Here is a 55,405-nt window from a genome sequence, read left to right as displayed (position 1 = left end):
GTCGGCGAAGGCATCCGTGAACCGGTCGGCTGGGCGGCGAAGGGTGTGACAGGGGACATAGCGATTCGGCCGCCGGGCGAAGCGAGGATTTTGTCGCCGAAGTGAGCGTGCGGAAACAGATGGGTGGAAACGAAGGGCAGAAGCGGGCGTGCGGAAGCAGATGGGTGGAAACGAAGGGCAGAAATGGGCCTGCAGAATCCGACCCGCAGAAGCAGACCGGCGAAAACAGGCGGCGCAAGCCGCCCATTTCTCCCTGCAGGCTTACAGGGTTTTCCCCGCCTCCAGCCAGCCGTTGATCACGGCGATCGCCGTGGACCGGTTGTGCACGCCGAGCGCCCGGAAAATCACCGACAGATGCACCTTGACCGTGCCTTCCGCGACACCCAGTTCACGCGCGATCATCTTGTTGGTCCAGCCACGGTGCACCAGCCGCATGATGTCCTGTTGTCTTGGCGACAGGTTTTCCAGCAAATGTTGCTGATGCGGCTGCAGCGCCTGGATTTGCGTGATCGGTTCGGTGAGCGCGGTGCCGCCCTGCGTCGCGGCATTCGAAGCATGAGCGGCGCCCTGTGTAACAAGTTCGGCGGCCGCCTCAGCGCGGGCAGGCGCGGCTTGTGTCTCACGCGAACCCAGCAGGCTGAGCGCTTCCATCGGCACATAGGCGCCGCCTGACAGGACCAGTTCGATCGCCTTGAGCATGACGCTGGCGGGTTGCCGCTTGGGCACGAAGCCGAGCGCGCCGGCGGCTAGCACCGCGCGCATTTCGTCGGGCGATTCTTCGGCGGAGAGCACGACGACCGGCAACGCGGGGTTCGCCTTCAACAGCACTTCGAGCGACGACGCGCCGCTCATGCCCGGCATATGCAGATCGACGATGGCGAGGTCGTGATCCGCATCGGGCCGCGCGGCGGCGGCGAGCGTTTCCCAGGTATCGGCTTCGTCGAATTGGGCGTCGGGGTCGAGGCCCCTTAACATCCCTTTGACGCCTTGCCGGATCAGTTCATGGTCGTCGGCCACAAGAAACTTCATGATGTCTCCGCGAGTCGGGCCTGCGCGTTGTGGACTACAGCCGCTGTGCTGCTGGCTTTACTCCCCGTTTTACTTCTTTTCTCGAATCGCGCCATTGCCGGCTCCCCGCGATCATATGCCGATCGGTGGCGCGGCGCGCCTTCCGGTTTGCCGCGCCGCATAAGTGACTGTCTATTTGTATGATCGCCGGCTGGTTCGCCGCACCAGCATGATGTGTAAGGCAGGTCTCCCGCGCATAGGTTCCGGCTTGCTAGGTAGACGAACCGCATGCCCCAATTTTGAATCCGTCCATGCAGGAACCTGAAGGTTATGCACGCCGGGTGAGATCACGCTGAAATCGCCCTGAAGCAGCATTTATTTGACTGCAAACAACGTTGCATTCATCAGGAGCTTGAACGCGAACCCGAGCGACACCGCCGAGCCCACGCCGAAACACCAGAGTGCGATGAACCACAGCCAGCCGGGCAGTTTGCGCGCCGGTGTTTGAGACGCGCCGCGGGCGGTGTTGGCGCCCGCGTCCTTAATGATAGTGATGTTGGTCGCCATGACGTACCTTGCCACGAAATACCCAATAACCCATCGTCGTATAGGCGATGATGACCGGCAGAATCACCGCTGCGCCGACCAGCGTGAACATCTGGCTCGAGCGCGGCGCGGCGGCTTCCCAGAGCGTCATGCTCGACGGAATCGCATACGGCCACAGGCTCACCAGCAACCCGGCGTAACCGAGCAGCACCAGCAGAAGCGCCAGTACGAACGGCGTATTGTGATGCCGCGCGCGCACCGCGCGGTGCATGAAGAACGCACAGACCGCCACGAGGAACGGCACCGGCAGCAGACGGTAGAACAGATTGTCGTGGAACCAGCGTTGCGCGATATTCGGATCTTGCAGCGGCGTCCACAGGCTGACCATTGCGATGAACCCGAGTAGCACGAGCGTCAACGGCCACACCACGCGATGCAGGCGGCGTTGCAGATCGCCTTCGGTCTTCGCGACCAGCCAGCAGCAGCCGAGCAGCGCGTAAGTGATCACCAGACCGAGGCCGGTCAGCAAGCTGAACGGCGTGAGCCAGCCGAAGGCGTCGCCGGCATAGCCGCCGTCGATGACCGGAATGCCTTGCAGGAACGCGCCCAGCACAATGCCCTGAAAGAACGTCGCGCCCGCCGAGCCGCCGATGAACGCCAGATCCCACAGATGCTTCGTGCGTTTCGCCTTGGCGCGAATCTCGAACGACACGCCGCGGAAAATCAGGCACACGAGCATGAAGATCAGCGGCAGATACAGTGCGGACAGCACAGTCGAGTAGACCACCGGAAACACCGCGAACAGCGCGGCGCCGCCGAGCACCAGCCAGGTTTCGTTACCGTCCCACACGGGCGCGACGGTGTTCATCATCAGGTCGCGTTCTTTCTCATCGGGGAAGAACGGGAACACGATGCCGATGCCCAGATCGAAGCCGTCCAGCACCACGTACATGAATAGGCCCAGCGCGATGATCGCGGCCCACGCTACGGTTACGTCCATTTTCTTTCCCTTCTGCGGATGAGGTTAGGCGGCGTCGATCATGTGATCGGCGGCGGACAGCGGGCGGCGCGCGGTCTGATTCGGCATAGGCTCAGGCACGCCGTGCGGTGTCTGTCCCGGTAATGCCGGACCCGAGCGCATCAGCTTGAGCATGTAGTAGATGCCGGTGCCGAACACGAGGAAGTAGACGACCACGAACGCCATCAGCGAGATGCCGACCTGTTGCGTGGTGAGTGGCGACACCGCCTGCGAGGTGCGCATCACGCCGTACACCACCCACGGCTGACGACCTGCTTCCGTCGTGACCCAACCCGCCAGCAACGTGATGAAACCGGTCGGGCCCATCGCCACCGCTACGCGCTGGAACCACTTCGATTCGAACAGCCGATCGCGGCGGCGCAGCGCCCATGCGGTCAGCGACATCAGGATCATGAGCACGCCGAGGCCGGCCATGATGCGAAAGCTCCAGAACACCACCGTCGAGTTCGGCCGGTCTTGCGGCGGGAATTCCTTCAGACCGCGAATCTCGCCGTCCCAGCTATGCGTGAGGATCAGGCTGCCGAGGTGTGGAATCGACACGGCATAACGCGTGGTTTCCGCTTGCATATCCGGAATGCCGAACAGGTTCAGCGCGGTGCCGCCTTTCTCGGTTTCCCACAGACCTTCGATCGCAGCGATCTTGGCCGGCTGATACTTGCGCGTGTTCAGACCGTGCTGATCGCCGACGAATGCCTGGATCGGCGTGAGGATCAGCAGCAGCCAGAGCGCCATCGAAAACATCTTCTTGACGGCCGGATCGCGCCGGACGCGCAGCAGATGCCATGCGCCCACCGCCGACACCACCAGCCCCGCGACGATGAACGCCGCCAGCGCCATATGCGCGAGCCGGTACGGGAATGACGGATTGAAAATGATCTTGAACCAGTCGAGCGGCACGACATGGCCGTCGACGACTTCAAAGCCTTGCGGCGTCTGCATCCAGCTATTGGACGCGAGAATCCAGAAGGTCGAGATCAGCGTGCCGATCGCCACCATCAGCGTCGCGCCGAAATGGGCGCGCGGACTCACGCGCTGCCAGCCGAACAGCATGATGCCGAGGAAGCCTGCTTCGAGGAAGAACGCCGTCATGACCTCGTACATCAGCAATGGTCCGGTGATCGGTCCGGCGAAACTGGAGAAGCCCGACCAGTTGGTGCCGAACTGATAGCTCATCACGACGCCGGACACGACGCCCATACCGAAGGCGACTGCGAAGATCTTCGACCAGAACAGGCAAAGATCTTTGTAGTACGCCTTGCCGGTTTTCAGCCAGCGCCATTCGAGGACGGCGATGAAGCTGGCGAGGCCGATGCTGAGCGCCGGAAAGACAATGTGAAACGAAACGGTGAACGCAAACTGAATGCGAGCGAGATCGAAGGCCGAAATTGCGGAGTTCATGAGCGTGAGGTGCTTTAGGTGCGTCGTGCCCGGAGGCGGACTACGCGCGTCGACCGGTGTCGGTGCGCACTGCGCTGGGCAGATGGCGCAAGAGTAGGGGATGAGGGATTTTTTTGCTGCGATGCGACGTGCGTCAAAAAACCGCGTTGTTTTGCGCGGTTTTTCGTTTTCGAGATGGCAAAGCCTTGATAGGTATCAAGTTTTACTTAGTACGTGTCTGCGTGTGTTTCTCGTGGCCGGCGTGAAACTGCGGCAATTGACCGCGCTGCAACAACGCGACCTGGCGCCGTCGAAGTTGATGCGTCGGCATGTGTTTCCGCGCAGTCTCGGCGTTCGTTGCGCCGATGGCGATTGCCAGGGCCAAAGGCTGGTGCGCCGATCCTGGCGAGAGCATGCCGGCTACGCAATCGAAATAAACAGTTGCTTGCCACATGCGGCCGCGTACCGGCGCAATGTGTCGATAGAAGGCGAGTGCTGCCCTGAAGCAAGCGCCCGTTCAAGCCGGGTGATGGCCGGCGCTTTCGTGCCCATGCGCTCGGCGACTTGCGCCTGAGTCAAACCCGCTTCGCGACGCGCGGCGAGCATCTGATCGAGCAGCGCGAATTCTTCGCGATTCAAGCGCTCGTATTCGGCGCGTACTTCCGGGTCGGCGAGCGCCCGTTCGCGCATTGCCTTATAAGTTGCCATTTCTGATCTCCAGCAATCTTTTGCGTGCCACGTCAAGTTCGTTGCGCGGCGTTTGTTGCGATTGCTTCACGAAAGAGTGAAGCATGACGATTTTGCGTTCCACGATCGCGCAGTAGAACACTCTGGCGATACCCTCGGCGCCTTTCAGGCGCATCTCGAACAAGCCACCACCCATTGAAGCAGTGTGAGGTTCGCCGAGATTCGGACCGTATTCCTCCATGCGATCGGCCAGCGCGATGAAGCGCGCAAGCAGCGTTTTCGGCAAGGAGGCAACGTTCACTTTGACCTTTTCGTTGTAGAAACCGATCGTAAATGCCATTGGGATTTATCGTAACAAATATGTTATTTGTGCGCAAGCAGACGACCTCGCCCGTTGTTGCTGTAAATCAGCAAAAACAGGAAGCGTTGCCCGGCAGGGAATCGAACGATCGGAAGAGGGCGAAGGCAGGACCGCGATGAGCGGTTACGACGGCGTTGGCGCAACTAGCTGTTCGGCTGGGTTGAGTCGTGCGGACGCGATATCGGGCGCGGCACGATGGCGGTCTCCTGTGACATTGGCTGGCTGAATGGAACTGGCGCATCGAGGTGCACTCGTCATCAACCGACAATAACTCCGTTCGCGCCGACTTTCTATCAGCCGGTCGGCTAGTTATTGGTCCGGTTTGCTTCTAACATGCAAGCTGCTAACCAGGGGCTCAACCAGAGTCGCCGCATTCCCAAAGCGGATGAGCGTCGCGTTGCCATCTGCTGCTTCATTCCCGATAGTCATTTCGAATACCACGTGAACCTCCGCGGTTCTCCGTGAGTCCGTCACAAAAGCGTGTTGCAGGCCGTGTCATGCTTTGAACAAGTGTCGCGCCGTGTGCATCGGCCGATTGTTTTTTCCCGGTTGCAATTGCCTATGCTTTGAATTCGCTGTTAGCGGGTTTCGTCGGGGGCGCGCCGTGTGCCGCTCCAATGATTTGAGAGAGCACGCTTCATCCACCTGTCGGCGACGACAGACTTCATCCAGGGAGTCAGCAGATGAGCACGATCATCACGAAAGACGGTACGGAAATCTTCTACAAGGATTGGGGCAAAGGCCGCCCGGTTGTCTTCTCGCATGGCTGGCCGTTGTCAGCGGACGCCTGGGACGCGCAGATGCTGTTTCTCGGCAGCAAGGGCTTTCGTGTGATCGCGCACGACCGGCGCAGCCATGGCCGTTCGGCGCAGACGTGGGACGGCAACGACATGGATACCTACGCCGACGATCTGGCCGCGCTGATCGAGCACCTCGACCTGCAGGACGCCGCGCTGGTCGGCCATTCGACTGGCGGCGGCGAAGTCGCGCATTACATTGGCCGTCACGGTACGAAACGCGTGGCGAAGGCTGTGCTGATCGGTGCTGTGCCACCGCTGATGCTCAAGACGGAGGGCAACCCCGAAGGCACACCGATCGATGTCTTCAATGGCATCCGCAAAGGCGTGGTCGACGATCGCTCGCAGTTTTTCAAGGATCTGGCGTTGCCGTTCTACGGCTACAACCGTCCGAACGCGAAGGTGTCGCAAGGCGTGATCGATTCATTCTGGGCACAGGGCATGGTCGGCTCGATCAAGGGGCTGTATGACTGCATCAAACAGTTTTCCGAAGTCGACTACACGGAAGATCTGAAGAAGATCGACGTGCCGACGCTGGTACTGCATGGCGACGACGACCAGATCGTGCCGATCGACGCGGCAGGCCGCAAGACGGCGAAGATCGTGAAGAACGCCACGCTCAAGGTCTATCCTGGCGGCCAGCACGGTATGTGCACCGTCGAGGCGGACAAGGTGAACGCCGACCTGCTGGAATTTATCGGCTCGTAGTGTGCTGACGTAGCAAGTGCGGCGGCGCGCGTGGCGATTGCTACGCGCCCGCCGCGCCTTGAAGCCATGTATGGCTGCGCTGCTCAGACAGTTGGCCAGCCGATACGCGCTGCTCGACGCAACGACGAGCGAACCACCAACCGGTGGAACGGCGCGATGGCGAAGATATAGAACCGCCCGAGTCCATTGTGGCAATGCACGACGGTCGAAAGGATCAGATAGCGCGCGCTGCCTTCGCGCGTATCGCGTGTTTGCTGCAATATCGAAACCCTGAAGTCGAGATGACTGTCGTTCTCGCCGAGAATGATCTCGCGCGCGCTGCGCGTGTAGATTCGGAAGAAGTCGACCCGCTCCCTTGAACCGGGTGGATTCTCCATGCGCAGTTGCTTCGACGTCTTGAGGCCGAAGCGGGCGACCAGCGCATCGCGCAGCTCCAACAGTTTCGCGATCCATCCCGGCTGGTGGGCGAAGACGAAACGCGCGAGCAATTCCGGGTCGTCGATTGCATCGTCCGGCAGGCGGATCGCGTAGGCGTCCGCGAGGTCGGGGGCATCGTACAGACGGGTCACGCTGGATTCAGCCGGCAAAGCGACAGAGCGTACGGAAAGGTTGACGTTTGGCATGGGGGCGTACGTCGCTAAAAAGGGATCGGGCAGTGAAGGGGCTTCGCTGTTGTCGCGCGGCAGTTCCAGGTGCTCGCACGCGCGTCAAGTCTACGCGTGACTGAGGGCGGTGCACATTGGGCGACCAGGTGTGTTCGTCGGCCACGCGGCTTACTTCGCGTTGATTACCTTTTTGTTGTATGACGTCGCATAAATAAATTTCTCGCACACGTTTGATTCTTAAAGCTAATTCCATGTTGCCAGCTGATTGATCCGGGTAAATGCCTAGTTGAAATCTGCCTTCCCATCGTTAATAGTACGTTATCGTACAACTAGCGGATCGTTCTCGACCCGCTTCCGCCACGGCTGACGAGCTTGCCGTCCTGCGGCGCTAATCGCGCGCGGCGCTGTAAAGGAACCCCCTTATGAAGAAGATTGCCCTGAGTGGAGCCGGTGGCCAGCTCGGCTCGGTAGTGCGGACTGCGCTGATCGGGCGTGGCATTCCGTTGCGTTCGGCCGCGGGTTCGAAGCCCCTTGTGCCGCTGGTGGAAGGCGAGGATGTGATGCACGGCGACCTGCGCGATCCGGCTGTCGTGGATCGCCTGCTCGAGGGTGTCGACGTGCTGATTCACTTCGCCGGCACGAGCGTGGAGCGTCCGCTGCCCGAAATCATCGATAACAACCTGCGCGCGCTGGTCGAGGTGTACGAAGGCGCGCGTCGGCAAGGCGTTCGGCGCGTGGTGTTCGCCAGCTCGAATCACGCGATCGGCATGTATCCGGTCGGCGAACATCTCAGCCTCGACTGCGCGCTGCGCCCGGACGGTTTTTACGGCCTGAGCAAGGTATGGGGCGAAGCACTGGCGAGAATGTACTGGGACAAACACGGCATCGAGAGCATTTGCGTGCGCATCGGCAGTTGTCTCGAACGGCCTACCGAACGCAGGCACCTGAGCACCTGGTTCGGTCATCTCGACCTGCTGCATTTCCTCGACCGCTGCGTCGAGGCGGAGGACGTAGGGTTCATCACCGTGTGGGGCGTCTCGGCCAACAAACGCAGCTGGTGGGACAACAGCGGCGCCGAACGCCTCGGTTACCGGCCGACCCAGGACGCCGAGGTCTACGCCAGCGAGGTGCTGGCGCGGCCGAACCCGCTCGATGCATTGGGCCAGCGCTATCAGGGCGGCAGTTTCGTCGGTATCGATTACTCGCGCGACGACGCCGCGAGCCGGCCGCTCTGACGGGTTAAGGAATACGAGGAGACGTAGTCATGAAAATCAAGGGCATCCGCTGGTGGATGGTCAGTCTGGTCGCGGCCGGGCTCATCATCAATTACCTCGCGCGCAATACATTGTCGGTGGCGGCGCCGACGCTGATGAAAGACCTCAACATCACGACGGAGCAGTACTCGCACGTCGTGGTGGCGTGGCAACTTTGCTATGCGTTCATGCAGCCGGTCGCGGGCTATGTGCTCGATACCGTTGGCACCAAGATCGGCTTTGCGGTGTTCGCGCTTGCGTGGTCGCTGGCCTGTGCCGCGGCAGCATGGTCGACGGGCTGGCGCAGCCTGGCGTTCTTCCGCGGCGTGCTCGGTATCGCCGAAGCGGCGGGCATCCCGGCCGGCGTCAAGGCGACGAGCGAGTGGTTCCCGGCCAAGGAGCGTTCCGTTGCGATCGGCTGGTTCAATATCGGCTCGTCGGTCGGCGCACTGCTGGCGCCGCCGCTGGTCGTTTGGGCGCTGTTGCACGGTCAATGGCAATGGGCGTTTCTGATCGTCGGGGTGGCGGGGATTGTCTGGAGCGCGTTGTGGATTCTGCTTTACAAGCACCCGCAGAAACAGAAGCTCCTGAGCGACACTGAGCGCGATTACATCCTCAACGGACAGGAGGCGAAGCACAGCGAAGCCGGTGCGGTCAAACGCAGTTGGGCGGCGATGCTCGGCAGCCGCGACTTCTGGGCAATCGGCATTCCCCGGATTCTTTCCGAGCCGGCCTGGCAGACGTTCAACGCGTGGATCCCGTTGTACATGATGACCGAGCGGCACATGAACCTGAAGGAAGTCGCGCTGTACGCGTGGATGCCTTTTCTGGCTGCGGATATCGGCTGCGTGCTCGGCGGCTACCTCAGTCCGCTGTTTCACAAGTACGCGAAGGTCTCGCTGTTCACGTCGCGCAAGCTGGTCTTCGTCGTCGGCGCGCTGTGCATGATCGGGCCGGCCTGCGTCGGGCTGGTGGCTAGCCCCTACGCGGCCGTTGCGCTGCTGTGCGTCGGCGGCTTTGCTCACCAGACGCTGTCCGGTGCGCTGTACGCGATCACGTCCGACATGTTCGGTAAAAACGAAGTCGCCACCGCTACGGGCATGGGCGGCATGGCGGGCTACCTGGGCGCGGCGGCATTTACGGCGCTGTTCGGCGTGCTGGTCACGCAGATCGGTTACAGCCCGTTGTTTGTGGTGCTGGCGGTGTTCGACATCATCGCGGCTGCTGTGGTGTGCCTGTTGGCCCGAAGCAGCGACAAGACACCCGAGCCGCGTTGGGCGGCGGAGGGTGCTGTGGCCAGGTAAGTCACAGCGGCTTGACCCGGACCGCGAATCGCGCCGGGAAATGAAAATGGCGGCGTCTTCGGACGCCGCCATTTTTTTCGCCCGTTTAATGCTGGTGTGGTGTTGACACTGATACGGCATCACGCGAAGTCTCCGGCATGGTGTATGCCGGAGACCGCTTGTCCGTCAGCCCACCAGCGAGCTGTTATACGTGACGCCGCCGATCATCACGTTGCTGAGTGTGATGGATTTCACGTTGTTCACGAAGAATGAGACATTGGAGGCGAGCGTAAGGCCTCTGTTTTTTAGACTGACTCGCTCAGGCCGTGAACGCGCAAATACGCCGCTCCAACTTCTCTATCGGTAATAGAGCAGGTGGAGCAGCGCCTGGAGTGGGGCCTGTGGGTTTAGCCGGCCTGCTGGCCGATTTCGTGGTTGGCGAGTATTTCGAGCGCGCGCACCATGGCGGAGTGATCCCACGCCTTGCCGCCATGCGCCACGCAGGCGTTGAAGAGTTGCTGGCAGGTGGCCGTATTGGGCAAGGACACGCCAAGTGCCTGAGCCGTCGAGAGCGCGAGATTCAGATCCTTCTGGTGAAGCTCGATGCGAAAGCCCGGATCGAAGGTGCGCTTCGTCATCCGTTCACCGTGCACTTCGAGAATGCGTGAGGACGCAAAGCCGCCCATCAATGCTTCGCGTACGCGTGCCGGATCGACGCCGGCCTTGGAAGCGAGCAGCAAGGCTTCGCCGACGGCCTCGATCGTCGCGGCGACGATCACCTGATTGGCAACCTTGCACACCTGACCGGCGCCGACAGCGCCGATCAGCGTGACGTTCTTGCCCATCATGTCGAAGAGCGGCTTGACGCTTTCGAAGGTCGCCGTTTCGCCGCCCACCATGATGGTCAGCGAACCGGCCTTGGCGCCGACCTCGCCGCCTGAAACCGGCGCATCGAGATAGTCCGCGCCGCTCTTACGCACGCGGGCGGCGAATTCGCGCGTGGCCATCGGCGAAATCGAGCTCATGTCGACGACGGTTTGTCCCGGACGCAAGGCTTCGGCGAGACCGTGTTCGCCAAACAGCACGCGTTCGACGTCCGGCGTATCCGGCACCATGACGAAGATCACGTCGGCATGCGCGGCCACAGCGGCCGGGCTGTCACACGCAACAGCGCCGGCCTGGGTGAGATCGTCGGGCACGCCGCTGCGCGTAAACGCAGCAAGGGGCACACCGTTTTTAAGAAGGTTGGCGGCCATGGGCTTGCCCATGATGCCGAGTCCAATAAAGCCAGCTTTTTGCATGGAGTTCTCCGGAGATGTCATAGCGGCCGTCTCTACTTCGAGTCCGCTCATTTCTGCATGAAGTGTTTTTGAACCGTCTGCGCAGCGGTTTTCAGCAGTCCCATATCGGCACAGACCGCGACGACGCGGCAGCCCATCGAGATATAGCGCTCCGCGTCGGCCTGCACGGGGGCTAGGATGCCGCTGGGCTTGCCGGCGGCCTGTGCGCGCTCGAAGACGTGCGCAATGGCCTGCTGCACGTCGGGATGATTCGGGTTGCCGATGTGGCCGTAGGCGGCCGCGAGATCGGACGGTCCGACGAACACGGCGTCGACACCGTCAACGGCAAGAATCTCGTCAATGTTGTCGACCGCTTTGCGGCTTTCGATCTGGACGATGACGCAGACGTTGTCGTTAGCGATGTCGAAGTAGTTGGTTACCGTAGCATAGCGATTGCCCCGGTGGCTCACCGACACGCCGCGGATGCCCTGCGGCGGATAACGCGTCGAGGCGACGGCGTGAGCCGCATCTTCGGCGCTCTCGATGAACGGCACCAGGAAATTCGAGAAGCCGCTGTCGAGGAGGCGTTTGATGAATACGCTGTCGTTGGCCGGCGGGCGCACCACCGGCGCGCTCGAACTGTCCTTGAGCGCCATCAACTGGGGGATCAGCGTCAGAACGTCGTTCGGTGCGTGTTCGGCATCCAGCAGCATCCAGTCGAAGCCGACAATACCGAGCAGTTCTGTGACAATCGGGCTGGCAAGCGAAGCCCAGCAGCCGATCAGGGTTTCGCCGCCGCAGACGGCACGGCGAAAGCTATTGGGTAAGGGCTGGTAGGGCGTGGCGACTGTCATGAGTTTGTCTCCTCGAACTGCAATTTACCGGGTAAGCTCCGACGTTTGCTGAACCAAATGTTATAAGTTGTCGTATGTCTTAACGCAGATTAGCATTGGGCCGTTCGCCTGTAACGGCCACGTAAACCCGAATTCCTTGTGGGGCAGGGGTTTCGGGTTGCGCATAGGCTCATCTATGTTGTAGGATGACCTATATCTAAGATGTCCATCCAAGGAAAGCGAAATGTCTATTACCGGCGAAATGCTGATTGGTCGCAAAGCAGTGCGCGGCGAGGAAAAACCTTTGCTGGCGTTCAATCCCGCCACGGGCGCCGAGATCGCCGAGCCGGTGTTCGGCAGCGGTTCGGTTGCGAATGTCGAGCTTGCCTGCGAACTCGCGCAGAAGGCGTTCGACCCGTACCGGCATCTGCCGCTCACCGTGCGCGCCGAGTTTCTCGAGCGTATCGCAGACGGCATCACGGCGCTCGGTGACGCGCTGATCCAGCGCGCGCACGAAGAGTCGGGTCTGCCGAAAGCGCGCCTCGAAGGCGAGCGCGGCCGCACGACGGGCCAGCTCAAATTGTTCGCCCAGGTCGTACGCGCCGGCCAATGGCTCGCCGCGACGCTCGATTCGCCGTTGCCCGAGCGCAAGCCTTTGCCGCGCTCCGATCTGCGCATGCAAAAGATTCCGCTGGGTCCGGTTGCCGTGTTCGGCGCCAGCAACTTCCCGCTCGCGTTTTCGGTGGCAGGCGGCGATACCGCTGCGGCGCTCGCGGCGGGCTGCCCGGTGGTGGTGAAGGCGCATCGCGCTCACCTGGGCACCTCGGAGATGGTCGGCCGCGTGATTCAACAGGTCGCGCGGGACATGGACTTGCCCGAAGGCGTGTTCTCGATGATCGTCGGCGCCGGCAATTCCGTCGGCGAAGCGCTGGTTGCGCATCCGGCGATCAAGGCGGTGGGTTTCACGGGTTCGCGCGCAGGCGGCACGTCGCTGATGCGCGTCGCGGCCGCGCGTGCCGAGCCGATTCCGGTGTACGCGGAAATGAGCAGCATCAACCCGGTGTTCCTTCTGCCGAATGCGCTGTCGCAACGCGGTGAGACCATCGCGCGCGGCTTCGTCGATTCGCTGGTGCTGGGCGCGGGGCAGTTCTGTACCAACCCGGGGCTCGCGATTGCCGTCGACAGCGACGCACTCAAAGGTTTCGTTGCAACGGCGTCCGAGGCACTGAGCGGCAAGCCGGCCCAGACCATGCTGACGGCCGGCATTCACGCAGCCTATGAAGACGGCGAAGGCAAACTGGCTGCGACGAAGGGCGTCGAAACGGTTGCGCAAGGCGTTGACACAACGGGTCCGACGCAGGCGCGCGCGGCCTTGTTCGTGACCGATGCGCTGACCTTTCTGTCCACGCCGGCGCTGGAGGACGAGGTTTTCGGGCCTGCGTCGACGATCGTGCGTTGCAAGGACGAGCAGGAATTGCTCGCGGTGGCGGAGCACTTTGCCGGTCAGTTGACTGCCACGGTGCAGATGGATAGCGCCGATCTGGCAGCGGCGAAGAAGCTGGTGCCGATTCTCGAGCGCAAGGCCGGCCGGATTCTGGTCAACGGTTTCCCGACGGGCGTCGAGGTTTCACACGCGATGGTGCACGGCGGCCCGTTCCCGGCCACCTCCGATAGCCGGGCCACGTCAGTCGGCACGACCTCGATCGAGCGTTTCCTGCGCCCGGTTTGCTATCAGGATTTCCCGGCGGATCTGCTGCCCGAAGCGCTGGCCGATGCTAATCCACTGGACTTGTGGCGTCGTCGTGATGGCGAGATTACGCGCAGCTAAGTCATGCATGAGTGCATGAGCGGCGCGCAAGTGGGCGCCGTGTGAGATAAAAAAATGGCCGGGATGCATTTCAATGCCCCCGGCCATTTTTGCATTCAGCGTGATGAATCAGTGCTTGCGCAGCGCAAAGAATCAGCTATTGGTTTCCGCGGCTTCGTTCGCGCGCCTGAGCCGCTCGCGGCTATTCGACAGATGCATACGCATTGCCGCACGCGCCCCTTCAGCATCGTGCCGCGTGATCGCCTCGAGAATGCTTTCGTGCTCGAGATTGACGAGCGACAGATACGCGTCGGGCTCGGCACGCGCGATCCCGGCCGAATCGAGCCGGTTGCGCGGAATCAGCGCGCTGCCCATTTGCGTCAGGATGTCGACGAAATACCGGTTGCCGGTTGCGCGCGCCACGGAGATATGGAACTGCAGGTCGGCGTCGACGCTATCCAGCCCGTTGTGGCGGGTGGCCTCGATCGCATCGAGTGCGCTGCGCATGCGCGCAAGATCGTCCGGCTTGGCTCGTTGAGCCGCCAGACCCGCGCACTCCGTTTCGAGGCTGATGCGCAGTTCGAGGATGGACAGCACGTCGCGCAAGGTGGTGGCGGGCACCATGTCGATGCCGAGCTTTTCGCGCTGCGGTTCCAGCACGAAGCTGCCGATGCCATGGCGCGTCTCGATGATCTTGCCCGCCTGCAAGCGTGAAATCGCTTCGCGGATGACGGTGCGGCTCACGCTCAGCGTGACCATCAATTGCGATTCGGTCGGCAGTTTGTCGCCGGGCTTCAAGGCGTTAGACGCGATTTGCTCGGTGACGTAGCTGACGACAAACTCGGCAAGATTGCGCGCGCGCCGTGGCGGTGCTGCGGATGCCAGTGGTGTAGCCATCGAAAACGCCCCTTGAATCAGATAGTTGCAGGTACTTCCTGCGATTCATTATACCGTCGTCTGACGACTGATTATAGAAACGCCGGATCATTTTCGGCATCGGTGTCGGACCTGGCGTCGATGCCCGGTTTCAGGCGCCTGGCGGATAGACCGCGTTATTGTGCAGGCGCCCCGGGGAAGTACGATAACCGCCTGGCGGTTAGCCTTGGCGCAGTTCGACCCGTTTGATGTCTTTCACGATCACGAGATAGCTGAACACCGTCAGCAAGGCATTCAGGCCGACGAAAACCAGCGCGCCGTTGAACGACCCGGTTTTCGCGACGACGTAGCCGATCACGATGGGCGTCACAATGCCGGCGATATTGCCGAACATATTGAAGATCGCGCCCGACAGACCGAGGGCCTCCTTCGGCGACGTATCCGCCACGACGGCCCAGCCGAGCGCCCCGATACCTTTGCCGAAGAACGCGAGCGACATGAGCGCGACGACGATCCAGTCGGTCGACACGTAATTGCAGCCGACGATGCACGCCGACAGCAGCATGCCGCCGACAATCGGCACCTTGCGCGCGATGGTGAGCGAATGTCCGCGCCGGATCAGCCCGTCGGACAGGATGCCGCCCAGCACGCCACCGGAGAATCCGCAGATCGCGGGCAGCGATGCCACCAGACCCGCCTGCAGAATCGTCATGCCGCGCGCCTGCACGAGGTAGATCGGAAACCAGGTCAGGAAGAAGTAGGTCAGCACGTTGATGCAGTACTGGGCGAGATAGACGCCGAGCAGCATGCGGTTGGTCAGCAGTTGACGCACCAGCGACCAGCCGCCGGTGCTGGCGATGTCCCCAGCCCCGGCTCCGGCTACTTTCTTGTGCCCGTTCACCACGCCGCCGCCCTGTTCGATGTAATCGAGCTCGGTGCGCGAGACCCGCGGATGGTCGGCGGGATTCTTCATCACCTTCAGCCAGGTGAAGGCAAGTAAAAGTCCGGCCACGCCCATCACGAGGTAGACCGCGTGCCAGCCGAACGCGTGGGTCAGCCATGCCATCAGCGGCGTGAAAATGACCGCCGCAAAGTATTGAGCGGAATTGAAAATGGCGGACGCCGTGCCGCGTTCATTGGTGGGAAACCAGCTTGCCACAACCTTGGCATTGGCCGGAAACGCCGGCGATTCGGCCGCGCCCATCGCGAAGCGCAGCACGAACAGCGCGGTGACGGCCGCGGCTGCGCTGCCCAGCATGCCGACCGAACTTTGCAGCAGCGTGAACAGCGACCACAGGAAAATGCTTGCCGCGTAGACGCGCCGCGCGCCGAAACGGTCGAGCAGCCAGCCGGCCGGCAATTGCGACAGAACATAGGCCCAGCTGAACGCGGAGAAGATGTAGCCCATTCTGATCGCGTCGAAGCCGAACTCGGCGCGCATCGCGGATCCGGTTACCGAGAGCGTGGCGCGGTCCGCGTAATTGAATGTCGTGATCACAAAGATCAGCAACAGAATCGCGTAGCGGACTTTGGTGCGCTTTGCGACGTGGGCGGGGCTCGCGGTGCGGCTCATTTCCATCGTCATCTCCTGAATTTTTATCAGTAAAAAGCGCCCGGCGACGTTGCCGTCCCGGGCGCTCCTTGCAGTGCCGTGCGTGACCCGGGTTCGCCGGGATTCGCGCCGTACCGTCTTACTGCGCGCCGAGCTTCTTGATCAACACGTCGAGTTGCGCCACTTCTTCTTCGGTCAGATCGGTCAGCGGTGCGCGCACCGGACCCGCGCTGTGGCCGACCAGCTTCGCGCCGGCCTTCACGATGCTGACCGCGTAGCCCTGGCGGCGGTTGCGGATCGCCAGATACGGCAGGAAGAACTCGTCGAGCAGCTTGCCGACGGTTGCCTGGTCGTCCGCGGCAATCGCGCGATAGAAGTCCATCGCGGTCTTCGGGATGAAGTTGAACACCGCCGACGAGTACACCGGCACGCCCAGCGCTTTGTAGGCCGCGGCGTAAACTTCAGCAGTCGGCAGGCCGCCGAGGTACGAGAAGCGGTCGCCCATACGCCGGCGGATCGACACCATGTTCTCGATCTCGCCCACGCCGTCCTTGAAGCCGATCAGGTTGGGGCAGCGCTCGGCCAGCCCTTCGAGCATGTCGGCGTTAAGCTTGGAGTTGGCGCGGTTGTAGATGATCACGCCCATGTTCGGCACGGACTTGCAGACTTCTTCCGCGTGCGCCGCGATACCTTCCTGACAGGCTTCGGTCAGGTAGTGGGGCATCAGCAGAATGCCGTTCGCGCCGTGACGTTCGGCTTCCTGGGCATAGGCGATCGCCACGCGGGTCGGGCCGCCCGCGCCGGCGAGAATCGGCACCTTGCCTTTGCAGACTTCGGTTGCCGTGCGCACGACGTTCGAGTAGTCGTTATGCGTGAGCGAGAAGAATTCGCCCGTGCCGCCGGCGACGAACAGCGCCGAAGCACCGTAAGGCGCGAGCCATTCCAGACGCTCGGCATAGGTATCGGCGCGGAATTCGCCTTGTTCGTCGAAGTCGGTAACGGGGAAGGACAGAAGGCCTTCCGAAACGATCTGCTTGAGTTCCTGCGGTGTCGTCATGATGAATATCCAGGGCGTCGAATAGGGGTGGTATGTAGAAATGGAGATTTCTTATACGTCATCGTACAACAACAAATCGACTAACTCAACGGTGTTTTCACGGCATAATGTACGTCATAGGGTAAATACGGAACGTCTGCTTAATCTTGTATGTTGTAGGATGACGTATGAATGGTTGACGCAGTAGGCGTGAAACCGCCATAAGGATCGATGCAATGGAACAAACCCCGCTCTACATTCGCGTTCACCCCAATGACAATGTCGCGATCGTCGTCAACGACGGCGGTCTGGGTGAGGGCGCCGTGTTTCCCGATGGTCTTGCGCTGCGCGAGCGTGTTCCGCAAGGGCACAAAGTCGCGCTGGCCGATCTCGCGGAGGGCGACGAGGTCATCCGCTATAACGTGGTGATCGGCTACGCGCTCAAGGATTTGCCGAAGGGCAGCTGGATCAACGAACACGTGATTCGCATGCCGAGTCCGCCAGGACTGGAAGATCTGCCGATCGCCACCATCAGGGCGCCGGAAATGCCGCCGCTGGAAGGCTTCACGTTCGAGGGCTATCGCAATGCCGACGGCTCGGTCGGCTCGCGCAACATTCTGGCGATTACCACCACGGTGCAATGCGTGGCCGACGTGGTTCAGCACGCGGTCACGCGCATCAAGGCAGAGTTGCTGCCGAATTATCCAAACGTCGACGATGTAGTGAGCCTCGGGCACACCTATGGCTGCGGCGTCGCGATCGACGCGCCGGACGCGATGGTGCCGATCCGCACCGTGCGCAACATCAGCCTGAACCCGAACTTCGGCGGCGAAGTGATGATGGTCAGCCTCGGTTGCGAGAAGCTGCAGCCTGAACGTCTGATGCCGCCGGGCACGATTCCCATTGCCGCCGCTGCGAATGTTGCCGAAGTGGCCGACATCGGCGACGTCGAGGCCGAACTGAACGGCGGCGTGGTGGTGCTTCAGGACGACGCGCATGTCGGCTTCCAGTCGATGATCGAGTCGATCATGAGAATGGCCGACGGCCATCTGAAGCGGCTGAACAATCGTCGCCGCGAGACTTGCCCGGCCTCTGATCTGGTGGTCGGCGTGCAGTGCGGCGGCAGCGATGCGTTTTCCGGGCTGACCGCGAATCCCGCAGTGGGCTTTGCCACCGATCTGCTGGTGCGCGCCGGCGCGACGGTGATGTTCTCCGAAGTCACCGAAGTGCGCGACGGCGTCGATCAACTGACGGCGCGCGCGGCCAACGCGGACGTGGCGGCGGCGATCATCCGCGAGATGCAGTGGTACGACGATTATCTGAAGCGCGGCGGCGCGGACCGCAGCGCCAACACCACGCCGGGCAACAAGAAGGGCGGCTTGTCGAACATCGTTGAAAAGGCGATGGGTTCGATCATCAAGTCGGGCAATTCGGCGATCTCCGGTGTGCTGTCGCCCGGTGAAAAGGTCAGGCAGAAGGGCCTGATTTACGCCGCCACGCCGGCGAGCGATTTTATCTGCGGCACGCTGCAGGTCGCGGCGGGCATCAACCTGCACGTGTTCACGACCGGCCGCGGCACGCCGTACAGTCTCGCGGAAGTGCCCGTCATCAAGGTCGCGACGCGCTCCGATCTCGCGCGCCGCTGGCACGATCTGATGGATGTCAATGCCGGTACCATTGCAACCGGTGCGGCGACGATCGAAGACGTGGGTTGGGAGCTGTTCCGCCTGATGCTCGACATCGCCAGCGGACGTAAAGAGACTTGCGCGGAGAAGCTCAAACTCCACAACGCGTTGACGCTGTTCAATCCGGCGCCGGTGACCTGATAGCGCCGAGCGCAATCACGATTGCAGCGACGACGCAATCACGACGCAATGACGAAAAAGACTGAGACATGACTGACTCGAACCTTAACCGCCCGGCGGCGCGGAAACCATTTCGCCGTCTTCTGCTCACCGGCGCGGCCGGCAACCTCGGCCGGCAGTTGCGCGGTGCGTTGGCCGCATGGGCCGATGTGGTGCGCGTTACCGATATCGCCCCGCTGGGCGAAGTGGCGGCGCACGAAGAAGCGTCGATCGTGGATCTCGCGGATGAAGCCGCTGTTCACGCGCTGCTCGAAGGCGTGGATGCGGTCGTTCATCTGGGCGGTATTTCCGTCGAGGCGCCGTTCGAAGATCTGCTCGAAGCGAATATCCGCGGCCTGTACAACCTCTATTCGGCTGCGCAGAAGCAGGGCGTGAGGCGCATCGTGTACGCGAGCTCGAATCATGCCGTGGGTTTTCATCCGACGACATCGGTGCTCGATATCGACGCGCCGCTGCGTCCCGATAGCCTGTATGGCGTGACGAAATGCTTCGGCGAATCGCTGTCGCGCTATTACTTCGACCGCTTCGGTCTCGAGACGGTGTGCCTGCGGATCGGTTCGTCGTTCGAGCAACCGAAGAATCCGCGCATGCTCGTCACCTATCTGAGCTTCCGCGACTTCATCGAGCTGGTGCGCTGCTCGCTGTTCACCAATCGGGTCGGGCACGCGATCGTGTATGGCGTGTCGGATAACCGGACCAAGTGGGTCGATAACACAGGGGCGGCGTTTCTCGGGTTTCGCCCGCAAGACAGCTCCATCGAGTTCGAACATCTCTTTCCGGTCACGGCGCCGACCGCCGAACTGGACGATCCGACGCAGCATTTCCAGGGCGGCCCGTTCGTGCTGGCCGGCCCAATGGAGCCGAAGCGGTGAGCGCCGTGGCGAACCCGCGGGTGGAGCGTGTCGAGGCGGCAGGGCAGGCGCCTGCGTCGGTTGGCGAGAGTCCGGTGTGGCGTGTCGCGGAGCAGGCGCTCTACTGGGTGGATATTCCGGCTCAAAAGATCGTGCGGCTAAGGCTCGATTCAGGAGCGCGTGCCGAGTGGCAATTGCCCGAGAGGGTAGCGTGCATCGCTTTCGATCAATACGGCACGGTGCTGGCGGGCTGCGAGACGGGACTCTTCGCGGTCACGCTGACTGAAGGCGCATCCCGCGGCGAAACGGTGAAGGTGACGGGCAGAAAGCTCGCCGCGCCGGTCTTTGCATTCGACGACATGCGCTTCAACGACGGCCGTTGCGATCGGCAAGGGCGTTTCTGGTCCGGCACGATGGTGCAGGACATGGCGGCTGCCAATCCCGCGGGCGCGCTCTATCGCTTCGACGAGCGCGGCGTGTTGTCGGCGCCGGTCGTCGACGCGTTGATCACGCAGAACGGCCTCGCGTGGTCGCCCGATGGGACCACGATGTATCTGTCGGACTCGCACCCTCTGCGCCGGCAAATCTGGGCATTCGATTACGACGTCGAAGCGGGCGAGCCGCGCAACCGGCGCGTATTCGCCGATCTGCATCACTATGCCGGCCGGCCGGACGGCGCCGCCGTGGACGCCGACGGCTGCTACTGGATCTGTGCAAACGACGCAGGCCGGTTGCTGCGCTTCACGCCGCAAGGCAAGCTCGACCGCCAGATCGCCGTGCCGGCTGTGAAGCCGGCAATGTGCGCGTTCGGCGGCAGCAATCTGGATACGCTGTTCGTGACGTCGATTCGTCCCGCCACGGGCGCGAGCGAACACGACGGCCATCTCTTTGCCGTTCGCCCCGGCGTGACCGGGCTGCCCGAGCCCGAATACGCGGGCAAACTCTGAAAAAGCAACGTGAATGAGGTGGGCGCCGGGGAATTAGCACGCCGGCGCCGAACAGTTGTCACCTTTTATTCATCACTTGTCGTACAACATAGTGGCAAAAATGCCACTCTCGGGTCATCTTCCTCTCTACGAAAAATATAAATCAACGAAGTGAGGATTTTGCTCGGACTCCTTTCTGTATTGGCTTTGATGCCGATTTTCGGCTCAGAAGCTTTTACGTCTAATCCGCTGTCCTGCGGGTAAATACCGGCTGTACAACTCATACCGTGTTTTATAGACTTCATATGTCGTCGTACAACATATGAGCCCAAACAAATTGCTTTCGAGATAGCTTTTGGGCCGCTGGACAAAGAGGCTGGCGTTCTCTGCGCGTGTGATTCGTTTCGCGCGGGATTCATGCCGATGCAGTTGAAGTAAGGAAGTCGAGTTGTCTGACAGGAGTGCTGAGCATCTGTGCCGGGGACGTCAAACAGACCAGCACGGCAAAACGCACGCTACCCGGTAGGGGCGGCGTGCGTAGAGCCGGGAGACGCATCAAAACCATGTCGCATCCGTAAGCGGCTCACCGAAGGCGGCCCCGTGAAAGCGGTCCTCCGCAAGCGGCCTTCCGCATCTGGATGATCTAATTTCAAGGAATGTCACGATGAAAAACAAGTTTGCCTCTTCCCGTGTTTCGATGATTGTCGCGGCCTCCGTGCTGGCGTTCAGCACCGTGTCGGCCCACGCGCGCGTGTTCCGTGTGTCGGATGTGCATGGCGATACTTATCCGACCAATATGGCCGTGAAGTACATGGGGGAAGAAATCAGCAAGGCAACCGGTGGCAAGGATTCCGTGAAGGTCTTTGGCAACAGCGCGCTGGGTTCCGAAAACGACACGATCGATCAGGTGCGCATCGGCGCGCTGGACATGGCGCGCGCTAACGGTGCTGCGTTCAACGAGATCGTGCCGGAATCGATGATTCCGTCGCTGCCGTTCCTGTTCCGCGACATCGACCATTTCCGCAAAGTGATGTACGGCCCGGAAGGCCAGAAGATTCTCGACGCCTTCAAGGCGAAGGGCATGATCGCGCTGACGTTCTATGAGAGCGGCGCGCGCTCGATGTACGCGAAGAAGGCGATCCATTCGCCCGCCGACATGAAGGGGCTCAAGGTGCGTGTGCAGCCTTCGGATCTGATGGTCGACGAAATCAAGGCGATGGGCGGTACGCCGACGCCGATGCCGTTCGCCGAAGTCTATACGGGCCTGAAGACGGGTCTCGTGGATGGCGCGGAAAACAACCTGCCGTCGTACGAAGAGACCAAGCACTTTGAAGTCGCGCAGGTTTACTCCGAAACCCAGCATTCCATGACGCCGGAAGTCCTGGTGTTCTCCAAGAAGGTTTGGGACACGCTGACGCCGCAAGAGCAGGACATCATCAAAAAGGCGGCGGCTGACTCGGTGCCTTACTACGAGAAGCTGTGGACGGCGCGTGAAGCCGACGCGGCAAAGACGGTCACGAAGGGCGGCGCGACGATCGTCACCGCGTCGCAGATCGACCGCCCGGCCTTCGTGAAAGCGATGCAGCCGGTCTGGGCGAAGTATGAGAAGACGCCGCAAATGAAGCAGCTCGTCGACGAAATCCAGGCAGTCAAATAAGTTCGGCAGTGTCGCGGTGGAGAAAAACCTTGCAGCAAGCGCTGGAGGTTTTTCTCGCCGCGCGGTCTCCTGAACCGATGCCGGTTAGCAGGATTCCTGAAGATTAAATATAAGTCCGCTGTAGGCAAGGATGGGGTCAATGAGATTCATGAAGCGCCCAAATGATTTTCTCTTCCGCGTGCTGGTGGTCGTGGCGTCGGTGAGTCTTGCCACGCTGTGCCTGTTGGTGATTTATAGCGTCGTGATGCGCTATGTCTTCAGCGATGCACCGGATTTCGTCGAGCCCATTGCCCTCCTGCTGGTGATTGTGATCGCCATGTTCGGCGCCGCGCTCAAGGTTCGCGAAGGCGGCCATATCGGGCTTGACTCGCTGGTCAAGAAATTGCCGCCGAAGGGTCAGGTGATCGCCCATGCGTTCCAGCATATCTGCCTGATCGTGTTGGCTGTCGCGATTTTCTTCGGCTGCTGGCAGATGGCGGAGACCACGATGGAAGACAAGATCCCGATTCTGGGCCTGCCGGAAGCGCTTCGTTATCTGATTCCGGTGATTGCCAGCGCCTGCATCGCTTTGTTCTCGTTCGAGAACCTGCTGGGGCTTTTCGCACAGAAACAAAAATAGAAGAATCATGGAACTTGCCATCCTCTCAGTTAGTTTCCTCGTTTTCCTCGTATTCGGGGTTCCTGTTTCGTTTGCGCTGGGACTCTCGTGCGTCCTGACGTATCTGTATGAAGGCTTGCCGGCGGCCACCGCCATGCAGTCGATGATTTCGGGAATGAACGCGTTTTCGTTTCTCGCGGTGCCGTTCTTCATTTTCTCCGGCGAGTTGATGCTGCACGGTGGTATCGCCGACCGCATCCTGCGTTTCGCGCAAGCCACGGTGGGTCATTTCCGCGGTGGGCTCGGTATGGCTAACGTGGTCGCGTGCACGCTGTTCGGCGGCGTGTCCGGTTCGCCGACGGCGGATACATCCGCTATGGGCGGCGTCGTCATCCCGCTGATGAAGCGCGAAGGCTACAGCGCGGCCTATGCAGTCAACGTGACGACCCATTCGTCGCTGGCGGGCGCATTGATGCCCACGTCGACGAACATGATCATCTATGCGTTCGCGGCCCAAGGCATTACCGGGACGTTGAACGGTCACCAGATGAGCGGCGTGTCGATCGGCGATCTGTTGTTTTCGGGTCTGTTGCCGGTTCTGTGGGTGATGGGTTTCGTGCTCATCGCCGCGTACTGGCAGGCGGTGAAATTCGGCTATCCGCGCCGTCCTGACGGCTCGACTGAGTTGCAGCGCTTTCCCGGCTGGTTCGCGGTGGCCCGCACGTTCCTTGGCGCGTTGCCGGGCTTGATGGTGATCGCGATCATTCTGTTCTGCGTGGCGAGAGGGATTGCCACCGCGACAGAAGCGGCGGCGATTGCGGTGGCTTATTCACTGGTCTTGACCATCGTCGTGTATCGCACGATGACGATGAAGAAGCTCGCTCATGCACTCGGCAAGGCGGCCAAAACCACCGGCGTGGTGCTGTTGCTGATCGGCGTGTCGAACATGCTGCGCTACCAGATGGCCTATCTGGAGATTCCCGACGCAATCGAACACATGCTCGACGGCGCAACGAGCCTGCCCTGGTTGATGCTGCTCTACATCAACATCATCCAGATCTTCCTCGGCACGTTCGTCGACATGGCCGCGCACATCCTGATCACCACGCCCTTGTTCCTGCCAATGGCGATGCACGCGGGCGTTGGCCCGGTGCAATTCGGCATCATGATTCTGCTGAATTGCGCGTTGGGTCTCGTGCATCCGCCGATTGGTTCGGTGCAGTTCATCGGCTGCGCGATCGGCAATGTGTCGATAGGTGAAACCACCAAGGTGGCGTGGCCTTATTACCTGGCTATCTTCAGCGCGATCAACATTGTGACGTACGTACCAATGTTTTCGACGTGGTTGCCTAGCCTGATCAATGGTCACCCGGTGTTTTGAACGCCTGATAAAGAGCCGGCGCCGGTGTGGCACTGCCAGATACGACAAATAAGTTTTTTACAGAGGAGCAGAAATGAAAAAGGTAATAGCAACCTCGGCCCTTGGGTTGGTCGCCCTCGGCGCACACGCTCAAAGCAGCGTGACGCTGTACGGGATCGTCGATACGGGGATCGGTTATCAAAGCAGCCAGACGTCGCTTGGTTCGACGACGGGCGGCCGCTCGGTGATCAAGATGGTCAACGGCATCTGGGCGGGCAGCCGCTTCGGCCTGAAGGGCAGCGAGGATCTGGGTGGCGGCACGAAGGCGATCTTCCAGCTGGAAGAGGGCTTTAACAGCGCAACCGGAGCGCAGTCCGTCTCGGGTCTGGCGTTCAACCGCCAGGCGTATGTCGGCGTGGCCAATGCCACCTACGGTACCTTCACCGCGGGCCGCCAGTACACGTCGTACTACACGCTGCTGTCGCCCTATAGCCCGACTACGTGGCTGACGGGCGCATACGGCGCGCACCCGGGCGATATCGACTCGCTGGATACGCTGTACCGCGCGAATAACTCGCTGGTGTACACGTCGCCGAGCATGTACGGCCTGACGGTGAGTGGTTCATATTCGGTGGGCGGCGTGGCAGGCAGCACCAATGCCGGTTCGACGTACAGCGCGGCGGTTCAGTACCTGAACGGTCCGTTCGGAATCGCGGCAGGCTATCAGCGCATCAATAACTCGACGCCGGGCGGCGGTGCGTGGGGCGCGGATTCCACGACCTCGAATGCCGGCGCGCAGACGGCTGTGTCGGGTATCAACAACGGCTACCAGACGGCGCAGGCGCAACAGCGCGTTGCGGTGACGGGCGGCTATGCGTTCAGCTCGCAATGGGACGTCTCGTTCTCGTACTCGAACGTGCAATACATCCCGGGCGTGAACTCGAAGTTCCGCAGCCAGGCAACCTTCAACACGGCTGGCGCAGTGCTGCACTTCAAGCCGCTGACGGTGCTGGATCTGGCGGCGGGCTATAGCTACACGCGCGCAACGGAATCGAACGGCATTTCGAGCGCGGCGCGCTACCAGCAGTTCAACCTCTCGCAGTACTACAGCCTGTCCAAGCGTACGGGTCTGTATGCGCTGGAAGCCTATCAGCGTGCGGGCGGCCAGACGATCGGAACGAACGGTACGAGCATCATCAACGCAACGGCCGATATCGGCGACGGCCAGAACAGCGCGCCGTCTTCGTCACGCAGCCAGTTTGCCGCGGGCGTGGGCATCATCCACAAGTTCTGATTGTGTAGTGAAGTGGCGGTGTTTTTCGATGCCGCCACGGCGACGCGTATCAGATACGCGTCGCCCGGAAGTACCGGCTGCGCGCGCAATGCGCGCAGTTTTTTTGAGCGATGCACAGCCTTCGGGCATCGCATGCGTTGGCGCTCAAGCCTACGCTTCAGACCACAAACGCCCACCCGTTGCCCAGTTTTCGCGTTTGACGTCGGTGAGGATAATTTCCACCGAGTTCGGTTCGACGCCAAGCGACTCACAGGTCGCTTTGGTGATGGCTTCGACGAACTGACGTTTCTGTTCCAGCGAGCGGCCTTCGAAGAGTTCGACATGAAACGTGGGCATTGCGTGACTCCGTGATGAGTGATGTTGAGAAGTAAATTTAATCGCGGTACGTGTGATCGAGCCGGTCGAGCTTGCGCAGCAACGCGGGCCACTCCATTGCGCCTTCGATTGCACCGCCGTCGTACAACTGGTCGGCCGTGCGTTCAGCGACTGCATTGCTCGGCACCACGAGCTCGCTGCCACAGGCTTGCGCCTGCAACTGGATTTCGCAGGCCTTGATCAGCGTGGCCATGAGTACATAGGCCTCGGCGACGGTGCGGCCAACCGTCAGCGTGCCATGGTTGCGCAACAGCATGGCCGGTTTGCCGCCGAGATGCGCGACGAGGCGTTCGCCCTCGGTCGGCGTAAAGGCGAGGCCTTCGTAATCGTGATACGCGAGATGGCCGTAAAAGCGCAGCGCATGTTGCGACGCCGGCAGCAGGCCGGCCGGTTGAGCGGAAACCGCCACGCCCGCCGTATTGTGCAAGTGCATCACGCAGAAGGCATCGGGGCGTGCCGCGTGCACGGCGGCGTGCAGCGCGAAACCGGTCGCGTTGACCGGGTGCTCGCTCGCACCGACGATATTGCCTGCAATATCGATCTTCACCAGATTCGACGCGCACACTTCGTCGAACGCGAGGCCGAACGGATTGATCAGGAAGTGGCCGGGTTCGCCGGGCACGCTGGCGGAGATATGCGTGTAGACCAGGTCGTCCCAGGCATTCAGTGCCGCGAGTCGATAGGCGGCGGCCAGGTCGACGCGGGTCTGCTGTTCGGCGTCGGACATCGGCCCTGCCTCGGCGACACGGCCGGTGGGCGTGTGGGTGAACGACATGTTTGTCTCCTGAAATTGTCGGATGGGCGGCGAGGGCGGCCTGACTCGGGAGGAGAAGTGAGCCACTGCATGCTCCACGTCGCGAGTACGAACGGCGCGGTCATGGCCGGCAACGCGTAGTAAGCGGCCGCCATTTGCAACCCGACTGAAAGTACAACACCACCGAGCGTCACCGCGATGCTGCAATCGGCCAGCGCGATTGCGGTCAGCACGCCGTTGAATCCTAACAGGCCCGCGTCGAACGAGCTTGTACTCGCACCCTGCAGCAGGTGCAGGGTGCTCGCGAGGCTCGCGCCGGCCAACGCCCACAGTGCATGCCGCCGTGACGCCGCGGCGATTCCAATCAAGACGAGCAAACCCGGCAACGCGCCGGATGCAAAACCGGTTTGCGCGAACCCTGCGATTAAGCCGCTGCTCAATTGCGCCGCGTCGAGTGTGTGCCCGGCAGTGAGGGTTGCCTGCTGGGCGACGCGCGTTACCAGCGGCAGCCACAGCCACGTGACGATCAGACAGGGGCTCGAGAAACAGCCGAGCTTCCGCGCACGCAGCCAACGCGACCAGGGTTCCTGCAGCCACGCAGTGCCTGTCGCGGCCAGAATCGCCACGGCGGCGGCCGTCGCATTGTCGGCGATGAAGCTGAAGGCGGCGAGACCGGCCAGCGCGCCGTTAAAACCATGCAGGCCGGCGCGCGTGTCGTCCTCGCGATAGCCGGCCAGCACCGCGCTTACGTTGGCCGCGATTGCGCCCATCAGCGCCGCGCATGCGAGGCGCGGATCGCAGATCAGCCATGCTGCGAGCAGGCACGCGCCGGTGAAAGCGTTGGGTTGCAGCACGATCTGACCGAGGCTGCGCAACAAGGTGCGCAAGGCGGCGGATTGTGCTTCGGTTGCGGCGGCGTGCATGGTTTAGCGGCGGCGAATTCGATGCGGCGCGACTCTGCCGCGTGTAAGCCAGGCGCACGCGTCGGGTCAGGTTGAGTGTGAACCGCGAGCATAGGCCACTTGTCCAGCGTCAGGCATTGCCGGGCGTTGATAGTGGCTATTTGCGACACACGCGTACCACGGAGCCATGAACCGGAAAGCCCGAAAGCCCGAAAGCAACGTGTCAACTAACCGGAATTTTTCACGCTACGATAGACACCCGGCGCGCGTGCCGTGCCGTTTCACAAGGAGACAGGCTGATGCGTGAATTACGGTGGGCATCGGAAGAGGACGACGGCATCGAACATCTGGTGTTCGACGCGCGCGCGGACGGCGTTACGGTGGAAAGCGCCGTGGTCGGGCAGCGCTACGGCAAAGCCTATGGTCTGCACTACAAGGTGCGCTGCGATGCGCAATGGCGCACCACGTATGCGTGGCTGAAGATCGTCGGCGGCGGTGAGCTGGAATTGCACGGCGATGGCGCAGGCCATTGGCGCGATGGCCACGGCCTCGCATTGAGCGCGATCGAAGGCTGCATCGATATCGATATCGCCGCCACGCCCTATACGAACACGCTGCCAATCCGCCGTTTGCAACTGGCTGAAGGCGAGCGCCAGCCGATTTCCGTGGCCTATATTTCGACGCCGGATTTGCAGGTCACGCGCGCCGAGCAGGCGTATTCGTGCATCGAGTTGAATCGCGTGTATCGCTACGAGGGCATCTTCCGCAATTTCACCGCGAACCTGACGGTGGATGAAGACGGCCTCGTGATCGACTATCCGACGTTGTTCACACGCCTGCCGCGCGGGCGTTGATCGTCGAGGTGCCGGGGGCGCCGCTGCCGGCCGGCTGCTGCGCCCGGTGCTGCTCGACAAAGCGCTCGATGCCTGCCGCGATACGTTCGGGTTCGCGCAATACGACCCAATGGCCGGCATCGATCTCGGTGCGCTCATAGGCGCCGAGCCAGCCTTCGAGTCCGATGGAAAGCTCTGGCCCGACGTAGCGATCGCGCAGCGGCACGATGAACTGCACCGGCGCATGCGCATGGCGTGCGCGCGGATGCAGCAACTTGTCGATGAAATTGGCGCGGTAGAGATTCAGGCCGTTGATCGCGTTGCGCGTCTGCGCAGGGTCGCGCTCAGGGCGCACCCGTTCGGTCAGACGCAGCCATAACGGCCACATGCGTGCGCCGCCTGCTCGCCACACCAGCCCCGGCAGCAAGGGCAGGTGAAAGAAGACGATGTACCAGGATTTGAGCGTCTGCCGCAGACCGCTGCCGAATGGACGCTTAACTGCGCGATGTGTGTTGGCCTGTTCCGCAGGATCGGCGCCGGCACCGCCACGTAAGCCGAACGACGCGTGATCGAGGCACGGCCCGGAGATCGACGTGTACGACGCAATACGTCCTTTGAAGGCTGGATCGGTGACCGCTTCCCAGCTTTGAATCGAACCCCAGTCGTGGCCGACGAGGTGAAACGGCCGCGCGCCGCACGTTGCATCGGCGACGGCCGCGAGATCGGCGGCTAACCGTTCGAGCCGGTAAGCCGCGCGCGATGCCGGTGCGCCGGATGCGCCCGCGCCACGCACGTCGTAGCTGATCACGCGATAGCGCGCGTCGAGCTGTGCGCGCACCGGTTCCCATACGGCCGCCGAATCCGGATAACCGTGCACCAGCACGATCGGTGGCGCGTCACGCGGTCCGCTCACGTAGACCGCGAGCCGCACGTCGCCGGCCTCGACCGGCAACGTGTCGCGTATCATGCGGCCGCCCGCACGCCGCGTCGTGCGGCTTTGCGTGCGTTCGGCGTGGCCGCGTTGGTGGCGTCGACCGCGGCGACGAGGCCGTCGATGCGCGAGAGTTGCGCGCGATTGTCGTGATCCCACGGATGGAAGCCGGGCCGGAAAAAGCTCAGCCATTCGCCGGCAATACGCGGAAACACGCCATGACGCGGGCCGTAGAGATACTTCACGACGCGCCACATGCCGCGGATATGCCCGCCGCGCTTGCGGTCGGCAAAGATTAAACGCAGATGGTAGTCGAACACGATCAGCCAGAAGGTGAGCGTGGTGGCGAGCATCGTGCCGGTGCGCAGCAGGTAGCGTCCGGGGCCGGGTTTGACCACGGCATTCCACACGTCGTACGAAACCGACTTGTGTTCGGTTTCTTCAAGCGCATGCCAGGTCCACATCTGCGCATAGCCTTCCACCGAACCTTCAATACGCGATGCGTCTTCCAGCAGCAAACCCGCCAGCATCGCCGTGTAATGCTCGAGGCAGACCGTAACCGCGAGCTGGTACGAAAGCGGCAGGATCTTGCGGCCGAAATTCAGCATGATCCACAGCCGCTTGTCGAGTTTGTGCGCGGGCAAACCGGCTTCCTGCAGCAGATCGTTGTATTCGATGTGCTCGCGCGTATGCATCGCTTCCTGACCGATGAAGCCGAGCACCTGCTTCTTCAACACGGGGTCGTCGATCTGGTCGCGGTAGTTGCGCACGCTGTCCATGAAGAAACGCTCGCCGGCTGGGAACAGCAGCGAAAGCGCGTTGAAGAAGTGTGTCACATGCGAGCCCTGCACGTGCCAATCGGAGGCGCGTTCGTGCGGTAAGTTGAAACGGAGGTCGCGGCGAACCGGCATCATGGCCTTTCTCCCTGTGATCCTTTATATGCTGCTGATTGGGTGTTAAGCATTGCGTTAGCGGCCGGTTCGCGCATCACGCACGCCGGCCGTCCATTTGCGCGGCGCGGCGCGCGCGCTTTTCCGCAATGCGCTTCATGCGGCGCGTCTGCATCACGACCAGCGCCTGATAGGCTGCCGGCAAGGTACGCGCCAGCCAGTCGGCGGCGCGCGCATCGCGGCCGATCAACACGCGCCGTTTGTTCTTGCGCACACCGTCGAGAATCACGCGTGCGGCTTCGTCGGCGGTGGTGATGAAAAACTTCTCGAAGTCGTCCTTGCCTTGCTGCTCGGTTTCCAGCATGAAGCCGACCATGTTCGACGAGATCCGGCTCGACTGCGCAATGCTCGTGCGAATGCCGCCAGGATGCACGCAAGTCGCCGACACGCCGCACTTCATCAGATCGAGTTCCTGGCGCAACGCTTCGGTAAAGCCGCGCACGGCGAATTTGGTTGCGTTGTAGCCGCTCATGCCGGGCTGCGAGAACAGACCGAACACGCTCGACGTATTGATGATATGCCCCGCACCGGAGGCCTTGATATACGGCAGAAACGCCTTCGTGCCGTGCACCACGCCCCAGAAATTGATGCCGACAATCCACTCCAGATCGGCGTATTCCATGCCTTCGATGGTGCTCGACAGCGCGACGCCCGCGTTGTTGAACACGAGGTTCACACGCTGATGCTGCGCGGCCGTTTCGGCGGCCCAGTCGAACATCGCGGCGCGGTCCGACACATCGAGCACACGCGTGGTGATGCGCAGCGGCGAGCCGACGACATGCGGCGCGGCCGCCTGTGCGAGTTGCGCGGTTTCGGCGAGGCTCGTGGCATTGCGGTCGGCGAGCGCGAGGTGGCAGCCTTCGCGCGCCAGCCGGATCGCGAGCGACCGGCCCATGCCTGAGCCTGCGCCGGTGATCGCGGCCACTCTGTCGGTAAAGTTTTTCATGACTTATCTCCTGTCGACCGGAGTTGGCGCTTTAGCGCCTTACTTTGGTCCCATGCAAATGGTTGCTGTCCTCTCTGAACGGCGCCTTCCTGTCGTTATGCTTTTTTGGGTGATGCTTTTTCAGGTTGCTTCCGCGGACGTCGTGGCCGCGGTGCCGTGCGCACGCACCGGCTGCGGCTGCGAGCCCGCATGGCCGCTCAACGGCTGCGCGGCGGGCGAATACGCGAGGTAATCGCCCATGCTGAAGGTGCTGGTTGCCTGACGGAATTTGTAGGCGAATCCTGGCCACAGCGTGGTGTTCTTGCCGGTCTTCGGGTCGAGATACCAGCTCTTGCAGCCGCCCGTCGACCAGATCGCACGGCCGAGTTTCTGCTGGATCTGTTCGTTGTAGGCCCGCTCTACCTGCGGGCGCACTTCGATCGCGTCAGCGCGTTCGGCCTTCATCGTCTTCAAGGCGCGCAGGACGTATTCGACCTGCGATTCGATCATGAACACCATCGAGTTGTGACCGAGGCCGGTATTCGGGCCGACGATCATGAAGAAGTTCGGATAGCCAGGCAATGTCGTACCGAGATACGCGTGCGCGCCATCGCGCCACGTATCGACGATATCGAGGCCGCCACGCCCGCGCACCACACCGGCCGGAAACGGATCGGCCACCTGGAAGCCGGTGCCGAAGATCAGGCAGTCGGCCGGATGGCGCGCGCCGTCGGTCGTGATTACCGCGTCTTCTTCCACGCGGGCGATGCCGGCGGTCGTCACCGAGACGTTCTCGCGTGACAGTGCGGGGAAGTAGTCGTTCGAGATCAGGATGCGTTTGCAGCCCATCGTGTAGTTCGGCGTGAGCGTGGCGCGCAGTTGCGGATCGGGCACCTGGCGGCGCAGATGCCGCTCCGCGACTTTCTGCGCGGTTTTCATGAGCGAAGGATGAACCGCGAAGCCGAGAGCGCGTGATTCGAGCATGCAGTAGAGCGCCGAACGCATGATCTTCTGCGTGAACGGCAGATGCTTGAACAGCCACTGTTCGACCGGCTTCACCGCGCGGTCGGCCTTCGGCATGATCCACGGCGGGGTACGCTGGAACAGGTTCAGATGCGAGACGCGCGGCGCAATTTGCGGCACGAACTGAATCGCGCTCGCACCGGTGCCGATCACCGCGACGCGTTTGCCTTCGAGCGGATACGTGTGGTCCCAGTGCTGCGAATGGAACGCCTTACCCTTGAATTTCTCGATGCCGGGAATGTTCGGCAGGGCAGCGCGCGACAGCCCGCCCATCCCCGAGATCAGCACGCGCGCCGACCATTGCTGGCCGTTTGCGAACGTCAGTTGCCAGCGGTGGCGGGTTTCGTCGTAGATCGCGCTTGCGAGTTCATGGCCGAAGCGCAGATGACGCTGAACGCCGAAGCGCTGCGTGCACTCTTCCAGATAGGCGCGAATTTCCGGCTGACGCGCGAACATGCGAGTCCAGCGCGGATTCGGGGCGAAGGAGAACGAATAGACGTGCGATTGGACGTCGCAGGCACAACCGGGGTAGTGGTTGTCGCGCCAAGTGCCGCCCACCGAATCGGCCTTTTCGGCAACGATGAAGTCGGTCATGCCGGCTTGCCGCAGGCGGATCGCCATGCCGAGGCCCGCAAAGCCGGAGCCGATGATGGCGATGTCGGTTTCGATGGGCGCGGATGCGTTGCGCGCCGCGTCGTCGAGGGGCATCAAGCGTGCGTTCATCCGATCCGTCTCCTTGTTGTTCGCTTTTTACTGTTACAGTGGTTGATGTAACAATAGAGGCTGTCAACAGATGACGCAAGTGGGCTGTTAGACCTCCGGCTCTAAGAATGGCCTCATGATTTTTCATTATATGAAAAATGCCTGCTGGCATCGGACGTAAAAAAGCGGACCCGCAGGTCCGCTGTTTTTGATCCTCTGGCGGCTCATTGCCGTTTCATTTCGCCGCCAGCGCCGCTGTTACCTCACGGTTTTGCCAGACGTTGTCCTTCACGGTCACTTTTTGCGGAATCAGATGGGCGCCGTAAAACGCATCGGCGACCACCTGCTGCGAGCGCACGATTTCGTCGGTCACGGCGGTGGTGCCGTACGGATAGCGGCGCACCCAGGTTTCGACCAGCTTCTGATCCAGACCGACCTTCGGCGCGATCAGCGCGGCGGTTTCCACCGGATGGTCGTTGACCCACAGGCCGGTGGTGCGCAACTGGCCGAGAATCGCGCCGATCACGTCGGGATGCTGCTGGGCGAAGTCGCGCGTGGCTTCGTAGAAATTATTGGGCGCGTTGAGGTCCGAATAATCGACCAGCGTGCGAGCCTTCAGCGCCTGCTGCGCGGAGGCGTAGTACGGGTCCCAGATCACCCAGGCGTCGACGGTGCCGCTTTCGAAGGCGGCGCGCGCATCGGCGGGCGCCAGATACACCGGCTGAATGTCTTCGTAACGCACGCCGGCTTTTTTCAGCGCTTCAAGCAGCAGATAGTTCGAGCTCGAACCCTTCTGCAGCGCGACACGTTTGCCCTTCAATTCCGCCACGCTACGCAGCGCCGAATCGCCTCGGACCAGAATGGCCTCGCTATGCCGCCCGGACGGTTCCGCGCCAACGTACACGAAGTTCACGCCGCCGGCCTGCGCGAATACCGGCGGCGGCGCGCCGGTGTAGCCGAAGTCGACGCTGTTCGCGTTCAGCGCTTCGAGCAGTTGCGGGCCGGCCGGAAACTCGAACCATTTGATGCTATAGCCGAGCGGTTTGAGCTTGTCGTCGAGCGAGCCTTGCGCTTTGAGGATCGCGAGCAAGCCTGATTTCTGATAGCCGATGCGCAGTACCTTGGCCGGCTGCTGGGCGGTGCCGGTGCCAGTGCTTTGGGCGCCTGCGCCAAAGGTCGCGAACGCCGCCAGCAATACGGCGGCGATTGAAAGCGAAAAACGGGTGTGACGGGACATCCGGCGAATCTCCATTGCGTTCGATTGATCGACGATCGTCGCACGGACGTCCCGCCGGGCAAACGAAGCAATGCAGATTTGAATATGACGCGTACAGCGCTATTTTTTAGGTTTGTCTTTCTTTGCCGCGGCACGCTCCGCCACTGCGCCTTCGGGCGGATGACCCAGTTTCTTTTCCATGATCGCCGCGACGCGGTCGCCGAGATAATCGCCGGAGGCTTCTTCAAGCGCGCGGTTCATTTCGCTCTCGACCAGCACCATGGCCAGCGGCCGCACCCGCCAGATCGCTTCGACGAGAGCAGGTACGTCGGCAGGCGGTGGCAGGGCGTCGGGGTCGTAGCGGTCCAGTTGACGGACCACCAGATCGACCAGCGCCTTGGCGACCGCATTGAAGTGCGGCCTTGCGGTACCCACGGCATCGAGCAGATCGGTGAGTGGAATGCCTTCTTTCGCCAGCGCGGCGCCGGCGGTCAATGCCGTGGGGTTGCCCGATACGAACGAAAGACCGGAGCGCTCCAGCAAACCGAGATCGACGGCTTTGCCGAGCGCGCTCGGCGACGCTTTGTCGCCGAACAGTTGCAGCAGTTCGATCAGCGAGTATTTTTTCGGCCGTTCGCGCGACCAACGGCCGCCGATTGCGGTTTCAAGGCCGAGGATCGAACGCAGATCGTGGCCTTCGTCGACGGCCTTGATCAGGTCCTGGATGTTCGCGAGCGTGTAGCCGCGTGCTAGCAGGTGGTTGATCAGCTTGAGGCGCGACACGTGCGTGTCGTCATATACGCCGACGCGGCCGCGCTTTTCCGGCGGCTCGAGCAGGCCGCGGTCCTGATACGCACGCACGTTGCGCACGGTGGTGTCGGTGACCCGCGCGAGTTCGTCGACGGTGTATTCATTGCGCGGCACAGTGCTGGCCGGGGCGTTCGAGTCGTCGGACACGGGCGAGAAGGGGGGCGGCGTATTGGGCATGGAGGGATTTTAACGCGCCGCGCCGTGCTTCAGTCGTGTCCTTGCGCCACGTCGTCCGGTACGGATGAATCGCCTGCGCCCAGGGTCCGCTGCATCAGCGTGGTGTCGAGCCATCGGCCATGCTTGAAGCCGACGGCCTTCAACGTGCCGGTCAATTCGAAACCCAGTTGCGTATGCAGCGACAGCGAACCGCCGCTGCCGCCGTCCGCGATGACGGCGACCATCTGGCGCCACGGTCCGGTTTCGCAGCGTTCGATCAGCGCCTGCAATAGCACGCGCCCCAGGCCTCGCCCGCGATACGCATCGCCGATGTAGATCGAATCTTCGATCGTGTTGCGATAGGCGGCGCGCGGCCGGTAGGGCGTCGCGTAACAGTAGCCGGCAACTTCGCCGTCGATCTCCGCCACCATGTACGGCAGCCCATGGCTGCGCACCGACGCGAGACGCGTGCGCAGGTCGTCGACGGAAGGCGGGATTTCTTCGAACGAAGCGACCCCGGTCAGCACGTGGTGCGCGTAGATCGCCTGAATCGCGGGCAGATCCGTTTCAGCGGCGTCGCGAATGACGGGCGCGGTGCGCGGCGCAGTGGCGGCGGAATCCGCTGAATGGGGCGTGGAGGGCGCGGGGCGGGTGGTGCTCATACGTGTTCCTGTCGTGGCCGGTGAGTCTGAGAATACGTTTTACTATGCCCGCCGCCCGCGCGAATTTGAAGCGAGTCAAAAATCGCCACGTTTTATAGGCACTATTTGCGCGTTCACAGGTGACAGGCGCACACCAGATCTGGCGTGGGGCACCCGGCTATGCGGGGCTGGGCCGGGCGCTACGGATTGTCGTCGCAACGACGCGTGCGCGTGGCACGCGTTCCGGCGATCAGTTATGCGAGTACGTATCCGGCTGCTTCACGTGTCCGCGGTAATGCCGGTGATGCTTGCTCTTGTGCTTCGGTTTGGCCTTGGCCGGCGCGTGCCCGGCGGGCCGGGCTTGCGGCTGACCCTGCGGTGCTTGCTGCGGTTGGGCCTGTGCGCCCGGTGCGGGAGCCGGGTGGGCATTGCCGGACGGCAGTGAGCTTTGGCCTTCGCCGAAACGGAAGGTTTGCGAGGTTTGTGCGTAAGCGCCGGTGGACAGCGCGGACAGCGTTAGAGCGGCAACGGCGAGGTAAATCGAAAACTTCATGAATCCATTCTCCTTCTTAACGAGCCGGTGAGAATACCGCAATGCGGCTTGTTGGTCCCGCGGCGCCTATCTCGGCGGCGAAGCGGCGGCATCGACCGCATCATGACGCGCTGTAGCGAAAGCGGCTTCAAAGATCAAACTGATCGAACTCGCTTTGCAGTTCGCGATTGCGTGCAACGCGTTCGTCGATGTCCGGGCCGAGCCGTTCGACAATCGCCGAAATCAGCAGGTTGAACAGGCACGTGAGCGGCGCGAGCGAATCCCAGAACTGACCGACATCGGTTTTCACCTGCAAGAGATCGCCGTCGAATTCGCGCGCCCACGGGCAGTAAATATCGGTGACGAGCGCGAAGGGCAGGCCGCGGCGCGTGGCGGCTTCACAATAGCGGCGCGCAACCTTTGAGTAGGCGCGCGTGTCGGTGATGATCAGATACGGCGACTTGAATCCGGAGTTCAGCGAATCGACGTATGAGCCCGACATGCCGTCGGAATAGAACACGTGCGGGCGGATATATTCAAGGTAGCTGTAAAACGCGTTGCTGATGCCGCGCGTGGACTGAATGCCGAGAATATAGACGGCGTCCGCATTCGAAATGCGTTCGGCCACGCGCGCGAACACCGGCGATTGAGCAAGCTGGTAGACATGCTGGATCGCGCCGATTTCGAGTTCGAGCGAGTGGGCGAGAGCCGGGTTGGGGGCGGGACTGGACGCGTTAGGCCCGCTTGCGGCGGATGCGGCTTCATCGTTCCCGTGCTGGCCGGAGGCGCGGCGAAACGCGTCGAGCCGGTCGGTGATCAGCCATGGGCGTTCCTGCGCGCCGCGCAGCTCGCGCTTCAGGTCGTCGAGGTTCTGGTAGCCGATGCTGCGCAGGAACCGGCCCACCGAGATGCCGCTCGTGCCGGCTTGTTGGGCGATCTGATCGGCGTTTTCGAGGCCGAGCCGGTCGAGGTTCGCCAGCATGTAACTGGCGACACGCTTGGAGGTAGGCGTGAGTTCGGCAAAGCGGGCTTCGACGGTTTGTGCAAAAGCGGTCGGCATCGTGGTTGCGGCGCGGAGCGAGTGGTGGGTCGATCATCAAGATGATGACATATTCGACCGCGGGCCGACTCCGCGCGGTCCTAAAAATCGGGGAGCGCCCGTGCGGGCGCGACGCCGTTCAGGCTACCGGTCGCACCGGTGCCGCTCGCGAAAAATGCCGTGCGCCCGCGACACACGCCACGACCACGACAGTCACCAGGATCATCGCGGGCGGCACCTGTTCGTGCAGCACTAAACCGGCGAGCAGCAGGCCGAAGAACGGCTGCAGCAACTGCAGTTGCCCGACCCCGGCGATGCCGCCGAGCGCCAGCCCGCGATACCAGAACACAAAACCGATCAGCATGCTGAAAAGCGACACGTACGCGAGCCCCCACAGCGCCGCGTGGCCCACGCCTTCAAACGAAGCGGGCCGCGCCCACCAGGCGAGCGGCAGCATCACCGGCAACGACAGCACTAGGGCCCACGAAATCACTTGCCAGCCGCCGAGGTGACGCGACAGCCGGGCGCCTTCGGCATAACCCAGACCGCAGACGACGATCGCCGCCAGCATCAACGCATCGCCGAGCGGCGACGCGCTGATGCCGTGGCGCAAGGCGAATGCGACCACCGCGCCGCTGCCGAGCGCCGAGAATATCCAGAACGCCGGTTGCGGACGCTCGCCGCCGCGCAGCACGCCGAAGATCGCGGTGGACAGCGGCAGGAGCCCGACGAACACCACGGCATGCGCGGCGCTCACATGGCGCAGCGCGAGGGCGGTCAGGAGCGGAAAGCCGACCACCACGCCGAGCGCGACCACCACCAGCGGGATGAGGTCGCGCCTGGCGGGCCGGGCCTGACGAAACACCAGCAGCAGCAACAAACCCAGTGTGCCCGCGATGGTCGCGCGGGCCACCGTCAGAAACACCGGATCGAGACCTTGCACGGCGATACGCGTGGCGGGCAGCGAGCCGCTGAAAATCAACACACCCACCATGCCGCTCACCCAGCCGTTCGTTGTCTTGTCCATCGAAAGAGTCCATGCGTATTGAAAACGGAACCCATAGCATGCGCTTTCGGGTGGCAAAGAGTAAGCTATGGATCAGTACAATTCGTACAAACTGTACCGAACATGGAGCAGTACAGATGGTGGAAAGCGATGGTGGAAAACGATAGCAACCGGCCGGCCCCAGGCCTGCAAACCGGCACGCGTGTCGGCACGGTCATGGACAGCTTGCGCGAACGCATCGCGAGCCGCTCGCTGACGCCGGGCGCGCGCGTGCCGTCGATCCGCGCGATGACCGAGACACTTGGCGTGTCGAAGTCGACCGTGGTGGAAGCGTACGACCGGCTGGTCGCGGAGGGCGTGATCGTGGCGCGGCGCGGTTCCGGGTTTTTCGTGTCCGGCCATGCACCGCCGCTCGCGCTCGCCGACCTCGGGCCGCGGCTGGATCGCGAGGTCGATCCGCTGTGGCTCACGCGGCAGTCGCTGGAGGCCGGCGCGAAGGTGTTCAAGCCGGGCTGCGGATGGATGCCGCCTTCATGGTTGCCGGAAGACGGCGTGCGCCGCGCGTTGCGTGCCGTGGCGCGCGATCCGCAGTCGCCGCTCGCCGACTATGCGAGCCCGCTGGGTCTGCCCGCGCTGCGTCAGCAACTCGCCTGGCGGCTCGCGCAGCACGGCGTGGACGCGCCGCCCGAGCAGATCGTGCTGACCGACGGCGGCACGCACGCGCTCGATCTCATCTGCCGCTTTCTGCTCGAACCCGGCGATACGGTCCTGATCGACGATCCCTGCTACTTCAACTTCCAGGCGCTGCTGCGCGCGCATCGCGTCCGCATTGTCGGTGTGCCTTATACGCCGTCCGGGCCCGATCTGGCGGCATTCGAGCGGGCGCTGACCGAGCACCGCCCGCGGCTCTACGTGACCAATTCCGCAATCCACAATCCGACCGGCGCGACGCTTGCGCCGGCCATTGCGCATCGGCTGCTGAAACTGGCGGGCGAGCACGATCTGCTGATCGTCGAAGACGATATCTTCGCCGACTTCGAAGACGAACCCGCACCGCGTCTTGCGGCGTTCGACGGTCTCGCGCGGGTGGTCTCGATCGGCAGTTTTTCGAAGACCTTGTCCGCGGCGGTGCGCTGCGGTTATATCGCGGCGCGCAGCGAGTGGATCGAGCCGCTGGTCGATCTGAAGCTGGCCACCTCGTTCGGCAACGGCCAGCTCGCGGCGAGCGTCGTGCATCGTCTGCTGGTGGACGGCACGTACCGGCGGCATCTGGAATCGATGCGCGCGAAACTCGCGGACGCCATGGGCGAGACGATCAGGCGGCTGGGCTATGCAGGTCTCGAAGTGTGGACGCGGCCACGCGCCGGCATTTTCGTGTGGGCGCGCTTGCCGGATGCACTCGACGCTGCCGACATCGCGCGTCATGCGTTAGCCGAGAGTGTGGTGTTCGCGCCGGGCAACGTGTTCAGCGCGTCGCAATCGGCGGCCGGCTTCCTGCGCTTTAACGTGTCGCAATGCAATCGGCCGAAGGTGTATGAGGCGCTGCAACGGGCGATGGAGGTGTCGGCCGCATCGAACGCACACGTCTGAACGCGCGTTGGTCACCCGCGCAAGCTTACTTGCACAGTAAGAGCAGACGCTCCTGATCCGTGCAGGCGGAGCGCGGTTTCTGCGCGGCTTGCGCGGCCGTCGCGCTGATCGCCGCACTCTTGTTCGCGAGACACGCGCGCAGATGTTTTTCCACCGGGCCGTAGTATTTCCATCCACGCACGAGAGGCGGCAATTCGAGTTTCACCTGCTTCCACTTCGGATGCCCGTGCTCCTGCAGATTGTCGAAGTTGGCGCAGAGCGAGTCCGCAAAGTGATTCAGATTGCCGACGGTATCGCGCAGGCCGTAATCGTAGGTGACGAGAAAGGCCTTTACCGTCAAGGTGGGGACGTCTTCTTTCAACCAGTTCGGATAGTTGGTCGCGCGCAGTGTCGTGGGGAAATATGTCTGTTTCGCGCGGGCGGTTTCGGGTGCGTTGGGATCGATCCTCAGAGGGCGGATCTGTTGCAGCAGTTCTGGGTTCATGTCGTTGAACAGCTTCGCCGGCTGCCCGACCACGATGATCGCCACGTCCACCTTCCTGACGATCAATGCGGCCAGCGCGTCTTCGTTGCTCAGGTGCTGGACGTTCTGCTCGGGAATCGCCTGTCCGAACATCAGGTGATAGAGGGTCGTGGCCGTTTGAGCCGTGCCGCTGCCGAGCAGGCCCACGCTGATGCTCTTGTCCTTGATGTCGGCGAACGTTTTCATCGGCGAGTCCGCGCGCACCACGACGTTAATTTCCTCGTCGTAGAGCGGCATGATGAGCCGTAGCGGCCGGATTGTCGTACCCGCGTCGGCATTGCCCGCGTTGGCCATGTCGATGTAGGCCTGATACACGTCTGACTGCACCAGTGCGAGCTTCACGCCCGGCTCGAAGCGCATGCGCTGCACGTTTTCAGCGGAACCCTTCGACGCTATCACTTCCAGGTCGATGCCCGCCGGCTGTGCTACCCATTTCGACAGGTCCTGGCCGAACTGAATATAGGTACCTCGTTCAGGGCCGGTGACGATCTTGTAGTGCGCAGGCTCCGCGCAAACCAACGAAGACATGACCATCAGCGCCAGCCCTAGCCATCCCGCCATAAGTTTCTTCAGCATGGTCTATCTACCTATCGGTCAGGGTTGAACGGCCTCTCGCGCCGGCGCGCGCGACGCATTGATGAGCCGGCGTGCCCTCTCATGTTCAATGCGTTGCGTGTGCCATGTCCGTCTGTTGCCGCTCAGAGTGCCTCGAAGTGCACGTGATCGGCAGCGCAATCGGGCGTGCCATGTCTCAGTTGGCTCGTCAGTAAAACGGTCGTGCGAACAGCTATGAAATTCGGTATCCAAACGATTTATCGCCAACGGGATTGTCTGTCGCCGCGTGCGGTTTGAGCGGCGCCCAACCTGTTTCGCGAATCACGCGTTCGAGGATCGTTTTCGCGGCGTCGTTGCCGGTGTCGATACTGAGCGCTTCGTTGGCGTGCTGGCGCGCGCAGTTCCACGACTGCTGCGAAATACACGTTTGCGCTGCCTGCAGCGCGGCGTCGCGGTGCGCGGCGAGCGGCTTCAATTCGGTCAGCAGACTTTGCGCGTCGGTGTTGCCGGGTTGCAGCGTTTGCGCGACGCCAAGCGCCGCTTGTGCCGTGGACAGATCGTTGGCGCGCAAGGCCACGCGCGCTGCCTGTAGCGCTTGCGCGGCATCGCGGAACTGCGGCGCAGCGGGTTTGACAGGTGCTACGGCGACCGGCGGCGCGACGGGCGTGATCTGAATCGCCGGTGCGGCCCCGGCAGGATTGGTGGGAACAACGGGCTTGACCGCGGCAGCCTGGCTCGTCGATTGAGCCGGTGCGTACAGCGCGATTGTGCCGGTCGCTGTTCTGGCATCCTGAACGTTGTCGGCGTTCTGTTCGGTGTTGCCGTTCTGCGATTCGCGGTTGTCGCTGAATAGTTCATAGGCGACATACGCTAGTCCGATTGCGCCAATGGCCACGATCGCGAGCAACACGCGGTGTACCGGGAGCGCGTGGAGGCCGCCGGAGCGCGGCAGATCGGCGAGCGGCGGAATGGGTGTATCCGGTGACGCGAGTATCGGCGCTTGCGTTGGCGCCTCGACAGAGACAGCTTCACCAGTCGATGCGGCCTGCGCGGCGAGATCGATTTCGTTCGGTTGTGCCGGATCAAGGCTGTTTTTCTGCACGACCTTGCTCATGGCGCTGGCGCGGCTGCCAGGAATCACAACACGCTTGTGTGGGCTGCCGTCGAGCGGATGTACCGCGCCGCAATACGGGCAATAGTCGACTTGCCGGTACAGGGCGCCGCCGCAGCGTTTGCAGGGTGTCGGGAAACTCTGGCCGAGTATTGTCTGGGTGGACATACTGTGGACCCACCTGTGGAAAACAATGCCGTTAAGGCATGCTCCAGATCGTGTTGAGGCAGGAGCGATGTCCGCGGAAACTACGATCCACATGCACTGGAGAGCCTTGGGACGCAAGTCTTCGCTTGCGGTGCCGCTGCTTGCAATATGTGGCGTTTCGATGAGAACGTCAATCGACGTTCTTACCTACATTACGTGCGGTAGGGCACATTTGCAGGTACGACGAAACACTGCATATGTCGGCAGAACGAACAGACGAATGGTTTTTTTCACACCGCTTGCGCAGTCGCGATGCGCGGGTGATAACGCGATGGCGAAATCTGCACAATGGCATGGCATCGATGAAAAAAAACGAGGTCGAAGCGTGTGGCGTTCGACCTCGTCGCCGGGCATTTGTAGAAAACGCTCGTAGAAAACGTGATGCTGGATTAGTGCTTGCGCAGCGGATGATCCTTCAGAAGCCACGCGAGCGCAAAGGCCAGCACGACGACGCAGGCTGCCGAGAGATACACGAGGTGCAACGCGCCGGCAAACGCCTGTAGATAGTCGCTACGCAACGCTTCAGGCAACTGGTGAATGGCAGCAGGTCCGAGCGCGTGCGGCAATTCGGTGTCGGGCGGAATCAGCTTTTCCAGGCGCGCGGCGAGGCCGTTCGAAAACACCGCACCAAAAGCGGCCACGCCGATCGAGCCGCCAATCGAACGGAACAGCGTCGCGCCCGAAGTGGCGACGCCCATGTGCTTGAACTCGACCGTATTCTGCACGGCGAGAATCAGCACCTGCATCACCATGCCGAGACCGCAGCCGAGAATGCCCATGTCGATATACATCACATGAATCGGCGTGTTGATCTCCAGGCGTGCGAGCAACACCATCGCCACGGTCACGAGGAACGTGCCGGCGATCGGGAACATGCGGTACTTGCCGATCTTGCTGATCAAACGGCCGGTTACCATCGACATCACGAACAGGCCGCCCATCATCGGCAACATCTGCATGCCGGCTTCCGTCGGTGTCGAGCCTTTGACCACCTGCAGATAAAGCGGCAGGAAAGTGACCGAGCCGAACAGCGACACGCCGATGATGAAGCCGATCAGACTGCTCAGCAAAAACGTGCGCTGTTTGAAGAGCTCGAGCGGCATGATCGGTTCGACGGCCGTGCGTTCTTCGTGGATGAAACCCCAGATCGACACCAGCCCCATCCCCAGCGTGAACCACAATTGCGGCGACGACCACGGCAGGATCGTGCCGCCCTGGCTCGTGAACAGGATGATGCAGGTGAGGGCGCCGGCGAGAAACGCAGCGCCCATGTAGTCGATGGTGTGCTTCACATGCTGCACGTGCGGTTTGAAGACCGCGCCGATTACGGCCAGCGAAATGATGCCGAGCGGCAGGTTGATGTAGAAAATCCAGCGCCACGACAGGTGTTCGACGAGAAAGCCGCCGAGTAGCGGCCCGACCACCGTTGCGAGACCGAACACGCCGCCGAACACACCCTGGTAGCGGCCACGCTCGGCCGGGGGAATCACGTCTGCGATAGCGGCCATGGTCACGACCAGCAGACCGCCGCCGCCGAGCCCTTGCAACGCGCGCAGCACGATCAACTGGGTCATGTTCTGCGCGACGCCGCATAGCGCTGAGCCGGCGAGGAACACGACGATCGCTGTCTGCAACACGATCTTGCGGCCGAACAGATCGCCGAATTTGCCGTACAGCGGCACGACGATGGTCGAGCTGAGCAGGTAGGCGGTCACCACCCATGACAGGTTATTGAGCCCGCCAAGTTCGCCGACGATGGTCGGCAGCGCGGTCGAGACGATCGTCTGATCGAGCGCGGCGAGCAGCATGACCAGCAGCAACGCCGGAAACAGCAGACGGATCGGCGGGTGGTCGGCTGCCGGCGTGCCGGGCTGGGCATCTGGCTGCATCAGCCCGTTGGGTTGAGTCGTTGTCGATTGATCCATGGCATGGGGGCATTGAAATTAATTAATTCAGAGATTAATATATGCGACATCGTATCGCTCGTCAAACTGAATGCAATGGCAAGGATTCCGTCAGATGAACAGGAAGTGAAGCGCGCGCCGCGTAGCGCGGCCAGCGTGAAGGCGCCAAGGCCTTCGAAACCGGCGTCGGCCGCCATGGGAGATTCCGCGAACGCCGCGCCGCCCGCACCCGCACCCGCACCCGCACCCGCACCCGCACCCGCACCCGCACCCGCACCCGCGCGGCGGCCCGGCAGGCCTTCGGGTTCGGCGCGTGGTCCGGAACAGCGCCGCCGCCTGCTGGACGCCGCGCTCGCCTTGTTCGCGCGGCAGGGCATCGTCGATACCACGCTTGGGGAGATTGCCCGCGAGGCGGGTTTCACGCCGGCGATGATGCATTACTACTTCAAGACGCGCGATCAACTGCTCGACGTGCTGATCGACGAGCGCTTCGCTCCACTACGTGCGGCGCTCGGCATGCCGTTTCAGGAGCATCCCGACGATCCGGTGGCAGCGATCACGCAACTCGCGCGGCGTTTGGTGCGGGTGGCGAGCGACAACCCGTGGTTTCCGTCGCTGTGGGTGCGCGAAGTGATTAGCGACAGCGGTCTGCTGCGGCAGCGCATGCATGAACGCTTCGGCAACGCGCATCAGAAGGCGTCGCTGTCAGCCATTGCGCGCTGGCAAAAGGAAGGGCGTCTGAATGCGGGGCTGGAGCCGTCGCTGGTATTCGTCACACTGCTAGGTCTGACGATTTTGCCGCTGGCCACCTCGAAGCTGTGGCGCAACGATCCCGTGCGGCGCAATATCGGCGGCGAGGAGATCGCCCGGCACGCGGTGGCGTTGCTGGTGCAGGGTGTCGGTCCCGGCAAGGCGGACTGACCCATTACTGATTGACTCAAGATTACGTTTCTACCACCACCTTTCCGTCATACGCGGCCTTCGTCTTCCCGTACGGCAGGTAATTAATTTAATTGCCGGGAGAAGCCGCGCCGCGCTCCCACGAAAACGCCGAGGCACGCAACCTGCTACCGGAGGGGTGGATGCGAACGCCGCACGAGAGACGCAACAGGACCGGTGTCGCAAAAAAACACGATTTCAGAGAGGACGCAGGGTGGGCAGGGCTATGCACATGGGTTTGCATCGGCTGCCGCGGCGAATCGGATGTCGGCATCTGTCTGCCAGGGCATTGGCGTCGCGGGCCGGTTTTTCATTGGCTTGCAATTTTGGCGCGTTACTGTGCGCACGCGTTGCGTTCAGGCCATGTTTTACAATCGCGGGCCCGCATGCAACTCAGCGCATGAAATCGAGTCGGAACCATGAACAGCAAGACCGCAGCCGCGCAAACCGGCGGCAAACAGCAGGGCGATACATTGGCCGCGTCTGATGGCCTAACCGGTTTTTTAGAGCAACAACGGAACATGAACGGAGCATTGAGACTCGATCAGACCACGATCGTGCTCGTCGAAGACGACCCGGATAGCCGGGAATCATTGGCGTTGTTACTCGAGGCAGAAGGGGCGCATGTCGTCGCGGTGGCGGATGCGGAAGAAGGCGTCGAAACGGCGCTGCGACTTTTACCTGACGCGGTGGTGTGCGACCTCGATTTGCCGGCCATGGATGGTTTTTATCTGATCCAGCGGCTGCGTGATCACGAGATTCGCGGTGATCACGCGCCTTCGGTGGCCGTGGCGCTCACCGGCCATACCGACGACGCCTACCGCTTGCGCAGCATCGGCGAAGGCTTCCAGCATTTCATGACCAAGCCGGCATTGCCGGAAGACCTCGTGACGTTGTTGCGCGACGCGATCGACGCTCGCGCGGCGGGCTGATGCGCCTCACAGGCGGGTGACGGTTTCTTGCCGCGGTATCTCCAGCGGCAAGCTTTCGCGGAGCGCGCAGCAGAAACGGTCTTTCTGCAATCAGATTGCGAATCTGATTGCCGGCGCCGCTGTTATTTTGCGGCGGCGACCGGTGTTGCGGCACCGGCACTGGCGGCTTCCGCTGTCTGACACGCGGAACACAATCCCTTCAATTCGATTTCGTCGCTGGCAAGGCGGTAGCCGGCGTCTTCGATTTGCGCGACGAGCGCCTGACGCAGCTTGGGCTGATGCAACTCGGTGACATTGCCGCATTGCTGGCAGACCACCAGAATGCCATGCTGACATTGCGTCAGGTCGTGGCAAACGGTGAACGCATTGATCGATTCGATCCGGTGCACGAGCCCGGCCGTGAGCAGAAAGTCCAGTGCCCGGTAAACCGTGGGTGGCGCCGAGCCGGGATGGATCTGGCGCATGTCGTCGAGCAACGAATAGGCTTTGGTGGCGCGCCCCGAATTCAGCAGCAATTCGAGCACTTTGCGGCGGATCGGCGTGAGTTTTTCGCCGCGTTCGCGGCAATATTCTTCCGCGAGAGTCAGGGCGGCTTCCTGCGATTCACCGTGCCCACCGTGCATGTGCCCCGGCTCATGATGAGCGGAGGCGGCAGGGGTGAATTTGTCGGCGGTGGCGGGCTTGGCGGTCTTCATGCGTCGATTATAAAGGCCATCGTGCTTTGCTGTGCCGGCGTGCGGCACGCCGCGTTCCGGTCGCTGCTGGGCGCCACCGGGCGGCGTGACGAGGTCACAGGCCGCGGGTGGCTTACGTCGGGCCTAATTTGGAACCTAATTTAGTGCCTAAGTTGAAACCTAAGTTGGAACTTAAGTCAGCGGAAAATCGACGTATTTCCTGAAGCCCGCGCGCGTCGCAATCCGCGAATACCAGCGTTCCAGGTTCGGCAATGGGGGCCGTTCCACGCCATCCAGCCCGAACCAGCGTTTCGCGTACGAGCCGATCACGATATCGGCGAGCGTGAAATTATCGCCTTCGAGGAAGAAGCGGCCTTGCAGATGGTTGTCTAGCAGGCGCCACAGCAGCGTGACCGCGGCGAAGTCGGTGGCGAGTCTGGCGGCGTCTCGCTCGGCGGCCGGCGTGCGCACGAGAGCCCAGAACACAGGCTTTTCCGCGGGTTGCAGCGTGGTGAGCGACCAGTCGAGCCAGCGGTCGATGCTGGAACGCAGTTTCGGCTCGGACGGATACAGGAGGCTCGATTCGCCGTATTGCAGCACCAGATAGCGCAGGATCGAGTTTGATTCCCACAGCACGAAGCCGTCGTCGACCAGCGTCGGAATCTTGGCCGTCGGGTTCATTGCCAGGTAGTCGGGCTCGTTGTTGCGCCCGAATTGCAGGCCCGCGTCAATGCGTTCGTACGGCAGCACCAGTTCGTCGCAACACCACAAGACTTTCTGTACGTTGACCGAGTTGGCGCGTCCCCAGATCGTGATCATCCGGCAAATCCTTTTCTTTATGCTTACAGTTGGCAAGCCGCGTGAGGCACGCGGCGTTCAACCAGCAACGATACACGATGCACATGGGTTTGCGCGGCGCCGGCCTGCAATCGGCCGCTTGCGGTGTTGGCCGAAGCGTGGCCGAAGCAGGGGCCAAAGCTCGGGTCGAAGCGCGACCTGACCGCAGTCTGAATGTGGCTTGAACGCGACCTAAGCGCGGTCAAAGCACCGCCCCATTCGAAGCCCATTCGAAGCCCATTCGAAGCCCGAACGAAGCCCGAACGAAGCCCGAATGCCGGCCGAACCACCATGCCGGCAATACGCGGGCGTTGCGTACAATAAGCGCACCCGAATACGACGAGGCACCGTATGGCCCGCATTGTCCCCGACGACTGGAAGAGCCTCGCCGCCACCGGCGCGGCGGCACGCGAACGCGAAACGCTCGCGTTGCTGGAAGACGCGCTGCCCGATGGCTACACCGTCTATCACGGCGTGCACTGGACCCGCCTGAATCAGAATTTTTCGGTGTTCGGCGAGGCGGACTTTGTGATCGTCAGCCCGGCCGGGCGCGTGATGATCGCCGAGCAGAAAACCGGCTTTCTGCGCGAAACGCCAAAGGGGCTCGTCAAGGTCTATCTTCAGACGGAACGCAATGTGGCGATCGCGCTCGCGCACACCGTCGAAACGCTGCACCGGCGCTTCACCGCGGCGTTCGGCGCGGGCACGTATTTCATCGAAGAACTGCTGTATTGCCCGGACCACATCGTCAAGGATGCCGCGATTGCGGGCGTGAATCCCGCGCGGATCGTCGACGCGACGCGTAAGGACCGGCTGGCCGCGATCATCCGCGAAGCCTTGCCAGCCGACGAATCGCGCCTCGCCTGTGCACCGAAAATCCACCACTTCTTCGCCGACGAACTCGCGCTCACGCCTGACGCCAGCGCCCTGGTCGGCCAGGCCGGCACGCTCGTCACGCGGCTCGCGGGCGGCCTCGCGAGCTGGGCGCGGCGGCTCGAATTTTCGCCGTTCCGGCTGCGCGTGATCGGCACGGCCGGTTCCGGTAAAACACAACTGGCGGTGCAGGTGATGAAAGACGCGGTGGGGCGCGGGCAAAGGCCGTTGTATGTGTGTTTCAACCGGCCGCTCGCGGATCACATCGCGCGGGTCGCGCCCCCCGAGGCGAAGGTGGCGAATTATCACCAGCTATGCGACTGGATCGCGCGCGACGCGGGCCGCGAGCCGGATTTCCAGTCCGGCAACGTCTTCAGTCAGCTTGAAACGACTTTCGCCGAAACGCCGATCGACGCGCGCTGGCAATTCGACGTGCTGATCGTCGACGAAGGGCAGGATTTTCAGCAGCCGTGGGTGGCGGCACTCGAGCGTCTGTTGCGGCCGGGCGCCGCGTGGTGGTGGCTCGAAGACCCGCTGCAGAATCTGTATATGCGCGAGCCGGTCGAGTTGCCCGGCTGGACCACGCTGAAAGAGACCACCAACTATCGCAGTCCGCGCGACATTCTCGATTATGTGCGCGACGTGGTCGGCGCTTCGGTGCCGGTCGCGGCGGGTCTGGCGTCGGGCAGTCCGTTCGACGGCTCCGATATCTCGGTCTCCGTCTACGACGAAGCGAATGCCGCCGAAGGCAGCATCGAGGCGACCAAGCGGGCGATCACGCAGGCGTTGTCGCTCGGTTTTCGCAAACAGGACATTGCGGTGCTTTCGTTTCGCGGCCGCGAAGGTTCGGCGATGACCGCGCAGGATCATCTCGGCCCGCATCGGCTGCGCAGTTTTACAGGGAAGTACGATCTGTTCGGCAACCCGGAGTATCGCGAAGGAGATGTGCTGTTCGAGTCGATCTATCGCTTCAAGGGACAGGCGGCGCCGTGCGTGATTCTCACTGAAGTCGACTTCGATACGTTCGACGAGCGCATTGCGCGCAAGCTATTCGTCGGCGCCACGCGCGCGACGATGAAGCTGATCATCGTCGCTTCGCAACGGGCCGCGGCGCATCTGCGTTTGCGGGACGGTAAAGAGGGTAAAGAGGGTAAAGAGCTCAGGGAAGCCAAAGAGCTCAGAGAGGCGAAAGAAGCTTAGCGCCTGTTTGGAAGAATGTGCGTGCCGGAACCGATGCGCCAAGGTGCGCACGCGATTTCACGCACACACGCACGGACACGAGCGAACGCCGTCAAGTCCACGCGCGCGCACCCACCAGCATCCCGGTTTGCGTAGCCGCGTCCCACCAGATCACGCGCAGAAGCGGCGCCTGTTGCGCGATCAGCAGCGCCTGCACCGGATCGCTCTCGACAAAATGCGTGACGCCGCCGTGCAATGCCGCCGCAGCCTTGTGAGCGGCGGCGCCGGCGGGACTTTCGTCGTGCGTGCCGGGCGTGCGCATCACCAGTTGCATATGGCCGAAGCCGTGCCGCGCGAGCCACGCTTCGGTGCGCGCGCGATCCGCTTCCGGCCGGCCGGTGATGATGGTGCGAACGCGTTGCAGATCGATCTCCGGCAGCATCTCGAACGGCAGCAGCGCGTCGCGTTCGGCGAGCGCCGCGGCCAGATCCTCGTCGTAGCGCGCGAGCGGCACGTCGGGCAGCAGAATGCCGTCGAGGTCGATCGCGTAGGTGGCGTATTCGTGATCGTCGGCCATGGCGGGCGCGGCGCCCGCTTGCACACGCTCCCAGTCCTCGCGATAGCGCTCGGTGTAGGCCTGGCGTTCCCACGGAAACAGCGCGAAATAGCCACGGGCGTCGATCGCGTAGTCGGGTTGCGTGCGGCTCAGGTCGTCGACCGCGGCGGTCAGCGTTCTGACCTCGAGGTCATGCTGCTGAAGGAACGCGATGCAGTCGGTCAGCGTAAAGCCGCGCCCCGCGATGTCCTCGCATAGCAGCACTTTCGAGCCCGCAGGCGGGATCGGCAGCGTCGAATCCCAGGCGACGGTGCGCGACTGGCGGTCGTATCGAAGGAAGGCGACGGGCGTGCCGGCCGCATGCGAAACCATCAGCGCAAGCGGCGCGCCGCCACGCAGAATGCCGATCGCCATGGTGAAACACTCCGCCAGCAACGCGGGTTGCAGCGATTCGATCCAGTGATCGAGTTGTTCGTACGTCAGGGGCAAAACCGGCTTGTTCATGACTCTCGGGGCGTCGCGGTGCGCGCGTAGGACAGATGTCCCGTAGACGGAGAGCGGCGCGCAGCGCAGTGCGGCGGCAGGTCCCCGTTTTTGAGACAAAGAATTTTGGCGATATTATGCCTGCGGTTGAAGGTCGCGCGTCGGGGTGACGCGCGCCGCCGGACTGGGCGTGTCGCAAAGACGGCCGCCGCGGCGGGAAAAGAGCAGCGGCGAGGGCGCTGCAGGTTCGCTGGCAGGTTGAGCCGGCGCAGCGCGGCCGCCCGCAAAATAACAAACGATGGAATGACCAGACAGATGAACAAAGTAAGCGCAGCGGTGGATGGCCGGAAAGGTGTGTGCAGGGGTGCATGGTGGGGAGTGGGCCTGATCCTCGCGCTCGCCGCGTGGAGCGTGCAGGCACAGGCGGAGTCGTTGCCGTTGTCGCTCGATGTGAAAGGCAAAATCAGCAGGACCAACGACGCGGCACACCATCTGTATCACTTCACCGAGGCACAACTGCTCGCGCTGCCGGTCCATTCGATCACGACCGCCACCACCTGGACGCCGCGTTCCACCTTCACAGGACCGCTGCTGGCGGATATCCTGAAGACAGTCGGCGCATCCGGCAGCGCAGTCGAGATCCATACGCTCGACGACTATACCTACACCATTCCGGTGTCGGACTGCGATCGCTACGGCGTGGTCGTTGCGTACAGCATGAACGGCCAGCGCCTGAAGATCAGCGACTTCGGGCCGCTGTTTCTTATCTATCCGCGCGACGCGTTCCCCGATGAACTCATGGGCGCGGCGGGCGATTCGAAATTCGTATGGCAGATCAAGGCACTCATCGTCAAATAACGCGCCGCCCGTGGCGTCGTGTTCTCTATGTACTGATCTGGCTGACCGCACTCGCGGCGCCGGCCGGCGCAATCGGCTATCTGTTGTACGCGAACCTGCTCAATCCGCGCGCTACCGAGCAGCTGACCGGTCAGTACGACGGCTTCTATTGGGACGCCGCGCAACTGCAGATCGCCTACGCGCGTTTCGAAAACCAGCTGCTGCTGTATCAATCCGGCGTCGACGACGACTATCCGCGGCTCATGCTGCGCTACCAGTTGCTGCAGTCGAAGCTGCACGTGATGGCCGGTTCGACGCGCCGGCTGACCACGCAGCTCGCGCTGCTGCAACGGCAACTGGACGAAATCCAGTCGATCGATCATCTGCTGGACGGGATTGAGCCTGAGGTCGACGCCTTGCAGAAGGACCGCAGCCGCGCCGATCAGATCGTGGTGGAGTTGCGCCAGCATTGGAATGAAGTCAACGATCTCGCGTTGAGCCGCCGTTTCGCCGACGTGGCCGACCGGGAGGCGATGAACCGCGATTTCATCGACAAGCGCCGCATGCTGTTCGCGGGCGGCCTGTTGCTGCTGTTGCTGTCCGCGGCCGCGACCACGCTGCTGGTGTTCAACGGCCGGCGCCGCACCCGCCTGATGCATCAGCAGCACGCGGCGCTCGAAGCGGAACATCAGGCGAGCCGCGCGGCGCGCGAGGCGAGTCTCGCGAAAGACGCCTTTCTCGGCATGATCAGCCACGAACTGCGCACGCCCTTGCATGCGATCGTGTCGTCGATCGAATTGCTGGGCTTCAACTATCACTCGGAAGCCGACCGCAAGGTCATCCAGCGGCTCGAAACCGCAGGACGGCATCTGGAAGCGCAGATGAAAGACCTGACCGACTATGCGCGCCTCGGCGCCGGCAAGCTCGAATTGCGTCACGAGCATTTCGAGCCGCGCGAGCTGCTGGCGTCGATCGTCGACGAACACGCGATGTCGGCCGCCGCGCGCGGTCTCAAGCTGGAAAGCGAGGCGAGCGGCATGAGCGGCCTGGTCGATTCCGATCCGCATCGTATCCGTCAGATCGTCAACAACCTGGTCACCAACGCGATCCGTTACACCGAAACCGGCACGGTGCGCGTGCAACTGAGGCAGCGGCCGACAGTGCTGATTTTCGTCGTCAGCGATACGGGGCCGGGCGTGCCGCACGCGCAGATTCCGCTGATCTTCCAGGAGTTCACGCAGCTTGACGCGTCGCGCACGCGCCGCTTCGAGGGCGCCGGGATGGGGCTCACGATCGTGCAGGGGCTGGTCAGGCTGTTCGGCGGCACGGTCGAAGTGGCGAGCACGGTGGGCGAGGGCACGACCTTTACGGTGACGATCCCGGTCACACCGGTCGCGGCAAGCGCGCCGGCCGGGGTGGCGGCGCAGGCCGAACCGGGCGGCGCGCGCCCGTGCGTCCTGATCGTCGACGACAACCGGTTGATTCGCGAGTCGCTCAACGAAATGGTCGCGCACATGAATTTCGATGCACACGCCGTCTCCAATGCCGACGACGCGCTCGCGTGGCTCGACGCGCATCGCTGTGACGTGGTGTTGCTCGATCTGCATATGCCGGATCGCGACGGTTATACGTTTCTCGCGGATTTCGCGGCACGTGGGGGGCCGTCGTCGGGTGTTCCGGTGATCGTGGTGAGTGCGTATGCGCCGGAGGCGGCGAATGGGGGCGGTGCGGCGGGGGAAGACGGAGAAGCGGGAGAAGCCGGCTTGCAGCCGTTTTTCGAAGCGTTGTTAAAGCCAGTACATTACGAGGAACTGCGCAACGCGTTGCAGCGTGCTTTGACTTCGCGGTATACGGTGTGAGGTGACGCCTGGCAGGCGCAGATGGAGGAGGGCTCAGCCTGAGCACACACCTTCAACCGCTTGCCGGCTCGTCAGGGCCGGTTCAGTCGTTTGGACAGATCGGCGACCAGGATCGCCATGCGCGCGGGCTTTTCATAGCACGCGACGTCGTGATTGCGGATGACCTCGCTGATCTCCGATTCGCTGGCCTTGCCGGTCAGCAATTCGCCGGTCAGGACGAAAATCGGCGCGTCCGGATTCTCCGAGGCACGCACCGCGCGGATCGCCGCCGCCGAGGTCTGCGAGCCGAACAGCCAGTCGATCACCACGCCGTCGAAGATCTGCGTTTGCAGTTGTTCGGCGAACGCCGCGAGCCCGTAGATCGCCACCGCCGCGAAACCGCTGCGCTCGAGATAGTCGCGCAGGTTGTCGGCGGAGGCCTGATCGTCGTCCACCACGGCGATGGTCGGCTTGTCGGTTTCGGCGCGGCGCGGATAGATCTCGATCTTGTGGACTTCGTACGCGCTTTGGTAGAGCGTGCCGTCGTGACGCGCCACGCGCCATTGGCCGAGCTTCGAGTACGCGACAAATTCAGCGCGGCTGCCCGGTTCGAGCGCGGCGCCGATCCATGCGGTGCAGGCCAGCTCGATCGCGCCGACGCAGAACAGCGCCTCCTGGGCGATGGCGCCGACCATGCCCGGATCGAGCGACTGCGCGCCGAATAGCTGAGCGGCAGGTTCGCCGAACACCTCGGCAACCTTTTTGATCTGCGAGAGGGTCCACGGGCTGTTGCCGCGCAGTTTGCGATGTCCCTGCGAAAAACTCAGATCGAGGATGCGGCACAGCTCAGTGGTTTGCTGGCGTTTACCGATTCCATGCCGGCTCATCAACTCGCGCACGCGCTCGGCGACTGCGATGGAGTCAGGTGAGTGTGTTTCGTTGGTCATACTGCGTGAGGGTCTGCCTTCTTGAAGGGTGGCTGGGGCCTGCGATACGGCACGCGCGGCGCGGCCATGCACAGGGATTCGCGTTGACGCGGCTACGCAGGGGACAGCAAATGTACCGTAAAAGGTCTTACGGTCCGTATTTCGGTATGACTGCCGCCGAGCCTGTCGGTGCGAGGTGCGAACAGACACATTCGGCGATCTTTTTATGCATTTAGCATTGGAAGTATTTTACCGGCTAACCGGGAATAGTCTGTAAGTAATTCCGATTGATTTTTTCCTCATTCTGCGGTTACACCGGCGGCATCTTGTCGAGCGTGGCCGCCGAGCTTTTCAGGCCTTTGAAAATCCGCTCGGCGACCTTGCCCGGAAACCGCTCGGGCAATTCGGCCGAGACCCGCGCGATGACCTCCGGCGTCTGTTCGATCAGCCGCTGGATCAACGGCTCGGCGTTCGCGCCGTACGAACACCTCGGCGCCATGGTGTTGAAATGGCGCCGCTGCACGTCGCGGAAGGCGTCGTGTTTGCTGCGCGACCACATCCCCATGGCGAGCCTGGCCTTGAACCATGACCACTGATTCGGGCCGTTGCCTTCCACCGGCCAGATCGACATCACGTCGTAAAGCGGCGTGAGACGGTACTGGCCGCCCGCCAGCAGGCGAATGCTGAAGTTCTTGGCGTGGCCGTCCGGCGCCGCCAGCATCCAGAACAGAATCTGGCTTGCCAGCAGCGTCTCGATGTCCTGTTGCGCCGCCACCGATTGCTGGAGAATCCGCGCGAGATCCAGCACGCCCGGACCGCCTTCGTTTTCGTACTTGCGATGCGACGGCACGCCGTACACCTGGCAGAAGTCTTCCTGCGGCAGGCGCAGCAGCCATTGCCCGCTCGAATGCAGTTGCCGGTCGAAGCGTTCGACGCTCAGCACCCGCTGCTTGCCGAACGTCATGATTTCGGTGTTGGCCACCGGCAGGCCGTAGGCGCGCAGGATTTGCAGACACAGCCATTCGTTTTCGACCGAGGTGCTGAGGT

At 62.4% G+C, this 55,405-nt stretch carries 53 protein-coding genes (2 of these 53 running past the window's edge); 19 read left to right on the top strand and 34 right to left on the bottom strand.

All coding sequences use genetic code 11. The features are described 5' to 3' along the window. Positions 1–105: the end of an ATP-binding response regulator gene (locus ACOSV0_RS31630; RefSeq protein WP_434111336.1), read on the top strand. 1,797 nt of this gene lie to the left of the window's left edge; 105 of the gene's 1,902 nt are visible here — the last part of the coding sequence; the start codon falls outside the window, past its left edge; the stop codon is at positions 103–105. 156 nt (positions 106–261) lie between these two features. Here ACOSV0_RS31630 and ACOSV0_RS31625 read toward each other — a convergent pair whose 3' ends face one another. The 6 genes from ACOSV0_RS31625 to ACOSV0_RS31600 all read right to left on the bottom strand — a co-directional run bounded on the left by ACOSV0_RS31625 (position 262) and on the right by ACOSV0_RS31600 (position 4,997). Beyond that, on the bottom strand, positions 262–1,029 hold the full coding sequence (locus ACOSV0_RS31625) for a response regulator transcription factor (RefSeq protein WP_434111334.1): 768 nt from the start codon (positions 1,027–1,029) through the stop codon (positions 262–264). A gap of 354 nt (positions 1,030–1,383) precedes the next feature. Then, complete coding sequence (locus ACOSV0_RS31620) at positions 1,384–1,575, bottom strand: hypothetical protein (RefSeq protein ID WP_434111332.1); 192 nt, start codon at positions 1,573–1,575, stop codon at positions 1,384–1,386. Beyond that, positions 1,550–2,554 carry a cytochrome d ubiquinol oxidase subunit II gene (cydB, locus tag ACOSV0_RS31615; protein ID WP_153141036.1) on the bottom strand — a complete coding sequence of 335 codons (1,005 nt, stop codon included), beginning with the start codon at positions 2,552–2,554 and terminating at the stop codon, positions 1,550–1,552. Before cydB ends, ACOSV0_RS31620 begins: the two co-directional genes overlap by 26 nt. 24 nt (positions 2,555–2,578) lie before the next feature. Continuing rightward, positions 2,579–3,991 (bottom strand): cytochrome ubiquinol oxidase subunit I, encoded by a 1,413-nt coding sequence (locus ACOSV0_RS31610; protein WP_434111331.1) that lies wholly within the window; start codon positions 3,989–3,991, stop codon positions 2,579–2,581. Between the two features lie 399 nt (positions 3,992–4,390). Beyond that, a complete protein-coding gene (locus tag ACOSV0_RS31605; RefSeq protein ID WP_063498788.1) occupies positions 4,391–4,678 on the bottom strand; it encodes a helix-turn-helix domain-containing protein in 288 nt (95 codons plus the stop codon). Beyond that, positions 4,665–4,997 (bottom strand): type II toxin-antitoxin system RelE/ParE family toxin, encoded by a 333-nt coding sequence (locus ACOSV0_RS31600; RefSeq protein WP_434111328.1) that lies wholly within the window; start codon positions 4,995–4,997, stop codon positions 4,665–4,667. Before ACOSV0_RS31600 ends, ACOSV0_RS31605 begins: the two co-directional genes overlap by 14 nt. Positions 4,998–5,701: 704 nt before the next feature. On the opposite strand from ACOSV0_RS31600, the gene ACOSV0_RS31595 reads away from it, so the two are divergent. Then, complete coding sequence (locus tag ACOSV0_RS31595; RefSeq protein WP_434111325.1) at positions 5,702–6,523, top strand: alpha/beta fold hydrolase; 822 nt, start codon at positions 5,702–5,704, stop codon at positions 6,521–6,523. 83 nt (positions 6,524–6,606) lie between these two features. On the opposite strand, the gene ACOSV0_RS31590 is transcribed toward ACOSV0_RS31595, so the two are convergent. Next, positions 6,607–7,146: a DUF2867 domain-containing protein gene (locus ACOSV0_RS31590; RefSeq protein WP_434111323.1), complete on the bottom strand. Its 540-nt coding sequence runs from the start codon at positions 7,144–7,146 to the stop codon at positions 6,607–6,609. A 404-nt stretch (positions 7,147–7,550) separates the two neighbouring features. Here ACOSV0_RS31590 and ACOSV0_RS31585 point away from each other — a divergent pair, with 404 nt between their 5' ends. Both ACOSV0_RS31585 and ACOSV0_RS31580 read left to right on the top strand, forming a co-directional pair. Beyond that, entirely contained in the window at positions 7,551–8,363 is an 813-nt protein-coding gene (locus tag ACOSV0_RS31585) for an NAD-dependent epimerase/dehydratase family protein (protein ID WP_434111321.1), read from the top strand. 29 nt (positions 8,364–8,392) lie between these two features. After that, positions 8,393–9,685 (top strand): MFS transporter, encoded by a 1,293-nt coding sequence (locus tag ACOSV0_RS31580; protein ID WP_434111319.1) that lies wholly within the window; start codon positions 8,393–8,395, stop codon positions 9,683–9,685. A 386-nt stretch (positions 9,686–10,071) separates the two neighbouring features. On the opposite strand, the gene ACOSV0_RS31575 is transcribed toward ACOSV0_RS31580, so the two are convergent. Further along, positions 10,072–10,965 carry a 2-hydroxy-3-oxopropionate reductase gene (locus ACOSV0_RS31575; protein WP_434111318.1) on the bottom strand — a complete coding sequence of 298 codons (894 nt, stop codon included), beginning with the start codon at positions 10,963–10,965 and terminating at the stop codon, positions 10,072–10,074. A 47-nt stretch (positions 10,966–11,012) separates the two neighbouring features. Then, on the bottom strand, positions 11,013–11,798 hold the full coding sequence (garL, locus tag ACOSV0_RS31570; protein WP_434111315.1) for a 2-dehydro-3-deoxyglucarate aldolase: 786 nt from the start codon (positions 11,796–11,798) through the stop codon (positions 11,013–11,015). A 223-nt stretch (positions 11,799–12,021) separates the two neighbouring features. On the opposite strand from garL, the gene ACOSV0_RS31565 reads away from it, so the two are divergent. Beyond that, positions 12,022–13,605 (top strand): aldehyde dehydrogenase (NADP(+)), encoded by a 1,584-nt coding sequence (locus tag ACOSV0_RS31565; RefSeq protein WP_434111312.1) that lies wholly within the window; start codon positions 12,022–12,024, stop codon positions 13,603–13,605. Between the two features lie 132 nt (positions 13,606–13,737). Here ACOSV0_RS31565 and ACOSV0_RS31560 read toward each other — a convergent pair whose 3' ends face one another. From ACOSV0_RS31560 to kdgD, 3 genes are all read right to left on the bottom strand, one after another. Beyond that, the gene (locus ACOSV0_RS31560) at positions 13,738–14,481 is read right to left on the bottom strand and encodes a FadR/GntR family transcriptional regulator (protein ID WP_434111310.1); all 744 of its coding nucleotides are present in this window, start codon (positions 14,479–14,481) and stop codon (positions 13,738–13,740) included. Positions 14,482–14,680: 199 nt separating this feature from the next. Beyond that, the gene (locus ACOSV0_RS31555; protein WP_434111308.1) at positions 14,681–16,039 is read right to left on the bottom strand and encodes an MFS transporter; all 1,359 of its coding nucleotides are present in this window, start codon (positions 16,037–16,039) and stop codon (positions 14,681–14,683) included. Positions 16,040–16,151: 112 nt separating this feature from the next. After that, on the bottom strand, positions 16,152–17,069 hold the full coding sequence (kdgD, locus tag ACOSV0_RS31550) for a 5-dehydro-4-deoxyglucarate dehydratase (protein WP_434111306.1): 918 nt from the start codon (positions 17,067–17,069) through the stop codon (positions 16,152–16,154). Positions 17,070–17,284: 215 nt separating this feature from the next. Between kdgD and garD the strand changes: the two genes are divergently transcribed. From garD to ACOSV0_RS31515, 7 genes are all read left to right on the top strand, one after another. Continuing rightward, complete coding sequence (garD, locus tag ACOSV0_RS31545; RefSeq protein ID WP_434111304.1) at positions 17,285–18,874, top strand: galactarate dehydratase; 1,590 nt, start codon at positions 17,285–17,287, stop codon at positions 18,872–18,874. A gap of 68 nt (positions 18,875–18,942) precedes the next feature. Next, on the top strand, positions 18,943–19,785 hold the full coding sequence (locus ACOSV0_RS31540; RefSeq protein WP_434111302.1) for an NAD-dependent epimerase/dehydratase family protein: 843 nt from the start codon (positions 18,943–18,945) through the stop codon (positions 19,783–19,785). Then, positions 19,782–20,711 (top strand): SMP-30/gluconolactonase/LRE family protein, encoded by a 930-nt coding sequence (locus ACOSV0_RS31535; protein ID WP_434111300.1) that lies wholly within the window; start codon positions 19,782–19,784, stop codon positions 20,709–20,711. The genes ACOSV0_RS31540 and ACOSV0_RS31535 overlap by 4 nt, the downstream gene beginning before the upstream one ends. A gap of 643 nt (positions 20,712–21,354) precedes the next feature. Beyond that, on the top strand, positions 21,355–22,347 hold the full coding sequence (locus ACOSV0_RS31530) for a TRAP transporter substrate-binding protein (RefSeq protein WP_434111298.1): 993 nt from the start codon (positions 21,355–21,357) through the stop codon (positions 22,345–22,347). Positions 22,348–22,486: 139 nt separating this feature from the next. Continuing rightward, positions 22,487–22,966 (top strand): TRAP transporter small permease, encoded by a 480-nt coding sequence (locus ACOSV0_RS31525; RefSeq protein ID WP_434111296.1) that lies wholly within the window; start codon positions 22,487–22,489, stop codon positions 22,964–22,966. A 7-nt stretch (positions 22,967–22,973) separates the two neighbouring features. Beyond that, positions 22,974–24,326 (top strand): TRAP transporter large permease, encoded by a 1,353-nt coding sequence (locus ACOSV0_RS31520; protein ID WP_434111294.1) that lies wholly within the window; start codon positions 22,974–22,976, stop codon positions 24,324–24,326. A gap of 73 nt (positions 24,327–24,399) precedes the next feature. Then, a complete protein-coding gene (locus ACOSV0_RS31515; protein ID WP_434111292.1) occupies positions 24,400–25,599 on the top strand; it encodes a porin in 1,200 nt (399 codons plus the stop codon). A gap of 150 nt (positions 25,600–25,749) precedes the next feature. On the opposite strand, the gene ACOSV0_RS31510 is transcribed toward ACOSV0_RS31515, so the two are convergent. The 3 genes from ACOSV0_RS31510 to ACOSV0_RS31500 are packed head-to-tail and all read right to left on the bottom strand — an operon-like array spanning position 25,750 to position 27,651. After that, positions 25,750–25,935, bottom strand: a complete 186-nt coding sequence (locus ACOSV0_RS31510) for a 4-oxalocrotonate tautomerase (RefSeq protein ID WP_434111290.1) — start codon at positions 25,933–25,935, stop codon at positions 25,750–25,752. A gap of 37 nt (positions 25,936–25,972) precedes the next feature. Then, positions 25,973–26,749, bottom strand: coding sequence for a class II aldolase/adducin family protein (locus ACOSV0_RS31505; RefSeq protein ID WP_434111288.1), 777 nt, complete (start codon positions 26,747–26,749; stop codon positions 25,973–25,975). After that, positions 26,638–27,651, bottom strand: a complete 1,014-nt coding sequence (locus tag ACOSV0_RS31500; protein ID WP_434111286.1) for an urea transporter — start codon at positions 27,649–27,651, stop codon at positions 26,638–26,640. The genes ACOSV0_RS31505 and ACOSV0_RS31500 overlap by 112 nt, the downstream gene beginning before the upstream one ends. A 278-nt stretch (positions 27,652–27,929) precedes the next feature. Between ACOSV0_RS31500 and ACOSV0_RS31495 the strand changes: the two genes are divergently transcribed. After that, a complete protein-coding gene (locus ACOSV0_RS31495; RefSeq protein WP_434111285.1) occupies positions 27,930–28,484 on the top strand; it encodes a putative glycolipid-binding domain-containing protein in 555 nt (184 codons plus the stop codon). Here the strand turns inward: ACOSV0_RS31495 and ACOSV0_RS31490 are convergent. The 10 genes from ACOSV0_RS31490 to ACOSV0_RS31445 all read right to left on the bottom strand — a co-directional run bounded on the left by ACOSV0_RS31490 (position 28,459) and on the right by ACOSV0_RS31445 (position 38,415). Then, positions 28,459–29,430, bottom strand: coding sequence for an alpha/beta fold hydrolase (locus ACOSV0_RS31490; protein ID WP_434111283.1), 972 nt, complete (start codon positions 29,428–29,430; stop codon positions 28,459–28,461). The two genes, ACOSV0_RS31495 and ACOSV0_RS31490, sit on opposite strands and share 26 nt — an antisense overlap. After that, entirely contained in the window at positions 29,427–30,308 is an 882-nt protein-coding gene (locus ACOSV0_RS31485; RefSeq protein ID WP_434111281.1) for a metal-dependent hydrolase, read from the bottom strand. Before ACOSV0_RS31485 ends, ACOSV0_RS31490 begins: the two co-directional genes overlap by 4 nt. A 73-nt stretch (positions 30,309–30,381) precedes the next feature. Next, positions 30,382–31,290 carry an SDR family NAD(P)-dependent oxidoreductase gene (locus tag ACOSV0_RS31480; RefSeq protein WP_434111279.1) on the bottom strand — a complete coding sequence of 303 codons (909 nt, stop codon included), beginning with the start codon at positions 31,288–31,290 and terminating at the stop codon, positions 30,382–30,384. A gap of 120 nt (positions 31,291–31,410) precedes the next feature. After that, positions 31,411–33,015 (bottom strand): flavin-containing monooxygenase, encoded by a 1,605-nt coding sequence (locus ACOSV0_RS31475; RefSeq protein WP_434111277.1) that lies wholly within the window; start codon positions 33,013–33,015, stop codon positions 31,411–31,413. Positions 33,016–33,229: 214 nt separating this feature from the next. Then, positions 33,230–34,231, bottom strand: coding sequence for a sulfonate ABC transporter substrate-binding protein (locus tag ACOSV0_RS31470; RefSeq protein WP_434111275.1), 1,002 nt, complete (start codon positions 34,229–34,231; stop codon positions 33,230–33,232). 99 nt (positions 34,232–34,330) lie between these two features. Further along, positions 34,331–35,197 (bottom strand): MerR family transcriptional regulator, encoded by an 867-nt coding sequence (locus ACOSV0_RS31465; protein ID WP_434111272.1) that lies wholly within the window; start codon positions 35,195–35,197, stop codon positions 34,331–34,333. Positions 35,198–35,226: 29 nt separating this feature from the next. Further along, positions 35,227–35,838 (bottom strand): GNAT family N-acetyltransferase, encoded by a 612-nt coding sequence (locus ACOSV0_RS31460; protein ID WP_434111270.1) that lies wholly within the window; start codon positions 35,836–35,838, stop codon positions 35,227–35,229. Positions 35,839–36,067: 229 nt separating this feature from the next. Further along, positions 36,068–36,370 (bottom strand): hypothetical protein, encoded by a 303-nt coding sequence (locus ACOSV0_RS31455; RefSeq protein WP_434111268.1) that lies wholly within the window; start codon positions 36,368–36,370, stop codon positions 36,068–36,070. A gap of 127 nt (positions 36,371–36,497) precedes the next feature. Beyond that, entirely contained in the window at positions 36,498–37,409 is a 912-nt protein-coding gene (gene sapR, locus ACOSV0_RS31450; protein WP_434111266.1) for a sap1 transcriptional regulator SapR, read from the bottom strand. A 118-nt stretch (positions 37,410–37,527) separates the two neighbouring features. Further along, a complete protein-coding gene (locus tag ACOSV0_RS31445) occupies positions 37,528–38,415 on the bottom strand; it encodes a DMT family transporter (RefSeq protein WP_434111264.1) in 888 nt (295 codons plus the stop codon). Between the two features lie 129 nt (positions 38,416–38,544). Between ACOSV0_RS31445 and ACOSV0_RS31440 the strand changes: the two genes are divergently transcribed. After that, positions 38,545–39,984 carry a PLP-dependent aminotransferase family protein gene (locus ACOSV0_RS31440; RefSeq protein WP_434111262.1) on the top strand — a complete coding sequence of 480 codons (1,440 nt, stop codon included), beginning with the start codon at positions 38,545–38,547 and terminating at the stop codon, positions 39,982–39,984. Positions 39,985–40,009: 25 nt separating this feature from the next. Here the strand turns inward: ACOSV0_RS31440 and ACOSV0_RS31435 are convergent, their stop codons facing one another. From ACOSV0_RS31435 to ACOSV0_RS31420, 4 genes are all read right to left on the bottom strand, one after another. Continuing rightward, entirely contained in the window at positions 40,010–41,083 is a 1,074-nt protein-coding gene (locus tag ACOSV0_RS31435) for a TAXI family TRAP transporter solute-binding subunit (protein ID WP_434111261.1), read from the bottom strand. Between the two features lie 211 nt (positions 41,084–41,294). After that, the gene (locus tag ACOSV0_RS31430; RefSeq protein ID WP_434111259.1) at positions 41,295–42,341 is read right to left on the bottom strand and encodes a hypothetical protein; all 1,047 of its coding nucleotides are present in this window, start codon (positions 42,339–42,341) and stop codon (positions 41,295–41,297) included. A 428-nt stretch (positions 42,342–42,769) separates the two neighbouring features. Then, positions 42,770–44,305, bottom strand: a complete 1,536-nt coding sequence (locus ACOSV0_RS31425; RefSeq protein WP_434111257.1) for an MDR family MFS transporter — start codon at positions 44,303–44,305, stop codon at positions 42,770–42,772. Then, positions 44,269–44,481: a hypothetical protein gene (locus ACOSV0_RS31420; protein WP_434111255.1), complete on the bottom strand. Its 213-nt coding sequence runs from the start codon at positions 44,479–44,481 to the stop codon at positions 44,269–44,271. Before ACOSV0_RS31420 ends, ACOSV0_RS31425 begins: the two co-directional genes overlap by 37 nt. Here ACOSV0_RS31420 and ACOSV0_RS31415 point away from each other — a divergent pair. Together ACOSV0_RS31415 and ACOSV0_RS31410 are read left to right on the top strand one after the other, a co-directional pair. Continuing rightward, positions 44,480–45,205 (top strand): TetR/AcrR family transcriptional regulator, encoded by a 726-nt coding sequence (locus ACOSV0_RS31415; protein ID WP_434111254.1) that lies wholly within the window; start codon positions 44,480–44,482, stop codon positions 45,203–45,205. The genes ACOSV0_RS31420 and ACOSV0_RS31415 overlap by 2 nt on opposite strands. 437 nt (positions 45,206–45,642) lie before the next feature. After that, on the top strand, positions 45,643–46,155 hold the full coding sequence (locus tag ACOSV0_RS31410) for a response regulator (RefSeq protein ID WP_434111252.1): 513 nt from the start codon (positions 45,643–45,645) through the stop codon (positions 46,153–46,155). Positions 46,156–46,277: 122 nt separating this feature from the next. Here ACOSV0_RS31410 and ACOSV0_RS31405 read toward each other — a convergent pair whose 3' ends face one another. Both ACOSV0_RS31405 and ACOSV0_RS31400 read right to left on the bottom strand, forming a co-directional pair. Beyond that, positions 46,278–46,850: a Fur family transcriptional regulator gene (locus ACOSV0_RS31405; protein WP_434111250.1), complete on the bottom strand. Its 573-nt coding sequence runs from the start codon at positions 46,848–46,850 to the stop codon at positions 46,278–46,280. A gap of 171 nt (positions 46,851–47,021) precedes the next feature. Next, a complete protein-coding gene (locus tag ACOSV0_RS31400) occupies positions 47,022–47,648 on the bottom strand; it encodes a glutathione S-transferase family protein (protein ID WP_434111248.1) in 627 nt (208 codons plus the stop codon). A 369-nt stretch (positions 47,649–48,017) separates the two neighbouring features. Here ACOSV0_RS31400 and ACOSV0_RS31395 point away from each other — a divergent pair, with 369 nt between their 5' ends. Then, on the top strand, positions 48,018–49,739 hold the full coding sequence (locus tag ACOSV0_RS31395; RefSeq protein ID WP_434111246.1) for an ATP-binding domain-containing protein: 1,722 nt from the start codon (positions 48,018–48,020) through the stop codon (positions 49,737–49,739). 91 nt (positions 49,740–49,830) lie between these two features. Here the strand turns inward: ACOSV0_RS31395 and ACOSV0_RS31390 are convergent, their stop codons facing one another. Beyond that, positions 49,831–50,778, bottom strand: a complete 948-nt coding sequence (locus ACOSV0_RS31390; protein WP_434111243.1) for a phosphoribosyltransferase — start codon at positions 50,776–50,778, stop codon at positions 49,831–49,833. 294 nt (positions 50,779–51,072) lie between these two features. Between ACOSV0_RS31390 and ACOSV0_RS31385 the strand changes: the two genes are divergently transcribed. Next, a complete protein-coding gene (locus ACOSV0_RS31385; protein ID WP_434111240.1) occupies positions 51,073–51,615 on the top strand; it encodes a molybdopterin-dependent oxidoreductase in 543 nt (180 codons plus the stop codon). Continuing rightward, positions 51,585–53,453, top strand: a complete 1,869-nt coding sequence (locus tag ACOSV0_RS31380; RefSeq protein ID WP_434111238.1) for an ATP-binding response regulator — start codon at positions 51,585–51,587, stop codon at positions 53,451–53,453. The genes ACOSV0_RS31385 and ACOSV0_RS31380 overlap by 31 nt, the downstream gene beginning before the upstream one ends. 71 nt (positions 53,454–53,524) lie before the next feature. On the opposite strand, the gene ACOSV0_RS31375 is transcribed toward ACOSV0_RS31380, so the two are convergent. Both ACOSV0_RS31375 and ACOSV0_RS31370 read right to left on the bottom strand, forming a co-directional pair. Beyond that, positions 53,525–54,379 carry a helix-turn-helix domain-containing protein gene (locus ACOSV0_RS31375; RefSeq protein WP_434111235.1) on the bottom strand — a complete coding sequence of 285 codons (855 nt, stop codon included), beginning with the start codon at positions 54,377–54,379 and terminating at the stop codon, positions 53,525–53,527. Between the two features lie 289 nt (positions 54,380–54,668). Further along, positions 54,669–55,405, bottom strand: partial view of a type II toxin-antitoxin system HipA family toxin gene (locus ACOSV0_RS31370; RefSeq protein WP_434111234.1) — the 3' portion only. It continues 604 nt past the right edge of the window; 737 of the gene's 1,341 nt are visible here — the last part of the coding sequence; its start codon lies beyond the right edge, outside the window — the gene reads right to left on this strand; the stop codon is at positions 54,669–54,671.

The organism is Paraburkholderia caffeinilytica, from assembly GCF_051027425.1.
In the GTDB taxonomy this organism is placed as follows: Bacteria; Pseudomonadota; Gammaproteobacteria; order Burkholderiales; family Burkholderiaceae; genus Paraburkholderia; species Paraburkholderia caffeinilytica_A.
The sequence above is the reverse complement of the archived record's forward strand: the minus strand, read 5'-3'. Positions and strand labels throughout refer to the sequence as shown.

What these genes read in the sequence shown, in the direction of transcription:
- ACOSV0_RS31400 (WP_434111248.1), bottom strand. Translation starts at nt 47,648, where the DNA reads ATGATCACGATCTGGGGACGCGCCAACTCGGTCAACGTACAGAAAGTC.
- ACOSV0_RS31625 (WP_434111334.1), bottom strand. Translation starts at nt 1,029, where the DNA reads ATGAAGTTTCTTGTGGCCGACGACCATGAACTGATCCGGCAAGGCGTC.
- ACOSV0_RS31395 (WP_434111246.1), top strand. Translation starts at nt 48,018, where the DNA reads ATGGCCCGCATTGTCCCCGACGACTGGAAGAGCCTCGCCGCCACCGGC.
- ACOSV0_RS31555 (WP_434111308.1), bottom strand. Translation starts at nt 16,039, where the DNA reads ATGGAAATGAGCCGCACCGCGAGCCCCGCCCACGTCGCAAAGCGCACC.
- ACOSV0_RS31500 (WP_434111286.1), bottom strand. Translation starts at nt 27,651, where the DNA reads ATGCACGCCGCCGCAACCGAAGCACAATCCGCCGCCTTGCGCACCTTG.
- ACOSV0_RS31580 (WP_434111319.1), top strand. Translation starts at nt 8,393, where the DNA reads ATGAAAATCAAGGGCATCCGCTGGTGGATGGTCAGTCTGGTCGCGGCC.
- ACOSV0_RS31470 (WP_434111275.1), bottom strand. Translation starts at nt 34,231, where the DNA reads ATGTCCCGTCACACCCGTTTTTCGCTTTCAATCGCCGCCGTATTGCTG.
- ACOSV0_RS31480 (WP_434111279.1), bottom strand. Translation starts at nt 31,290, where the DNA reads ATGAAAAACTTTACCGACAGAGTGGCCGCGATCACCGGCGCAGGCTCA.
- ACOSV0_RS31385 (WP_434111240.1), top strand. Translation starts at nt 51,073, where the DNA reads ATGAACAAAGTAAGCGCAGCGGTGGATGGCCGGAAAGGTGTGTGCAGG.
- ACOSV0_RS31575 (WP_434111318.1), bottom strand. Translation starts at nt 10,965, where the DNA reads ATGCAAAAAGCTGGCTTTATTGGACTCGGCATCATGGGCAAGCCCATG.
- ACOSV0_RS31435 (WP_434111261.1), bottom strand. Translation starts at nt 41,083, where the DNA reads ATGCTGAAGAAACTTATGGCGGGATGGCTAGGGCTGGCGCTGATGGTC.
- ACOSV0_RS31485 (WP_434111281.1), bottom strand. Translation starts at nt 30,308, where the DNA reads ATGATGCCGGTTCGCCGCGACCTCCGTTTCAACTTACCGCACGAACGC.
- ACOSV0_RS31610 (WP_434111331.1), bottom strand. Translation starts at nt 3,991, where the DNA reads ATGAACTCCGCAATTTCGGCCTTCGATCTCGCTCGCATTCAGTTTGCG.
- ACOSV0_RS31600 (WP_434111328.1), bottom strand. Translation starts at nt 4,997, where the DNA reads ATGGCATTTACGATCGGTTTCTACAACGAAAAGGTCAAAGTGAACGTT.
- ACOSV0_RS31455 (WP_434111268.1), bottom strand. Translation starts at nt 36,370, where the DNA reads ATGAAGTTTTCGATTTACCTCGCCGTTGCCGCTCTAACGCTGTCCGCG.
- ACOSV0_RS31620 (WP_434111332.1), bottom strand. Translation starts at nt 1,575, where the DNA reads ATGGCGACCAACATCACTATCATTAAGGACGCGGGCGCCAACACCGCC.
- ACOSV0_RS31515 (WP_434111292.1), top strand. Translation starts at nt 24,400, where the DNA reads ATGAAAAAGGTAATAGCAACCTCGGCCCTTGGGTTGGTCGCCCTCGGC.
- ACOSV0_RS31520 (WP_434111294.1), top strand. Translation starts at nt 22,974, where the DNA reads ATGGAACTTGCCATCCTCTCAGTTAGTTTCCTCGTTTTCCTCGTATTC.
- ACOSV0_RS31605 (WP_063498788.1), bottom strand. Translation starts at nt 4,678, where the DNA reads ATGGCAACTTATAAGGCAATGCGCGAACGGGCGCTCGCCGACCCGGAA.
- cydB (WP_153141036.1), bottom strand. Translation starts at nt 2,554, where the DNA reads ATGGACGTAACCGTAGCGTGGGCCGCGATCATCGCGCTGGGCCTATTC.
- ACOSV0_RS31540 (WP_434111302.1), top strand. Translation starts at nt 18,943, where the DNA reads ATGACTGACTCGAACCTTAACCGCCCGGCGGCGCGGAAACCATTTCGC.
- ACOSV0_RS31505 (WP_434111288.1), bottom strand. Translation starts at nt 26,749, where the DNA reads ATGTCGTTCACCCACACGCCCACCGGCCGTGTCGCCGAGGCAGGGCCG.
- ACOSV0_RS31525 (WP_434111296.1), top strand. Translation starts at nt 22,487, where the DNA reads ATGAGATTCATGAAGCGCCCAAATGATTTTCTCTTCCGCGTGCTGGTG.
- sapR (WP_434111266.1), bottom strand. Translation starts at nt 37,409, where the DNA reads ATGCCGACCGCTTTTGCACAAACCGTCGAAGCCCGCTTTGCCGAACTC.
- ACOSV0_RS31445 (WP_434111264.1), bottom strand. Translation starts at nt 38,415, where the DNA reads ATGGACAAGACAACGAACGGCTGGGTGAGCGGCATGGTGGGTGTGTTG.
- ACOSV0_RS31465 (WP_434111272.1), bottom strand. Translation starts at nt 35,197, where the DNA reads ATGCCCAATACGCCGCCCCCCTTCTCGCCCGTGTCCGACGACTCGAAC.
- ACOSV0_RS31410 (WP_434111252.1), top strand. Translation starts at nt 45,643, where the DNA reads ATGAACAGCAAGACCGCAGCCGCGCAAACCGGCGGCAAACAGCAGGGC.
- ACOSV0_RS31590 (WP_434111323.1), bottom strand. Translation starts at nt 7,146, where the DNA reads ATGCCAAACGTCAACCTTTCCGTACGCTCTGTCGCTTTGCCGGCTGAA.
- ACOSV0_RS31490 (WP_434111283.1), bottom strand. Translation starts at nt 29,430, where the DNA reads ATGATACGCGACACGTTGCCGGTCGAGGCCGGCGACGTGCGGCTCGCG.
- ACOSV0_RS31530 (WP_434111298.1), top strand. Translation starts at nt 21,355, where the DNA reads ATGAAAAACAAGTTTGCCTCTTCCCGTGTTTCGATGATTGTCGCGGCC.
- ACOSV0_RS31440 (WP_434111262.1), top strand. Translation starts at nt 38,545, where the DNA reads ATGGTGGAAAACGATAGCAACCGGCCGGCCCCAGGCCTGCAAACCGGC.
- ACOSV0_RS31565 (WP_434111312.1), top strand. Translation starts at nt 12,022, where the DNA reads ATGTCTATTACCGGCGAAATGCTGATTGGTCGCAAAGCAGTGCGCGGC.
- ACOSV0_RS31560 (WP_434111310.1), bottom strand. Translation starts at nt 14,481, where the DNA reads ATGGCTACACCACTGGCATCCGCAGCACCGCCACGGCGCGCGCGCAAT.
- ACOSV0_RS31475 (WP_434111277.1), bottom strand. Translation starts at nt 33,015, where the DNA reads ATGAACGCACGCTTGATGCCCCTCGACGACGCGGCGCGCAACGCATCC.
- ACOSV0_RS31430 (WP_434111259.1), bottom strand. Translation starts at nt 42,341, where the DNA reads ATGTCCACCCAGACAATACTCGGCCAGAGTTTCCCGACACCCTGCAAA.
- garL (WP_434111315.1), bottom strand. Translation starts at nt 11,798, where the DNA reads ATGACAGTCGCCACGCCCTACCAGCCCTTACCCAATAGCTTTCGCCGT.
- ACOSV0_RS31460 (WP_434111270.1), bottom strand. Translation starts at nt 35,838, where the DNA reads ATGAGCACCACCCGCCCCGCGCCCTCCACGCCCCATTCAGCGGATTCC.
- garD (WP_434111304.1), top strand. Translation starts at nt 17,285, where the DNA reads ATGGAACAAACCCCGCTCTACATTCGCGTTCACCCCAATGACAATGTC.
- ACOSV0_RS31405 (WP_434111250.1), bottom strand. Translation starts at nt 46,850, where the DNA reads ATGAAGACCGCCAAGCCCGCCACCGCCGACAAATTCACCCCTGCCGCC.
- ACOSV0_RS31420 (WP_434111255.1), bottom strand. Translation starts at nt 44,481, where the DNA reads ATGGCGGCCGACGCCGGTTTCGAAGGCCTTGGCGCCTTCACGCTGGCC.
- ACOSV0_RS31375 (WP_434111235.1), bottom strand. Translation starts at nt 54,379, where the DNA reads ATGACCAACGAAACACACTCACCTGACTCCATCGCAGTCGCCGAGCGC.
- ACOSV0_RS31495 (WP_434111285.1), top strand. Translation starts at nt 27,930, where the DNA reads ATGCGTGAATTACGGTGGGCATCGGAAGAGGACGACGGCATCGAACAT.
- ACOSV0_RS31390 (WP_434111243.1), bottom strand. Translation starts at nt 50,778, where the DNA reads ATGAACAAGCCGGTTTTGCCCCTGACGTACGAACAACTCGATCACTGG.
- kdgD (WP_434111306.1), bottom strand. Translation starts at nt 17,069, where the DNA reads ATGACGACACCGCAGGAACTCAAGCAGATCGTTTCGGAAGGCCTTCTG.
- ACOSV0_RS31510 (WP_434111290.1), bottom strand. Translation starts at nt 25,935, where the DNA reads ATGCCCACGTTTCATGTCGAACTCTTCGAAGGCCGCTCGCTGGAACAG.
- ACOSV0_RS31585 (WP_434111321.1), top strand. Translation starts at nt 7,551, where the DNA reads ATGAAGAAGATTGCCCTGAGTGGAGCCGGTGGCCAGCTCGGCTCGGTA.
- ACOSV0_RS31595 (WP_434111325.1), top strand. Translation starts at nt 5,702, where the DNA reads ATGAGCACGATCATCACGAAAGACGGTACGGAAATCTTCTACAAGGAT.
- ACOSV0_RS31425 (WP_434111257.1), bottom strand. Translation starts at nt 44,305, where the DNA reads ATGGATCAATCGACAACGACTCAACCCAACGGGCTGATGCAGCCAGAT.
- ACOSV0_RS31380 (WP_434111238.1), top strand. Translation starts at nt 51,585, where the DNA reads ATGGCAGATCAAGGCACTCATCGTCAAATAACGCGCCGCCCGTGGCGT.
- ACOSV0_RS31415 (WP_434111254.1), top strand. Translation starts at nt 44,480, where the DNA reads ATGGGAGATTCCGCGAACGCCGCGCCGCCCGCACCCGCACCCGCACCC.